This is a genomic window from Marinobacter sp. NSM (assembly GCF_052380025.1).
In the GTDB taxonomy this organism is placed as follows: domain Bacteria; phylum Pseudomonadota; class Gammaproteobacteria; order Pseudomonadales; family Oleiphilaceae; genus Marinobacter.
The window spans coordinates 226894-282534 of sequence record NZ_JBQTCK010000002.1 but is presented as its reverse complement, the minus strand read 5'-3'; the positions used below and the strand labels follow the sequence as shown (position 1 = coordinate 282534).

Below are 55641 nucleotides of genomic sequence, written 5' to 3'. Positions count from 1 at the left end.
ATCTGTGTTTGTACTGGGTCGGGCAGTGAGCTCGCAGAACACCCTCCGGCCTCAGCCGGGCATGCTTTGTGTTACGCCCGCTGACACGCTTGCGCCAAAGCCGGAAGCTGCCCGCTTTCAGCTCCCGACGCATCAACTTGATGACTTCTTTCTCCGGCAGCCCAAAGCAGGCTTCGATGGCCTCAAAGGGTGTGCGGTCTTCCCAGGCCATTTCGATAACCCGAGACAGGTCTTCAGGTGTCAGTGTGGAGCTCATCGCAGCACCTCAGCCCACAAAGATCCGTTTGGCCAGGCCCGCGCCTTTCAGACCTCGGATCGCCAGGGTGGTCACCAGCCCGCCAATCATCGCGCCCACCACACCGCAGGTGAGGATGTCCTGCCCGGTCAGGTACAGGCCGGGGATATCAGTTTTCGGCCTCAGCCAGCGTTGCTCGAAGCGTTCAGGGGTGTGGTCCAGGCCATAGAGTTCGCCTTGCTCGTAACGGCAGAACCAGGCCGTAGAGAGCGGTGTGGACGTTTCCACATAGTCCACCTTGCCCCGGAGCTGGGGCAGTTTCTTATACATCACCTCCAGCAACTGGTCGGTGATCCGGGCTTTCACTGCCTCATAGTCATCCCCCCGCTTGCCCCAGGTGGAGCCCTGCCAGGGCTCGAACATCTCCCAGGTGGTGGGGGCCACAATTTCAATGGTGGAGGTGTCGGGCCAGCGGTTCTGGTAATCCGGGTCTTTGGCGGCCGGGAACGAGATGTAGACCACGGGGAAAGGCGCGCCCTGGGGGTCTTTCAGGAACTGCTCCACGTTGCCATCGTGGTCTGCGCTCGGGTAAATCCAGAAGTTGGTGCGGGGCAGGCCGAGCTGTTCGGGCGTGCCTTTCAGGCCTATATAAAGGCCGATATGTGGCATGGACGGCTTGATATGTTCCCGGTTACCGGGATAGCCAATGCTGTCAGCGACGGACTCGGGCAGCAGTCGTTCGAAGGTATTGATCACCCCTGCATTGCTGATCACCAGTGGCGCGCGGATGTCATGGCCGTCGGCCATGCGCACGCCAACGGCCTTGCCCTTCTCGATCAGGATTTCCTTCACATCGGCGTAGGTGAGCACATCGCCACCCCCGGCCTGAATCACCGGGATGATGGTTTTGGCAATTTCCGAGGCGCCGCCCACCGGGTAGAAGCCGCCATACAGGTAATGCTTGGCAATCAACGCATGTACCATGAAGCTGGAATGCTTCGGGGTAACCCCGCAATCGCCCCACTGGCCGGTGATGGCGCCAATCAGCTCCTGGTTGTCGGTCAGGTCGCTTAACACCTCGTAGGTGGTCCGGTTAAAGCAGTCCGGGAGGACGGTTTTCAGACCCCGGGAAACCAGCGGGCCGGCCAGTGCCGGGGACAGTTTGGACAGGGTGTACCACTGCATGCCGTCGGCAACTTTTCCGAGCAGGGTCAGGTAGCGATCGATGGCTTCGCTTTCGTTCGGGAACGACACCAACAGGGAATGTCGCAAGCCTTCCTTGCCGGCCCTGAGATTGACGACCTTGTCGCCCAGGAAGAAACGGTCGTAGTTCTCGTCCATGGGCGCCCATTCAAGCTTGCCGTCGGTGATGTAATCGAACAGCCGGCGGCCAAGAGTATGGCGGGCGCCCATGTCACCAATGTAGTGCACACCCACGTCCCATTCATAGCCATTGCGGGCATAGCTGTGGGTGTAGCCGCCTGCGGTGTAATGCTGTTCCAGAACCAGCACCTTATAACCGGCTTTGGACAGGCAGGCGGCGGTGGTCAGGCCGCCAATGCCGGAGCCGATCACCAAGGCGTCATAAGGGCCTTTCAAACGGCTGGCTCGATAGCGGGTGCCGATACGGATGGAGCTGGGTGTCAGTGTTTTTGAGGTTGTTTTCTTTACCACCACGATTTTCCCCACATGTGCGGATTGGCCCAGTTATCGGGATTGTTCCAGGCCCGTTTATGGTTGTAAGTATCCAGATTGTAGGTGTAAAGCGTGAGTGCGCCGTTCTCGGTTTCCAGCTCTGCGTGGCGCTGGAAACCCAGAGCGATGAAATCGGTAAAGCCCCAATCGGAGGACTGGGGCATAACGACGGCAATCTGGTGGGCGCCGTAGTTCCTCAGTTGGCCCAGTAACAGGGCGCCTTCTTCGTAGGGAAGGTGCTCAAGGGTGTCGGTGATCAGGGCCAGATCCGGTGTCTGGGCCGGTGGCAGGTGGGCGTTTGGGTCTTTGGTGTCCAGAGTCAGTAACTGGCACCCTGCCTGCTGCTTCCAGACTGCTGCAACGTCGTTGGCGGTGCTGCCGCAAGAAAGCAGGGTTTGGGGTTGGCTGGTGTCGATGATTCGTGCCAGAACCTTGGCCGGGCTGTCCGCTGATGTGCTCATAGAATGGGCCAGTCTGCTGCGTCCACGGTATGCAGGCCCACCGGTTGTGAAGACCTGCCCTGCCATCGTTCAACGAAGGCTCCATCAGGATCGTATTGTTGCGCCTGCTTGTCCAGATTGAATTGCCGCAAGCCTCGCGGGTCTGCGCCCACGCCGGCCAGATACTGCCAGTTGCCATAGTTGCTGGCGACATCGTAGTCCACCAACTGCTGCTCAAACCAGGCTGCGCCGTAGCGCCAGTCCAGCTCCAGTTCATGCACGAAGCAACTGGCGACCAATTGCCTGGCCCGGTTGCTCATGTATCCGGTTTCGCGCAGTTGGTTCATGGCGGCGTTGACGATGGGATACTGGGTGTTTCCTTCACACCAGGCCTTAAAACGATGGCCATAGAAGGTCGCCTGCCGATGCTTGCGCTGAACACCATCCCGGCGGAACAGGCGGCTGCCGTGTTTGAGCGCGTACCAGTAGAAGTATTCGCGCCAGAGTAGCTCGAACCAGAGCCAGTAAGTGGAATCGTTGCGGGTGTGCTGGCGCTCGTAGTCTTCGATGGTGGCAGCCACCTCCCGAGCCGACAGGCTGCCATTGGCCAGCCAGGGGGAAAACTTGGAGGACGAGTCCCAGTCATCCAGGGCGTTACGGGTTTCCTTGTAGGTGGCAATGCCGTGGTTGCCAAAGCAATACTCTTGCAGGCGCGCCAGCCCGGCAGCCTCTCCGCCCGTAAACGCCAGCGCCGATGAGGGCTCCGGGATCGGCGGGCACTCACCCCGGTTGTCTTCCGGGAACCCGGGCGGCGGTGGCAGGGCGGTCAGCGTGCGAATACGTAGAAGATCGGGGCCCCGGTCGCCCTGCTTCTCGATCCGCTTGCGGAACTGGGAAAAGGTTCCGGGCAGCTCGCTGACAGGCACAGGCAGCGAGCCTACTGTATACAGGCTCAGGGTTTCGAACTCCTGAAACAGGGTGTTTGGCAACTTCTGTTGAAGCGTCCGCCACTGTTGCGCTTCGATGGTGCCGGGCTGGCGTGAGCGAATAACACGATCAATGGAATGCTGGTGAACCAGCCCAGGGAGTGCCTGCTCCGGTTCTGCGAAGGCAATGTGCAGCCGCTGCCCCAGGGCCCGCAGGCTGCGCTCAAGGTCGGTCAGGCTTTGCCACAGAAATCGCCATCGATGCTCACCCATCGCCCGGCACTGGAATGGCCCGTTGGCAAACCATCGGGGATCCACCACGTACACGCACAGCAACATGTCAGAGCGGGCCGCTGCCAGTAACGCTGCGTTGTCGTGCATTCGCAGGTCGCGGGTAAACCAGTAGAGCGTTTTCAAAGTAATAACCTTTCTGAAAAGTTACCGGAACATACGTCAGTAATTGCCCGGAGGATTGGCGTCTGTCTAAGGCCTTGAGGGCACTGACGTGCTAAAGTTCAAGGTTAATGCTGGCAGGCAATTCGACTCAACCGAATACCAGGAGATTGAAAGTGATTAAATCCCGCGCGGCTGTTGCGTTTGAAGCAAACAAGCCACTGGAAATTGTAGAGGTGGATGTGGCTCCGCCCCAGGAAGGCGAGGTTCTGGTAAAAATTGTGGCTACCGGTGTGTGCCACACCGATGCCTACACCCTCTCCGGCGCTGATCCCGAGGGCCTGTTTCCGACGATTCTGGGCCATGAGGGTGGCGGTATTGTGGAAGCCGTTGGCCCGGGTGTAAAAGACCTGAAAGTGGGTGACCATGTTATCCCCCTTTACACCGCTGAGTGTGGCGAGTGTAAGTTCTGTACCTCCGGCAAGACCAACCTGTGCGGTGCGGTGCGGGCCACCCAGGGCAAAGGCGTGATGCCGGATGGTACTTCCCGTTTCTCGTACAACGGCCAGCCGCTATACCACTACATGGGCTGCTCTACCTTCTCCGAATATACCGTGCTGCCGGAAATTTCCCTGGCCAAGATTCCCAAAGAAGCGCCGCTGGAAAAGGTGTGCCTGCTGGGTTGTGGTGTCACCACCGGCATCGGTGCGGTGATGAACACCGCAAAGGTGGAAGAGGGTGCCACCGTGGCCATCTTCGGCCTGGGGGGTATTGGCCTGGCTGCGATCATCGGCGCGACCATGGCCAAGGCCAGCCGCATCATTGCCATCGACATCAATCCGGGCAAGTTCGACATCGCCAAACAGCTGGGCGCCACCGATGTGGTTAACCCCAACGATTATGACAAGCCAATCCAGGAAGTCATTGTCGAGATGACCGATGGCGGTGTGGACTACTCGTTTGAATGTATCGGTAACGTGAAGGTTATGCGTGCGGCCCTGGAATGCTGCCACAAGGGCTGGGGTGAGTCGGTGATCATCGGTGTTGCCGGTGCCGGCGAAGAAATCAGCACGCGCCCGTTCCAGCTGGTGACCGGTCGGGTCTGGAGAGGCTCAGCCTTTGGTGGCGTCAAGGGCCGTACCGAGTTGCCGTCCTATGTGGAGAAAGCCGAGAAGGGTGAAATCCCGCTGGATGTGTTTATCACCCATGAAATGCCGCTGGAGGACATCAACAAGGCGTTTGACCTGATGCACGAAGGCAAGAGCATTCGTACGGTGATTCACTTCTGATCAGAGATTTACCCGTATCAGAATGTCAAAGGGGAGGCCGCCGGCCTCCCCTTTGTTTTTGCGGTCATGGACTCAGCCTGTTAGCTGGCCTGTAACGCCTGTACCACGGCCTTGGCGGTGCCCTCGGAAGAGGCCGGGTTTTGCCCGGTGATCAGCTTTCCATCCACCACGATGTGCGGTGCCCAGTCGTCGCCCCGACTATAGCGGGCGTTGTTCTGCTTGAGCATGTCTTCGAGCAGGAAGGGCACGATATTGGTGAGCTGAACGGCGTCTTCTTCGGTATTACTGAAGCCGGTTACCTCCCGGCCGCCCACAATGTTCTGGTCCGATTTGATGAACACATTCTTGAACACGGCAGGCGCGTGACAGACAGCGCCGATTACCTTGTCCTGCTCATAGGCGGTCTTGATCAGGGTAATGGATTCTTTGTCTTCCGCCAGATCCCATAGCGGGCCATGGCCGCCGGGGTAGAAAATGGCATCAAACTGGTTCATGTCCACGTCTGCCAGTTTTTTCGTGCTGGCGAGCATTTCACGGGCATGGGTGTCCTCCATGAACCGACGAGTGGAATCGGTGAGCGCGTCTTCCGCTTCACTGTTCGGATCCACCGGTGGCTGGCCGCCTTTCGGGGAGGCAAGGGTAAGGTCGGCACCGGCATCCTTGAAGACGTAGAACGGCGAGGTGAATTCCTCCAGCCAGAAACCGGTCTTGTGGCCGGTATCGCCCATTTGATCATGGGAAGTGAGTACCATCAGTATCTTCATAGTGGTCGATCCTCGTGTCGGGATTCAGAAAGGAATTTGATGTGCCTTATCACAAGACCTTGTGGCGGGGTGGCGTTATTTCAACAGGCATTACGGTTGTGGGTAGGTTATGGATGCCATAGGCAACTATACTGTCAGCGTTTGATACTTCATCGATCAGGGATTGAGGCCGAAATGGACGTGAGAAACGTACAGCTGTGGCTGGCATCTTTGCTACTGGTGCTCTCCTTGCCAGTGCTTGCGCAGCAGGGTACAGAAACCGTCGAACCACTGACGATCACCGTCGGAGTTAACCATTCTCCACCCTACCGGATATTGGAAGTGGGCCATAAAGGTGGCCTGTATCTGGAAATTTTTGAGGAAATTGCCGATCGGCTCGGCTGGCACGTGCAGTACCGGGAGGCGCCGTTCCGGCGCGTTCTGCTGATGCTGCAAAAAGGGGAAGTGGATGTGATGCTGGGGCCGCTGAGGACAGATGGCCGCGAGGACTACATGACCTTCGTCGCTCCGGCTTTCCCGCCAGAGCGCCGCCTGTTCTTCTATCTGGATAATCAGCATCAAATTTCGCGCTACAGCGACCTGTACGGTAAAACCCTGGGTGTGCTGGATGGTGCTACTTACTTTTCCCGGTTCGACCGTGACCCGAACCTGATGAAAGAGTCTGCACCCCATTACGAGAACCTGATGCTGATGATGCAAAAAGGTCGGGTGGATGTGGTCGTCGCGCCGGAGCTTGTGGGCCTTTACACCGTCAGCATATTGAAACTTCCCGCACAGGTTTCACCGTTTTTTGTGCCCGGGGAACGATCCTGGATTGCGGTATCAAACAAATCGCCGGCGCTGAAGTACGCAGATGACATTCGCGCGGCCCTGAAGCTGATCGAGCGTGAGGGAATCAAGGAGAATCTTGTGTTGAAGTACCTGGAACAGCCCGCTCAATGACCCCAGACCACAACGATTTATGGTTTTTGCCTCTCGGTGGCACGGGTGAAATTGGTATGAACCTCAACCTCTACGGCCATGATGGCCAATGGTTGATGGTGGACTGCGGAGTGACCTTCCCCAAACCGGGGCGCGTTGCTGCAGACGGCACGGTCCACCACCGGGGAGAACCGCCGGTACAGATGGCAGACCCGGCGTTTATCGCCGACCGGCGTGACAAGCTGGCGGGGTTGATCATTACCCATGCCCACGAAGATCACATTGGCGCCGTGCCCTACCTCTGGCCATTACTGCAGTGCCCTGTCTACACCAGCCGGTTTACCGCCGAGATCCTGCGCAGAAAACTGGCGGAGTTTGACCTGTTGCACCGGGTGCCGATCATCGAAGTGGACACCGGTGAGCGCCGGCAGATTGGCCCGTTCAGTGTGCAGTGGCTGGCACTGACCCATTCGATTCCCGACCCCAATGCCCTGATGATCCGCACGCCGATCGGCAATATCTTCCACAGCGGTGACTGGAAACTGGATGACAACCCGCTGGTGGGACACGGCTATACAACCTCAACGTTTACCGACCTGGCGGAAGAAGGTGTGGCTGCCATGGTCTGCGATTCCACCAACGCTACGGTGCCGGGCCACTCGGTTTCCGAGGCGGCGCTGCACGAAGGCTTGCGGGACCTGATTGCGGTGGCCGAGGGCCGGGTGATTGTCACCTGCTTCGGCAGCAACATTGCCCGCCTGCACACGTTGGCCACCATTGCCCGGGAAACCGGTCGCTACATGGGGTTGTTGGGCCGTTCGCTGGTGAACATGAGTGGTGCGGCCAAGGCCACGGGCCTGTGGCCCGGATCAGACAAACTGATCAGCCCTTCGCACCTGGGTTATCTGCCGCGCCATGAAGTGCTGGGCGTGGCCACCGGCAGTCAGGGTGAACCGCGAACCGCGCTGCGGCGCCTGGCCCAGGGCAGTCATCCGGATTTTGAGCTGGAAGCAGGCGACACGGTGATTTTCAGTGCCCGGGCCATACCGGGTAATGAAGACGCCATTGAGGCGCTGATCAACCAGCTGCGCAAGCTGGGGGTAATCGTGATCACCGCGGAAGACGCCGGGGCGCCCATTCATGCTTCTGGTCATCCGGCGCAGGATGAACTCAAGGCGATGTATCGTTGGGTTCAGCCCCGCATCGCCATCCCGGTTCACGGTGAAGCAGAACACATGGAGGTGCATGCAGATCTTGCCAAGGGCGCGGGCGTGCCCAGAGCCATGGTGGGCCGAAATGGCGACCTGTTCATGGTGCGGCCAGTGCCGGGTATTCGGCGTCAGGTTGTCGAAACAGGGCGGCTGGGGTGGCAGAAGCGGGAGTTGGTCAGGGTCTACTGAAGACGGCAAGGAACTTAGTAAGCTCATGATGGTCTATGTCGCCAATCCGTGAGTGATGCAAAGGAATGACTATGACCACAATTCGATTATGGGATTTGCCTGTAAGACTGTTTCATTGGCTGCTGGTGCTGGCGGTGGTTGGTGCCATTGTCACTACCAAGCTGGGCGGCAGCTGGATGGCATGGCACGAGCGATTCGGCCTGCTGGTTGTTGGCTTGCTGGCTTTCCGCATTATCTGGGGTTTCCTGGGCTCCAGTTATGCGAGATTTGCCCGGTTTGTGCGTGGCCCAAGAGCCATTATCGCTTACCTTAAGGGCCAGTGGCAGGGTGTGGGCCACAACCCGCTCGGCGCCCTGTCGGTGCTGGCGCTGATTGGCCTGTTTGGCTTTCAGGCGGTATCCGGGTTGTTTGCCAATGACGAAATCGCCTTCTATGGGCCGCTTTACCCGCTGGTGTCTTCGGATTTGAGTGGCACTCTCAGCGGCTGGCACCGGCAAACTGAATGGTATCTGTATGGTCTGATAGCCCTGCATGTGGCAGCGGTGATGTTCTACACCCACGTTAAGAAAGATAACCTGGTGAACCCGATGATCACCGGTAGGAAAGTCGTCAGGGAAGGGCAGGCGGAAGACGCCAGGGGTGGCGGCGCGATTGCGTTTGCGGTGTCTCTTGTATTGGCGTTGGTGGTGGTCTGGGCCGCCAGCGGTGAGCTTGTTTCGCCACCGCCGGCGCCCAAACCTGCACCCCAGGATTTGGGCTGGTAGGTTCGCTGCGCGAATCAGTCAGCGCGGAAGTTGTCGTGGCAGGCCTTGCAGGTTTGCCCGACAGCGCTGAACTGCTTCGCCAGGGCCGCACGGTCTCCGGTTGCGGCCACTTCCTGTAATTTGTTGGCCTCACGAACAAAGTTGGTCCCCACTTCCCGGACTTTCTCCATTTGCTGGAAAAACTCCGGCTTCAGGCGGGTATTCTCTGCCTTGTCCATGGCTGAGTCTGGGCTGTACAGGGCGCCCATGCCAGAGTTTGCAACCGCGGCAATGGCATTGGCTGCCGCTTTCATCTGGTCCGCATTGAATTCCACATCGCCATCGACGGCCTGGGCCTTGATCTTGCCCATGTTCCAGGACATGAACTGGTAACCGGCTTTGCGTGCTTTGATCTGGTCTTCAACGCTTAGCTGGGCTACCGCTGGCACGGCAAACGAAGCGGCGAGTATGGCGGCGGTAATCACACCGGATTTTTTCATCTCAGGTCCCTCTCTTTTGGTCGGATTGGTTAGGTTACCAAAATGCTCTATAAAGGCGTGGTTATGAGCATCCTACCTGTATAGACTCAGTGCTGACAGTTATAACAGACTAAAGTTCAATCTGGAGAATTCCAAATATGGCGATCTGGACGGTAACCCCGAACTTGGAATACATGGCTGAGGCAAGCAAAAACACCGCCGTCAGTCACATGGGTATTGAATACCTCGAAGTTGGTGACGACTACGTGAGAGGCCGCATGCCAGTGGACCAGCGCACGGTTCAGCCGTTTGGCATCCTGCACGGCGGCTCCTCAGTGTTGCTGGCGGAAACTCTGGGCAGCATGGCGGCCAATTGCTGTCTGAAAGACAAGAACACTGTGGCGGTGGGGCTCGATATCAACGCCAACCACATTCGCCCGGTGACCGGCGGCTGGGTATACGGCACAGCCCGCGCCCAGCACATCGGCAGCACCACCCAGGTTTGGGAAATCCGCCTGGAGAACGAGCAAGGCAAGCTGACCTGTATCTCCAGGCTGACAATGGCAGTGACCCGACGCTAGGTATTAAAAGGGTGTCGCTAAGGGAAATTGTCCACACCGTTGGGTTACTCGGATATTCTGTCGACTGTCTGATAACCCAACTGAAGTCCGTTATCGATAAATCTCTGAAGTTGAATGCCATAGCTGCCGTCCGGGATTTCCTTGGCAATCTCCAATAATTGAGCGTGCTCTCCTTTCGGGTTGCCTGCGAGATCGGCCAGTCGATATTTCGGAGGTCGTTGCTTGTCGGCATTCCGGACAATCATGATCTTAGGCTTGCGCCGATTTTTGGGGTTCGAAGCAATTACAATGGCGACTTCTCCGGTTTTCAGCTCCACCAGAGAACCCGGAGGGTAGATGCCGATCATTAATACAAACTCTCGAGCAAGCTCGGGGTCGAACTGTGTGCCTTTAAAGCGGTGTATGATTTCCAGAGCTTCCATTGATGACCGGCCTTTGTCGTAGGCGCGATTGCTTGTTATCGCATCATAGGTGTCCACAATGGCAACTATTTTTGCAAAATAGGGAATCTGATAATCTATGAGCCCCCTCGGATAGCCTTTGCCATCGAGGCGTTCATGGTGATTGTAGGCAACATCAATGGTAGCATGTACGACCTTGGGCAATGCCATTAGCATGTCTCGCCCCCAATCTGCATGATTCTGCATGATCGAGTATTCTGCCGGTGTCAGGGTTCCGGGTTTTTGCAGGATATCTGTGGGTACCTTTGCTTTGCCGATGTCATGTAGCAAACCGCAAAGACCAAGTGTCCGGATCTCCTCTTCGAGGAGACCAAGGCGTTTGCCGAAGGCTGCAGATAGTATTGAAACATTCAGACAGTGCTCCGCCGTGTACTCGTCCTTGTGTTTGAGTTTTGTTAGCAGCATCAGGGCATCGTCATTCCTTAGAATGCTATCCACGCATTGGTCAACGGTTTCTCTGGCTTTGTTGATGTCCAGAGCACGACCGACCCTCAAGCCATTCATTATGTCCTTGGCAACAGTTTTTGCCTGGTCGTAATGAACGGTCGCTTTGCTGATTTCGTAACGGACATCAATTTTGTTGATGTACGTAACTTTGATAGCGCGACCGCCTGGAGGGGCCACATCAGGCTTTGGCCGGGATTTTTGGGGTTTTTTGGCTGTTTTTTTCGGATCAGAAAAAATCGAACGGGTTTTGGTCACTGCTTTGGCGGGAAAATTCCTCTGATGATCTTCTGGGTCAGGTCTGCGGATCTTGCCCTCGATGATGACCCTCTGGCACTGTCTTTGAAGTGCGTCAATGTCGTCTTGCCTCTGAATGATGAAGCCCTGGAGCAGAAAATCCGTCTCTTCCCACGGCCGGTCTAGCCTGATTACATGCATGCCAACCCGCAAATCAGAGACCGGTATTTCACGCTCCACCGTTTCATAGTGCATCTTTTCACCCTCCTGAGGCATTCCTTTAATTTAGCAGAACGGTGTTTGGTAAAGTTGGGTAAATTGAAAAAACATGTAAAAGTGAACTTGTGATTCGCTGATGCCATTCGAGTAGTTTTAATCGGCGTCGCGGTTAGAGCACGTCCTGTTCGGTGATCTTGAAGTAAGTTGGCACTGCTTTTATCACAGCGGTCACCAAGCGACCGTGACAACAGTTGGCCAAAAACCTCAAGCTTGAAATAACCGAGTCGGTTTTTGCTCTCTTCCAGGCCCATGTGTCGGCTATGATTCGTGAAATCCGAAATATGGGGGTGACGGTCTCGCTGGATGCTTTTGGAACCGGATACTCTTCGCTCTCCTACCTCAAGAATTTACCTCTTGATGAACTTAAAATTAACCAGAGCTTTGTTCATGATCTGCTAGACGATCCAAGCGATGCGGCCATTGCGGAAACGATTCTTGCGCTGGCGTCCTCGCTTGGCATGCGGGCACTGGCAGAGGGCGTTGAAACCGCAGGGCAGTTGCGGCGCCTGAAGGCCATGGGGTGCCAATTCTTTCAGGGGTTTTTGTTTGCCAGTCCTATGCCCGCAACGGAGTTGGACGCTTATGTCGCCCATCAACTCGGTACTGGGCGACGGCCTCTGCTGTAGACCCGCAATGTTGCAAGAGAGCTGGTGAGAATCACCGCTACGACAACACTCGGGCCGGTTGGAAGGTCCATCCATGCGGATGCCGCTGTGCCGAGTGCATGCCCCGTAAAACAGGCAACAACAGCGACAGCGATGGAATAGCCTCTCAAATGACAGATCAGCAGAGGCGCCGCAATCAACGACGTAAACACAACATAAATGCCAGCAAGCTCCACGGTTAGCGTGATAGCCACTGCAAACAAAGGCAGGAACAAACGTTTTATCCACGGCTCAGGCAGCCGAAACTGCCACCACACTACACTGATGGCGAGTACGACAAGTGGCAACAGGCTCCCCGTCGTGGCCCATAGAAGATCTCCGTCCAGTGTGGCGGTCAAACGATGGGCGCCATGTGGGTCACGACTGACAATAAGTGTGGCTAAGCTTGCACCGACGGCGTATAGCAGGCCAATCATTGCCTCGCGATGCCTCTCCATGAGACGGAGCACCAGACTAACGGCGGAAACGGCAATGAGCGCCAGAAGCAAGCTGCCTGATAGCCTGATGGTGTGATTAGCACCCGGCATGATATTGCCAGCAAGGAGAATGCCAAGTGCTGCCCATTGGGCGATGGCCAGATCGGCAAAGACCATGCCTCTGGCCAGAACACGGTGCCCTAGCGGTACCAACGCTACTGAGATCAGCGCGCTGGCTGTGACAGCCGGCCAGAGCCAGCTCCACTCAGTCCACATGTTCAACCCTATGGTGTGCCAGCAGCGCCTCAATGATCAAACCAATGACTTCCTGAAGGGTCTGCTGGCCGGGCTCTCCCGTCACAGTGCCCGGCAACACGACTTTCGGAATCCCTGACTGGTTGGACAACCAAGTTGCCGGGCGATCATCCTGGTAGGAGGCTACCAAAATAACAGATGCGTCAGATATGCTGGGTGTCGCCAACACATCTCTCAGGTGACGGCTGCTGGGCGGTAGACCGGGTTTGGGCTCAAGGTCGGCTGCCACATTAACGTTCAACCACCGCAGCAGGTAATCAAATGTAGAGTGCTGTGTGACAACCTCGGTGCCCTCCAGCCTCTGGGCCGCTACTCGCCATTGTTGCCTTTCCTGGTTCCAGTCACCACGCCAGCGTATGTAGCGCCGCTGGATGGCTGTGGCCTGGTTGGGGGCAAGGGATGCTAGACGTTTGGCAAGAGCGTCGACAACCCGGGGAATGGCGTCCGGAGACAGATGCAGGTGTGGGTCGCCCTCTGGATGGACGTCCCCCATGCTGCGGTCAACATGGTCATGGCTCTGATGCAGCGGAGCATGATCGGCTGCAAAGAACAGCCCGTCGCTACCAGGCTGGATCTTGCGGTTGGCCGCCCTGGATATCAGCGACGGAAGCCAGCCAGCTTCCAGCGAGGCGCCCGTGCACACAGCCAGGTCGGCCTTGCTCATGGCGGCAATCAGGCTGGGCCTGGCCTCGATGTAGTGCGGATCTTGCCAGGCCGTGGTGGCGGTGGTGATGTTCGCATCAGGTAACAGAGCTGACACCAGGCTGGCCCACTCCGGTTCGCAGGCAAAGACATTCAGGTTGGCGCTGGTCGGCATGCTGGCAAACGCCAGCAGCCAGCCAAACGCCCACGCCAGGCGGTTGGGCTTAGAAATCATGGGCACCATGAGCTCCGAAAGTCATCACGTATTGCAGGGTGACGGTGTTGTCGGCGTCCTCGAAACCATGTGCGCTCTGGTGCGTGTACTGCAGACGCAGAGTCGAGAAGTGGGACCGGGACCAGGCCAGCATCACATCGGTTTCTTTCAGTTGCTGATCGTGGAAGTGGTCACCATGGGCTTCCTTGAGATCCACCCGGCCATAGCGGGCTCCGACAGACCACTGTGGGGTAAAGCGGTAGACAGCGGAGGTATACCAGCCCTGGTGGTAATCTGAGGAGCGGGCATGTTCGTTCAGTTCGTCCGCGTACAGGTATTCGCCGCTGAGCGTCAGCTGTTGCTGTCGGGTGTTGCCGTTAGGCGACCATTTCCAGACCAGGTCGACGATATAGAGGTTCTCGCCGGTGTAGGCGGCGGCATGGCTGTGGTCATGATCACCGTGGTCATGATCATGGTCATGATCGTGATCGCCGTCATGGTCACCATGAACCTGGCGGTTGTTCAGATAGGACAGCCCGGCCTGCCAGCTTTGTGACACTCCAATGTCGCCACCGAAACGAGTGTTGACGGTGTATACACCAATGTCTTCGTCACCTTCCGTCAGGCGATTGCCGTTGAAAGCTTCCGCCCCGATCTGCCAGAAAAACGGTGTGGGCATCAGCAGGTTGACCCGCAGACCGTCGTCGAAGTAGTGGCTGCCCAGTAGAGCCCGATAGGCTGCGGGGCGCTCGACAAAGTTGTCCTCATGCATGTGGCGACTGTTAAGGTAACCGACCTGGGACAGGAATCGGCCGCCCCGAACACTCAGGTTCCAGGGCATGCCGGTGGTCTGCAGGTAGGCTTCTTCCAGTGCTACTTCGGTTTCGCCGTGATGTTCTTCCAAAACTGCAGTCAGGCGGCCTGTGAACAGGTCATCGATGGGCGCAGACAATGACAGCTCGGTGTGACCAAGCCCAAAACCCTCGTCCCGGTGGGACAGCGCGGTGGCGTTCTGTTTGTAATAACCGTCCAGAACCACGCTGATGTCTGGGTTCATTTCATTGGCCTGGGCCGAAGCAAATGGCATCAGCAAGGTGGAGAACAGGCCGGCTTGAAGGCGGGTAAAACGCATGTTGAATCCTCGTACTGCTTGCATAGGAAATGGAGTCGGCGCCGGCGATGCGTTAAGCAGCCGGCGCGGTGTCATTGGTGTTGGTTAGTGAGCGTGATCGTGGTCGTGATCATCCATCAGGCCAAGCCAGACCAGGCTGGCGGCCTCGAAGTCCAGGGCGATGGTCCGCAGAACCTCCCGCTCATGGGTGTCGATTTCGATGATGGACTGACCGTCCGGTGTCAGTGCAAACAGGCGGTCTTCGCTGGCCGATTCGGTAAACGCAACTTGGTCGTCCTCTGCCAGAGGCGCCATAACGTCCAGGGTGGCAACCAGTAGCCAGCTGTCGGCAGGGTCGAACAAGCGAAGCTTGCCGTCATTACCGAACACGTAGAAGGTTTCGCCATGACCATCAAAACCCTGGGCAACGCGAGTGACGCCTTCGCCCAGAGTCAGCTCCAGGTAGGGCTCGGCATCTTCCCGGTTGATGACGAAAAGCTGGTTTCCGGCAACACCGACCAGGGCGTCGACGTCATGATGAGCAACCAGGGTGCCAATGCGACTACCGTCGATCAGGGATGGTGGGTTATCCAGTTTTTCCGCGGGGAAGGTATCGTCTTCCAGATCGATCACCAGCACACCATCGGAGCAGCCGAAGGCCAGGGCGTGGTGATTGGCTGCCGCGCCATGCAGGCGTGGGCATTGTTCAGCGTAGAGGTGTTCGTGGGTGAAACTGCCACCGTCCAGCTGGTACCGCTCAACTTCCGCCGGCAGGGTCGTATCGGTAATCGATGAATCACGACGGGTGACGAACAGGCGATCCCCTACCATCTTGGCAACGCCATGCATGTTGTTGTCGCGACCGAGAGATGCGACCTCACTGTTACTTTCCAGGGAGTGGTCGGAGAACACTGTCACCTTGGCGTTGGCCGCGCTGGCTGCGCCGTCGTAGAACACCACGCCATACTCTTCGCCGAGGGAATAGTGGGTGGGCCGGTGATCGTTCAGCGTCAGGCTCAGCATAGATGGCGTTTCCGCGTAATCATGCATGTGGTCGCCGTGGTCTTCGGTATAGAGTCCGCTATCCACAAAGGACACCAGGTCATCTCCGCGCTGGATGACTACCCCATACCGTGCGTTGGGTGATCGGTACAGGCGGGGTGCCTCACCGTCCAGAGAGAATTGTTCCAGGATGCTTCCGTCGTCCAGGTCCATCACCTTGATCTGTGAGCCGGTGCTGTCATAAATGGCCAGGCGCCCGGCGGTATCGATCTCTGTGTTGTTGTGGTCATCGCTGGAGCTGCTGCCACCGCATCCAGAAAGTACGAGTGTTGAGGCGGCCACAACGGAGGAAATGATCAGCCTTGCTGTTACCGGCTTTGTGGCGGGGGGTGCTAGTTCCATTGAGTTCTCACTCCTTTGTAGATGTTATAACATTGCACTAAAGGTTCAGGATGAAAGCCAATCGAGGCCAACAATCAGTCTTGGGGTTCCATTTGGCTGCGGTGAACGATGCACCAGTCCCCGGCCCTCATTGCCTTCCCATGCCTCGCCTTTCAAAAGCGCGACTGCGGCTGCGGGGATCGTTTGAATCTGATCAATGGGAGCATTCTGCTCTGGGAGAGGACTTTCTCCCGCGGGACGGGTTACCAGGGGTTCTGGCAGCCACTCGGTTCCGGGCCCGCTGTAGGTGCAGAGCAGTCGCACCGGTACCCGATCCACATGAAACCTGGGGCACATAGTGTCAGCCAGAACATGTATGCGAAGGCCTATCGCTTCGGGTTCGAAAAGGCACTGGTACATCTCTACCAACTCGTCGACATCGGCAATCCAGTGGTTGGAGCCTTCGATATCAAGAGCCCAGCCAGGCAATGCAGCGGCCGCACTTTGCCCGCGTGCGAGGCTGACGAAACGCTCAAGACAGCCCGCGCGGCAACTGAACTCGTTTACGAATGCGGCCCAGTGGTTACTCCGGGGTCTCTGCCAGACAGCCAGATTAACGTTGTCGCGGAGTATTTCCGCAAGGCACTCCGCATTTCGCCCGTGGACACTCAGGGGGTGTTCGAGGTTATGAGGGTGTTGTGTCATTGCTAGAACCTCTTGGTCTGGCGAGAGAAGCCGAATCCGGGCTGACAATGTTATGTTATAACATACGATTTGTGAAGGGCTTATACGAATTGGCGAAACTGGTTTGAGGAAGTTGACCGGGGTTTGAGAGATATCAAGTTTTCAGCCTGCCGGTCGGCAGGATCGGTGATACACTCAATTTAGTTCATTTTATCAACCAGTTTGCAGCGGATGCGTTCTCGCATCAGGAGACTGTGTGTTAATCAGAGTGACGATTGGTGGGGCGATGACAAGGTTCGTGGTTGCCTGCTTGATGATGGTGTCGGTAAGCCATCACGGGGTTGCGGCCGGAGAGTCTGAAAGGTTCGTATGCACCACACTCGTGGCCAGTGGTAATCCTCAGTACCCACCTCTGCTTTGGCGTTCAGACCGGTCGCCCGGGGAGCTGGTTGGCGCTATACCAGCATTTTTGCGGGAGCTGACAGAGCCGCTCGGAGTTAAAGTTGAGGTTCGGGACAAGGGTTCCTGGGCCAGGGTGCAGCATCTTGCAAAGCTGGGTGATCTTGATCTCGTGGCCGGCGCCTTTATGACATCGGAGCGCATTGGTTATATGGATTATGTGTTGCCGCCGATGACTCACTTACCCACCAGCATCTGGGTGCCAAAAGACCGGCCTTTTGAGTATCGCCATTGGCCGGACTTGTTGATGAAGCGGGGCAGCACCCTGATCAACAACAGTTTTGGTCAGCGTTTCGATCAATACGCAAAAGCAAACCTGATGATTGAGGGGGTGCGCACGATAGAGCAGTCATTCCTCATGGCGAGGGCGGGCCGAGTTGACTATGTGTTGTACGAGCAACTTCAGGGGCAGGTGAAACTCCAGAGGCTCGGGCTTGCCGGCGATTTTATTGCACTGGACCCACCGATTTCGAGGGAGGGGCTGTTCTTTGCGTTTCCGAAAGGCTCACCGTGCAATTCAGAATCCTTCAGGGAAGCTTTTATGGAACGGCTCTCGCACCTGACGGTGAACAGAAGATTGCCAGCGCTTATCGAGGAATATACGGCCCGGTACGCTGGCAATCAGGGCTTATAGCGGTGCATCGAGGTTGACCTGACAACGTCCAAGCTCTTTCGAGCGATAGAGTGCCCGATCTGCTCTGTGTAGCAGGTCTTCCAGGCGCTGGTCTTGCCGCCCCAGACTGGTGATCCCGAAACTGGCGCTGATCTGGATTGCGCAGCCCCGATAATCTACTGTGAGGCTGGTCAGCGCACTCAGAAGTCGGTGAGCGGTATCCAGAGCTTCCTGCTCCGTGGTTTCCGGGAGCAGGAGTGCGAATTCTTCGCCGCCCATCCTGGCAAGGATGTCATAGTCGCGGATGTTCTCCCCAAGCGTTGAAGATACCTTGCGAAGCACCTCATCGCCCGCCTCGTGACCATAGGTGTCGTTGACTTGCTTGAAATGGTCGAGGTCCATCATGATCAGTGCCGTCGGGGACTGTTGTCGCAGGGCGCGGCTGAGTAGCTGACTGCCGAACTCAAAGAACGCCCGGCGATTCCTGAGTCTGGTCAGTTCATCCTCGAACGCGGCGGCCCGAGCCCGCTCGTGGGCTTCGTGTAACGCCAGCTCCATGTTCTTTCGTTCAGTTATGTCAGTTGCAATCTCCAGCCTCGCCAGCCGACCATCGGTCCACTGAATAGCCTGGTCCCGGCACTGGTACCAGCGTTGGTCGAGCTGGTTCTGGAACTCCCAGACATGAGGTGCGTTGGCGGTGCCGTCATCGGCGACAAGCAGGTCATTCGTGCAGAAAGAGCAAGGGCCGTCGCTGTCTTGCAGCACCTGCCAGCATTTGCGGCCGTCGATGCTGCCCCAGATGCGGCGGCCGTAGGCATTCATGTAAAGTAATTCGTGGGTCTCAAAGTCAGATACATAAACCAGGGCATCGAGATTGTCGAGCACGGCCTGCAGGCCCTCGGCGGAGGTACTGGTGTTCGGAACCGGTTTTTCCGGTTGGGCGGGTAGGTTGATGGATGGTATCCCGGATCTCATTGGTACTTTTGTCTTCGTTTGATTTTGCGCCAATGTGTTGCCGAGTATGGCGTCTTTGGCCGTCGCCTGCACCCGGAATCTGTCCTATTCTTCGGCTTGTACCTACGATTACCTGATGACTTCGGATGGTGTAAGTCAGAGATAAAATGTTTCAGGAGCAACGGTATGGGGCATCGATCTTTGCCACTTTGGTGGTTGGCGTTTGCAGCGGCACTGATTCCCTTGCTGACAATTCACCTCACCTTTGCCGTATCGGTAATGGAGGGACATGTTTCCTGGTGCGTGCCGTACTGGGACAGCTGCACCAGTATCAGCCGAACCGGTCGCCACGGTACCGCCTATTTCATTTTTAAGGGGACCATGTTGCCGGCAGCACTGCTGGGGATTCTGTTCTGGTGGCTGAATGGTCTCTGGTTGCGCCAGCTTGGTGTTCAGGCTCGGCGCGTTGCCTGGATTCCGTGGCTCGGGTTGATTGCCTGTGCTGCCCTCGCCTTTTATACCCTGGCGCTGGGTCATGCCGGGGACGGTTTTAACCTGACTCGCCGTATTGGCGTTGTTCTGTATTTTTCATTCACCTATCTGTGCCAGTTGCTGGTCAGTGCCTGCCTGATGAATCATCCGAGGTGGTACACCTCCGGCCTGCGCTTGTTGCGCCTTTGCCAACTGACGCTGGCAGTGGGTATTCTTTCGGTGATTCTGACCGCGGTGGTGCCGGACTGGTATAGCCAGAAAGACGATGCCTTTGAGTGGGTGCTGGCGCTGCTGATCAACCTGCACGCGCTATGGCTGGCATTGCTGTGGCGGCGCAGCGGGTTCCGGGCGCGCCTGTGGGCAGATTGACAGCCGCGGGGACAGCCCGGGCTTGTCTTGATAGACTGCTGCCCAAACGAACTTTTCAGAGCCTTCCTTCATGACTGTCACTGCATCATCAGACCCTTGTCCCTGCTGCAGCGACAAGGCCTACTTCGAATGCTGCCAACCCTGGCATTCCGGGCAGCCGGCGCCCACCTCGGAGGCGCTGATGCGCTCACGCTATGCTGCGTTCGTGCTGCGCAATCCGGACTACCTGCTGGCCACCTGGCATCCGGATACCCGGCCCGGGGAGCTGGAGCTGGAACACTCTCCGGACTGGGCATCGTTACAGATTCTGGATGCCAGTGAGCAGGGCGCCCGTGGGCGCGTTCATTTCCGTGCGGTCTACCGGGCTGGAACCGGTTGGGGCTATCTGGAGGAGGTTTCAGACTTTGCACGGGTAGACGGTTACTGGTACTACGTGGCCGGAGAAACGAGCGAGGGTAGCCTCAAGCCCGGCCGCAACGAGCCTTGCCCGTGTGGCAGCGGGAGAAAGTACAAAGCCTGTTGCCTGAAAGGCGGATAACAGGAAATCCTGCAACATTGAGGAGGTCAGTCGTTAGTGCCGGGGTGGGATAATTCATGGGGTTCCCGTCGCCCTTGGTGTGCTAGATTATCTCGTCCAGTGATGAGGAACCTATGCACTCAAAGACCCCGGTCAACCCGGAAACCACCAAAGGCGTTCTCTATGGGCTGGCTGCCTACACCCTGTGGGGCAGTTTTCCCCTGTACTTCGCGTTGTTTGAGGGAATTCCCGCCTGGGAAGTCCTGATTCACAGGGTAATCTGGTCCTGCCTGTTTCTCGCCATCGTGATTTCCCTTCTCACACGCTGGCCGGCGGTAATCGCAGCGTTGAAGCAGCCAAAGAGGCTGGGTTTCGTGCTCGGTTGTGCGGTGTTCATTGCCCTCAACTGGGGGGTCTACATTTATGCGGTGGAAACCCGGCACGTGCTGCAGGCCAGCCTGGGGTACTTCCTTACCCCGCTGGTAAATGTGGCCATGGGGCTGCTGATTCTGGGGGAGCGCATTTCACGCTTGCAGGTGGTTGCCGTGGCTCTTGCGGCGGTGGCAATTCTGTACCAGTTTGTCCTGCTGGGTGAGCTGCCGTGGATTACTCTGGTGCTGGCGTTCAGCTTTGGCACTTATGGGCTGCTTCGAAAGAAAGTCGAGCTGGATGGACTGTCGGGCCTGTTTGTGGAAACTCTGCTGTTGCTTCCGCTGGGGCTGTTGACGCTGGCCTGGCTGTCCTCGGAGGGTTTGTCTCACTTTGGCGGCACCAGTTACAGTACCTTGCTGCTGCTTTCCAGCGGTGCGGTTACCGCCATTCCCCTTCTGGCCTTCGCCGGTGCCGCCCGGCGGCTGAAGCTCTCGACGGTGGGATTCCTGATGTACATCAACCCCACCATCCAGTTCCTGATTGCGCTTTTTGTGTTCCACGAGCCCTTGAGCACCGCAAAACTGGTGAGCTTTGGCATGATCTGGGTGGCGCTAGGGATCTATTCCTGGTCGGCTTGGGGGCAGAGGGGGAGATCGTGAAACAGCGCATCACCGGCTATCACCAAGACGATGAAAATCATTGGGTGGCACAACTGGCCTGCGGGCATAACCAGCATGTGCGTCATGATCCGCCCTGGGTGAACCGGCCATGGGTTATTACCCCGGAAGGGCGGCAGTCCATGCTGGGGTTTGAGCTGGACTGCAAGAAGTGTGATGAGGGGGCGCCGGCAGACGAGCAGCCAGGCCCTCAGGCCATCGTCTCCAGATAGGCTTCCAGTTCGTCGGCCAGCCAGCCCACCACGGCACCGCCCTGGGCCTGTTCCGATTCCAGGGCGCTGAACACCTTCCACCAGCGTGCGCTGCGGTGGTGGATGGTTTTCAGTTGCTCTTTCCGCAGTGCCTCGGCAATTAACGGTAACGGCAGGTCCGCCCAGCCGGCGCCGTCCATCACCGCATCGCGAATCAACTCATACTGAGTGAAGGCCAGGTAGTTGGCGGTTTCCGGTGAGTCTGCCACCAGCACGGAATCCTGCATGTAGGCAATGGTGATTTCGGTGTGGCTGATCAGGTCATCCTGGGTTACCCGTTTGAGCTGGCTAAGCGGATGCTCGGGCGCAGCTACGGTCAGCATGCGCACGTCAGCCAGCTCGCGGAACCATTGGTAGCCTTCATTCATCAGTTCCGGCATCAGGCCGTAGGCGACATCTACTGACTGGTTTCGGACCAGCGAGGGCAGTTCTCGCGGGGGCGCCAGATAGATCGACAGGCTGGTTTGCGGAAATCGCTGTTTCAGGCGGCGCAGAATGTCCCGCCAAATGTCCTCGGGAATGGCATCGTCCCGGGCGATGCGCAAGACCGATTCGGCCCCGCTCAGGTGGTGTTGGCAGCGGGCCTGGATCTGGCCGGCGACCTGATCGAAGCGCCGGCAATCGGTGAGAATGGACTGGCCGATGGAGGTCAGATGCAGCTGGTTACCGCTGCGTTCAAACAACTCAACTCCCAGTTCATCCTCCAGCGAGGCCAGCACGGTGCTCACTGTGGTTCGGCTGCGGTTCAGCTCCCTGGCGGCTGCGGCAACGCTGCCGTTCCGGACCACGGACAGAAAGATTTTTATCTGGGAAGTTTTCATGCTTATCTTATTGCGCCGGATTTTCCGTCGCTCAGCGACTCACGCCTTCGTGGGGATGCCGATAATATGGCCGGCAATTCTCAGGAGGTCAAAATGTTTACTTCTCTGGCGCGGGAAAATATGGCGCTGGCATTATCTGCGGCCGGTGCGGGCTTGTTTGCTGTCGTCGGTATCGGCTGGGGGCTTTGGGTTGATTCCCTGGTCATTCTTTTCGATGGTGCCTACTCACTGATCAGTCTGGCACTGTCCCTGCTTTCTCTCTATGCCGCTCGCCTGGTGCGTCGGCCAGCAACAGAAGACTATCCGTTTGGTTTGGGTGCGGTGGAGCCGCTGGTGATTGCGGTGAAAGGCCTGGTTATTGCCCTGGTGTGTGTGCTTTCACTGGCCTCGGCGGTGGTTTCGTTGCTGCAGGGTGGCCGTGCGGTGGCCGCCGATATGGCCATGGTGTTCGGCGCGGTGAACGTGGTGGGCTGCCTGGCGGTGTGGGTTTACCTGCGCTGGTCCAGCTTTCAGAACGACTCCGGCCTGGTCAGGGCCGAGCAGAGGCAGTGGCTGATGGACAGCGCCCTGAGTGCTGCCGTGATGATCGGTTTTGCCGCCGCCTGGATGCTGGAGAAAAGCCAGTGGTCTGCACTGGCAGTCTATGCAGACCCGGTGATGATGCTGGTGATCTCGGTGTATTTCATGACCGTGCCGGTGAAGATGATTCTGGAGTCAGTGCGGGAGTTGCTGCTGGCGGCACCCTCGGAAGAGGCCATGGACGATATCCAGGAAACCCTGGAAGACCTTGGCTTGAATCCGGGCCAGGTGAGAGTGGCGAAGTTGGGCCCTAACCTGCTCCTGGAAGCTCGTATGGTCAGAATCTGAACCTGGTGTTCTGGCATCAGCCTGCCTTCAGCCCGCCGATGGACAGAATCAGTCTGCGGGTGTCGTCCTTTTCGACGGCCAGGTAGTCCAGCAGGGCCTGAAGCGCGCCGTTTGGATCCTCCGGGTGGTTTGAAGCAAACCGTTTGAGCAGCTCAATCTGGACATGCAGATCCTGGAAACGGCCATAGAGATCCTGGCGCTGTCGTAGGGTCTTAAGGGCGGATTTCCAGCTGTCGATGTCCAGTTCCATGAGGTAGCGGATGCGCTTCAGGAGTTTGCGGAGATTGTGTATGTCCTCATCTGGCGCGTCGTGCAGCAGTTCGGCGGTTTTCCGGTTGAACATGCGCAGCCGGTGTTCAACGCTTTTTTGAACGTCCCTGGTACTGAGTTTGTCGATCAGTTTGCGGAACTGCCTTGACTGCAGCTCATCCTCCCAACTGTGCAGGCTCTGCCGGTAACGTTTGCTTCCAAGCCGTTTCGCCAGTTTTTTCTGTTCCTTGCCCACCCGCGCGCAGACCCATTGCTCCAGTGCCCGCAGGAGCTCTGGCTGGTCACTGCATAGCTGCGGCAGATCCTGGCGGAAGACGTGCAGATCCCGCAGGTTGCTCGTGGCCTGGGCGTGTCGTTTCAGGTGGGAAATGTGGCTCTTCAGTGATTTGTTTCCGGTTACCTCGGCCAGGGATTCGGCCACGGCGCGGCTGCGACGAAGGGCAATGCGATACTGGTGGAGAAACTCATCGTCCAGGCCGAGCATCACCCCCCGATGTAACTGGTTAAGACTCTCGGCCTGCCCCAAAAGCACTGACGGAGTGTCTTTGACCGTCGCTTTGCCGGCGTTCTTGTGCCGTTTCTGGTTCTTGCGTTTGAACGCCCCATAACTGAAGTCCACCGGGGTTAGAAAGGTTTCAAGCCGACCTTCCCGTTTGCCGAGTTTGCGCCAGTGTTTAATTGGTAAACGTATGTGAATAAAACTGGCGGTGGGGAGTTCAAAGGGAGCGTGCGGCACCAGGGTGGCTGCCAGTTCCAAAAGCGCCGGGTTGTGCCCGACAATGGCCAGGGTTTGCGCCTGATCGTCACAGTTCTGCAGCCACTGTAATAGACGCCGGTAATCAAAGGTATAGAGTTCCGGGTTAGTGTAAATCTGCGCTTCACCCATCGAGGGATGCAAAATGCCTTTAAGCGTTTGTTGGGCGCGCAGGGCAGGGCTTGCGTGAATCTCTCCTGCCATGGCCCCGTAACGCAGCAGCGCCTTCCCGAGCGGTGCCAGCTGTTGCTCGCCTCGTGGGTTTAGCGGGCGGTCCTTGTCGCTGAGGTTGTCGTTATCCCAGCTGGACTTGGCATGGCGGATGAGAAAAAGGTGTTTCACGGTGAGCTGTCCCCGGCACGACTGACATGAAACTTTAGTCTGACACAAGCTCAAGTCGTTTACATGACGGCCGATACCCGAACTACCTGAAAGGCTTGATACAAATGGCCTGGCTACCAAGTCGACATGTTTGTACTTGAGTATTGGTATACAGGCGTTAACAAACTGGAACAGCCTTGTACGTGGCACTGTGGATAATCCCGAGGCCAGAGCAGACAATCCGGAGCAGAACCATGACATTGTTGAGCAACCTGACCATCCGAGCCCGCCTGTTGATTGGCGTATTAGTGCCGGTACTGATTACGGCGGGTACCATTGCCTGGATCACTGCCAGCCAGATTCAGGCAAACGGAGAAGCCGAGTTGGAACGTCTGGAGGAAGAGCTTCTGGATGCCCGTAAGGAGGGCCTGAAGAACCTCGTGGAAACGGCCCGCGCAGTGGTCATGGATGCCAAGAACAACTCTGGGTTGTCTGATAGAGACGCCCGCGAGGAGGCTCGCAAACGGCTACGCTCCATCACATTCGGGCAGGATAACTACGTTTTTGCCTACGCTCGTAATCTGGATAATCTCGCCTACGCTCCGGACCCTTCCCGCGAGGGGCCGACGACCAACCCCAATACACAGAAACTGGTTCGGGACCTGTTCTCAGCGGCGGGAACCGACGGCTTTTATGAGTACGACTGGACAAACCCCGCCTCGGGCGAGGTAGAGCCGAAAGTGTCTTATTCAAGCATCATCCCGGGCTGGGACTGGATGATGGGTGCCGGTATTTACGTCACCGATATTGAACGGGTATTGGTTGAGGCACGAAAGGAAATCGATTCGGCTATGGCGGCGGCCATGGGCTTTATCCTGTTGGTGACGGTTATCGTAGTTGCCGTGTCCCTGATCATAGGGCTGGTGATTGGCCGAACGGTGACGGCGCCCCTGAATAAAGTCAGCGATATGATGCAGGAAATCGCCGACGGTGATGGCGACCTACGCCAGCGTCTGCCGGAAGACGGCAAGGATGAGTTGGCTGAGCTAGGCCGCCGGTTCAATCATTTCGTGATCAAGATTCAGGATACTATTCGTGAAGTGGGCTCAACCACCGATCAGGTCGCCTCGGCCGCCGAAGAGCTGAGCCGTGTGGCCAACGAAACCCGCCAGTCGGTTCAGGAACAGGGCTCGGAAACAGACCAGATTGCGTCGGCGATCAATGAAATGGCAGCCACCATCCAGCAGATTTCCGGCAATGCCAACGAAGTGGAAAGCGCCGCTTCAGACGCCGACCGCATGGCCCGTGAGGGTGGTGAAACGATCACCAGCGCGCAAGGTGCCGTCAACCAGTTGTCCGAAGAAATGGAGAGCACGGCGGCCAGCATTAACGCCCTGGCGGAGAAGTCCAATGATATCCAGCAGGTTCTGGATGTGATCCATGCCGTCACCGAGCAGACCAACCTGCTAGCGCTGAACGCGGCCATCGAGGCTGCACGGGCGGGTGAGCACGGTCGTGGCTTCTCGGTGGTGGCGGACGAGGTTCGGCAGTTGGCCAAACGCTCTGCGGAATCCGCCGATCAGATTCGGGAAATGATTGACGGCTTTGTGGCCGAATCCAAGGCTTCTGTTGAACGGATGAACCATTCCCGCAAGAGTTCCGAGGCTACCGTCGAACGCATCAATCACGCCACTGGTGCGCTGAACACCATTGTGACATCGGTGACCCAGATCCATGATCAGGTTACCCAGATTGCCACGGCGGCGGAGCAGCAGAGCCAGGTGGCCGAGGAAATTAACCAGAATGTGGTGCGTATTGTCGACGCTGCCCAGCGTAGCGACACCGGGGTTAACCAGACCAATGAAGCCAGTCATGAGCTGGCGCGGCTGGGTGAAAACCTGCGTGAGCTCGTGAGCCAGTTCAAGGTCTGATTCCGGCGAGGCCGGCTCACCGCATTGGCGAGGCCTGCCTCCAGGGTTATCATGGCTTTCTGTTACTTGTTCGTTTCACCCTGAAACCAATAACAATGGAAGCCAACACCATGTCTATGCGCAGAATCTTCGTGGCGGCCCTTACGACGGTTGCCCTGCTGGCCAGCCCGTTTGCGGCGGCCGAGAAAACCTACACCATCCGCCTGGCCGAAACCTGGGGCCCGAACTCCAAAATCCTCGGTGAGACTCCCCGCAATATGGCCGCGATGGCGGAGCGGATGTCCGACGGCCGCCTGAAGTTCCGGATTGATTCCTCGAACAAACACAAAGCGCCTTTTGGTATCTTTGACCTGGTGCGCAACGGCCAGTACGACATGGGCCATACCGCCTCGTACTACTACAAGGGCACCATTCCCAACGCCATGTATTTCACCACCATACCTTTTGGCATGATCACGCCGGAAATGTACGCCTGGTTCTACCACGATGATGGCATGGCCTTGATGCAGAAGGTTTATGAGCCTTATGGTTTGCTGTCTTTCCCTGGTGGTAACACCAGTAACCAGATGGGCGGCTGGTTTCGCAAGGAAATCAACTCCCTGGACGACCTCAAAGGACTGAAAATGCGGACGCCGGGGTTCGCTGGCGAAGTGATGTCTGAACTGGGTGTGGCGGTCACCAATCTTCCGCCGGGTGAGTTGTACACGGCCCTGGAGCGGGGCACCATTGATGCTGTGGAATGGGTTGGCCCGGCGCTGGACCTGCAGATGGGCTTTCACCAGATCGCCAAGTATTACTATTCTGGCTGGCAGGAGCCCAATGCCGAAGTGCAGTTCCTGATCAACAAGAAAACCTGGGATTCGCTGCCGGCCGATCTCCAGGAAATCCTGCGGGTGTCTATGCGCACGGCGGCCTACGACATGTACATCCAGAGCACCCACGAAAGCGGGGTTGCCTGGAGCCGCATGACGGAGGATTATCCGGAGGTGACCCACAAGGTATTTCCGCCAGAGGTAATTAACGCCCTGCGTGACACCACTAATCGCCTGCTGAACGAGTTTGCAGAGAGAGACGAACTTGCCCGTGAAATCATCACTTCTCAGCGCGACTACCTCCGTCAGGTACGGCCCTGGACCAATATTTCGGACAAAGCCTATCTGGATAGTGTTGCAGATCATTGAGCCGCATTTCGGCAAGCGTACCGAAGTGAGCTGAGATCAAGGGGCGTCGGGATTGGGGATTATCCCGACGCCCCTTTCTGTTTGCCCCTGTTTCTGGAAAAATAAGCCGCTCATTCTGTGGGCAGGGCCGATGAAACAGACACTGCTATCTCTGAGCAACCTCGCCAAGCAATTTGACGGCAAGACGGTACTGGATTCGCTGGACCTGGAGATCCTTGATGGCGAGTTCATTACCCTGTTGGGGCCGTCCGGTTGTGGCAAAACCACCCTGTTGCGGCTGATGGCCGGTTTCGAGCATCCGGATGACGGTACCATTCTGCTGGGTGGCCAGGACCTGACCCACACACCGCCGGAGAAACGCCCGCTCAACACCGTGTTCCAGAACTACGCGCTGTTTCCCCATATGTCGGTGTTCGACAACGTGGCCTATGGTCTGAAAATGGAAAAGCGCCCGAAGGAAGAAATCCGCCAGCGGGTCGACGAAGCCCTGGCCATGGTTCAGTTGGAGGAGTTTGCCAGGCGCAAGCCGCATCAACTCTCCGGTGGTCAGCAGCAGCGGGTAGCGATTGCCCGTGCGGTCGTCAAACGGCCGAAGATGCTGTTGCTGGACGAGCCCCTGTCAGCCCTGGACTACAAATTGCGGCGCACCATGCAGGTGGAGCTCAAGCGCCTGCAACGGGAACTTGGGATTACCTTCGTGTTCGTGACCCACGATCAGGAAGAAGCCTTGTCCATGTCAGACCGGGTCGTGGTGCTCAAGGATGGCCTGATCCAGCAACTGGGCACTCCCAGGGAAGTCTATGAGCGACCAGCCAACCTGTTCACCGCCCGGTTCGTGGGCGAAACCAATTTCTTCCCCGGCCGCATCGATAAAGCCAACGGCGATGACACCATTACCGTGGATGTGTTTGGCCTGAAACGCACCTTTCGCAAACCCGACTTCCCGGTGGCCGCCGGCCAGCCCCTGCACGTTCTGTTGCGCCCGGAGGACATCCGAGTTCTGGCGCCGGATGACGATGACGGTGTGGCCGGCAAGGTGGTGGAGCGGAACTACAAGGGCAGCACCCTGGATTCGGTTATTCACCTTGAGGACGGCACCGAGGTACTGGCGTCGGAATTCTTCGACGAAGACGATCCCACCTTTGACTACCGATTGGGTGAGCCGGTGAAGGTGAGCTGGGTAGATGGCTGGGAATGGCTGCTTCCCATGGAGAGCCCGGAAGCTGAAGCGGAAGCCAACCTGGATGAGTAGCGTCACGCAGCAGCCGTTTCGCACGGCGGTACTGGTGCTGGTATGGGGCTGGCTGCTGTTCCTGGTACTGACCCCGAATCTGCTAGTGGTGGGCGCTAGCGTGATGACCCGGGACCCAGGCAGCTTTCTGTCCCTGCCTCTGAACCTGGACGCCTACCGGCAGTTGATGAATCCCCTGTATCTGGATGTGTTCCTGCACTCCCTGTACATGGCCGCCATGACTACCCTGATCTGCCTGCTGATTGGCTACCCGTTTGCCTGGGCGCTGACCAAGCTTGGCAAGCAACGGCAGATGCTGCTGATTTTCCTGCTGATCGTGCCCTTCTGGACCAACTCCCTGGTGCGCACCTATGCCCTGAAGCTGCTGCTGGCCACCAATGGCCTGCTGAATAACGCGTTGATGTCCCTGGGCATAATCGACGAGCCCCTGCGGATGCTTTACACCGAGGGAGCCGTGATTGTCGGCCTGGTGTATTTGCTGCTGCCGTTCATGATCCTGCCGCTGTACGCGGTCTTTGATGACCTGAGGGAAGATTTGCTTCGGGCGTCTAACGATCTTGGAGCCGGCCGTCTGGCGACCTTTGTCCACGTGATTGTGCCGCTTACCCTGCCCGGTGTGCTGGCGGGCGTTATGCTGGTGCTGTTGCCGGCCATGGGGCTGTTCTTTGTGCCGGATATTCTCGGCGGCTCCCGCAACCTGCTGGTGGGTAACGTCATCAAGAACCAGTTCCTGGATGCCCGTAACTGGCCCTTCGGCGCCGCTGCCAGCATCGTGTTGACCCTGGCTATGGCGTTTTTGATGTTTGCTCACCGCCTGAGTAAACGGCGCATCGGGGAGGACGGTGTATGAGCCGCTGGTTGCCCCGCACCTACCTGACTCTGGTGTATGTCCTGCTGTACGTACCCATCATCGTGTTGGTGGTGTTTTCCTTTAACGATTCCCGCAGCGGCTACGAATGGGGTGGTCTTAGCCTGCGTTGGTACGAGGCGCTGTTCAATAACCGGGCCATGGTGCAGGCCATGTGGAACTCCCTGTGGCTCGCCCTGTCTGCCGCGACCGTCTCAACCATGATTGGTGCCCTGACCGCCCTGGCCCTTCATCGGTACCGGTTCCGGGGCAAGAAACTGCTCAATGGTATGCTGTTTATCGTGATGATGTCGCCGGAGATCGTGCTGGCGATTTCGCTGTTGGCGCTGTTCCTGTTAGTGGGCCTGAAACTGGGTTATGTGTCGTTGCTGCTGGCCCATGTCACATTCTGTCTGCCGTTTGTGGTGATTACGGTAATGGCACGCCTGAGTGGTTTTGACGAACGCCTGCCGGAAGCGGCCAGGGATCTGGGCGCCAGCGATTTCACCATGACCCGCACGGTGCTGATCCCGGTGATCATGCCAGCTTTGGTGGCAGGCTGGCTGCTGGGGTTTACACTGTCACTGGATGATGTGGTCGTCAGTACCTTTGTTAGCGGCCCGAGTTACGAAATACTGCCCCTGCGTATCTACTCCATGGTACGGGTGGGGTTGAAACCGGAAGTGAATGCATTGGGCACACTGTTGCTAGTGTTCTCACTGTTCATGCTGATCTTGTCTCAATGGACACTGTTAAGGAGTCGACGATGAAGAAACTGGCACTGGCCGGCCTGCTGGCCGTAGGCCTGACCGGGTGTAGCTCTGAAGACCCGCAGGTGCTGAACCTGTACAACTGGTCCGAGTACATGCCCCAGGAAGTCCTGGACAGGTTCACCGAGGAAACCGGTATTCAGGTGGTTTACACCACCTACGACAGCAACGAAGCCATGTATGCCCGTCTGAAGTTGCTGGATGAGAGTGCCGCCTATGACCTGGCCGTGCCTTCCACCTATTACGTCAGCAAGATGCGCCAGGAAGACCTGCTGATGCCCATTGATCGCAGCAAGATCGAAGGCTTTGGCAACCTCGACGACGATCTGATCAACCTGGACATTGACCCGGACAACCAGTACAGCATCCCTTACCTCTGGGGCACCACCGGCATTGCCGTCGACACGGATGACGTGGAAGGCGAGGTGACCGCCTGGGCAGATCTCTGGGACGAGCGTTTCCAGGGTCGTGTCATGCTGACCAACGACATGCGCGAGGTGTTCCACGTGGGCCTGCGGGTACTGGGTTACTCCGGGAACAGCACCGACCCGAAGGAAATCGAGGAAGCCTACGAAAAACTGGCGGAGCTGATGCCCTCGGTACGCACCTTCAACTCCGATGCGCCCCGCATGCCCTACCTGGAAGGCGAAGCCGACGTGGGCATGATCTGGAACGGCGAGGCGGTTATGGGTAAGGAGACTATGCCGAGCCTGGAGTATGTCTATCCACAAGAGGGCATTATCGCCTGGCTGGACAGCTTCGTGATTCCCAAAAATGCCCGTAATCCGGAAGCGGCCCACCAGTTCATCAGCTTTGTGTTACAGCCTGAAATCGCGGCGTTGATCAGCGAGGATATTGGTTATGCCACGCCCAACCATGCGGCGCTTGAGCTATTGGATGAGTCCGTCGCCAATGACCGCGCCAGTTATCCGACAGGAGCGGACATGTTGAACGCCGAATTCCAGGCCGATATCGGCGACGAGGCCTTACAGGTCTATGCGAAATATTGGGAAATGCTGAAATCCGGCCGTTGAGGCCGCTTACCAGGGCGGCGCCAGTGCCGCCCTGAATTCTTCCCGCCAGAATAGTTCTGTAACTGCTGCCTACGGTTTATACTGAAAACATAGCGTCCAACAGCAGGTTTCGCTTTGCGCCCCTCTTCCTGTCGCACTTTATTCTGCCTTGCCTCACTCGTTTTGGCGCTCTGCCTGTCCCAACCGGCGTTGTCTGCCATGCAGCCAGTGGATGAGGGGTGGCAATATCGCTGGGGCGACTCCCCCTTCCGGGCTGACGGCACACCGCTTTGGCTGGACGAACCGGACAGCGCCGAACACTGGCATGACATTGCTTTCCCTTCCAACCCTCCCGGCCGAAAAGGGCAAGAACATGCCTGGTTCCGGGTGACATTACCGGACGGGGAGTGGTACGCGCCGGCACTATACATCTACAGCGTCGATATCATCCTGCAGGTCTGGTTTCGGGGCGAGTTGCTGTACCAGTATGGCACCTTCGACGAGCACGGCCGTGGCAAATTTGAAGGCTGGCCCTGGCACGAGATTCCGTTGCCTGATGGCTACGAAGGCGAAACCATGTACTTCCGTGTGTTCTCCAATTACACGGATATCGGGTTATGGGGGGAGGTGGCCATTCTCGATCAACCGGACCTGGTGCTGCACATCGTTGGCAACTCGGCCGAGAGTCTGGTTATTGCCGCGTTATCCGGACTGATTGCACTTCTTGCCCTGGTATTTACCCTGATCCAGCGAGGCCAGAGAAGTTTCGCCAGCATTGCACTGTTTGCATTCCTGACCGGTGTAATGCTGCTGGCGGAAAGCCAGGCCAGCTTGCTGATACTGTATCAGCCACTGCTGTGGGACTATCTGGCAGCGGGCTCTTATTATTTGATTCCGGTTGCACTGGCGCTCTTGCTTAGCCAGTGGCTCGACGCCCGGCGCCCCCGCCTGGTTCGCTGGCTGATGTTGCTGCATCTAGTGTTTGCGGCCCTTGCCCTTATGTTGGCGCTACTCGGGTTAGTGAACCTGTCCTCCACATTCCCGGTGTATGACGGTGTTTTGCTGATCTCCCTGGCATTAATGGTCGCAGTGGTTGTCAGGAATTTCAGTAGCCTGTATCGGGAGCAGCAGGTGTTTCTGTTTACCTGTGGCGTATTTATCGTTCTGCTGATTCTGGATATGGCGGTTGCTCATGGCTTTCTCCCCTGGGGGCGGGTGCCGGTCAGTTGGGGGGCGCTGGCGTTCTCGCTGGCGCTTATCAGTATTTCGGTGTGGCATTACGGTAAAACCCAACAGGCGTTGCACCAGTTGACCGTTCAACTGGAACAGAAGGTGGCTGAGCGCACTGCCAGAGCTGAAGCGCTTGCTGAGCGAGAGGTAGAGCGGTCAAGGCTGTTAGCGCTGGAGAGCAAGAAAAGTCAGAAATTGGCCGATACCATCGCTGCCCTGCAGGACTGTGCGGGTGTGGAAGAGGCTTTCCAGCCTTTGCTTCAGGCGCTGCCGCAACTGTACTTACCGATTGCCGGCTGTTTCTATCGGCGCAACCCGGGTGGTGGCTATGATCGGGCCAGCCTCTGGGGTAGATCCGCTGCCAATATCTTTCCACCCAGCCTGACACAGGATCTTTCCGGCCTGACGGAGACCGTTTGGCCCGTGCGGAGCCAGGACGTACCTGCGCAACTCTGTTTCCTGCTCCGGGTTGAACCAGCCCAGTTCGGGAATGTTCCTGAGGGCGTTTTGCTTTTGGAGCGCCCGAATCTGCCAGACGTCGTGAAGGATTATGGCACCGCCCGGGTGGTTGCCTGGGTGTATCAGTCTGTCGAGAAGATCGGGATTACCCTGTCAGGGTTGGCCCTGCGATCCGAATTGCAACGGTTTTCCTATGAGGACAGCCTGACGGGTCTTAAAAATCGGCGCTACTTTGATGAGTTATTCCGACATGAGCGGGAGGTCGCCATCCGCTCAGAGCGCCCACTGAGCCTTCTGATTTTCGATATCGACCACTTCAAGCGCTTCAACGACAGTCATGGCCATGATGCCGGTGATGAGGTTCTGCGAATGGTTGGGAGAGTCCTTGAGAACTGTTTTCGCGGGAGCGATACGGTATGCCGTTATGGGGGAGAGGAGTTTACGGTTCTGATGCCTGGGGCGTCACGGGAGGAAGCTCGCCAGCGGGCGGAAAATCTTCGGGTAACCATCGCCGAATCTCAGGTTGATTACCTTGGAAAGCAGTTGGGCAACCTGACGATATCGGCAGGAATTGCATGCTGGCCGGAAAGCAGCCCGGAGTTCGACGAGCTGTTCCGGGCAGCCGACCGGGCGCTTTATCAGGCCAAGGCCGCTGGCCGTAACCGTGTGGTTACGGCCAGCGTTTGAGTTTAATGCCAGATGTTGCTGTCGATTTTCTCGTGCAGCTCCGGGTAATCCTTTGACTTGAAGTGGGGTACCAGTCCCTCTTTCCGTTGGGCCAGGTAGTCCTTGGTCAACTTGGCTACCGTGCCGGACAACAGCACAATCGCCACCAGGTTGATGGCCGCCATTAGTCCCATCGAGGCATCCGCGGCGTTGAATACCGTAACCACGGCTTCATAGCCACCCCAGATCACCATGGCCAGGGCTGCCAGGCGAAGCAGGGAGAGCCCGAGGGTGCTGCCGCCTTTCAGGTAGATCAGGGCGTTCTCAGCATAGGTGTAGTTGGCCACGATGGACGTGAAGGCAAAAAACAGGATGGCGACGGCAATAAAGTAGCCACCGAATTCACCCAGGTGGACTTCCATGGCCTGCTGGGTCAGTTGCGTGCCGGTGATGCCAGAACCGGGCTCCAGCACGCCGGCCAGCAGAATCATCACGGCTGTGGCGGTACAGATAATGATAGTGTCGACAAACACACCAAACGCCTGAACAAGGCCCTGTGACGACGGGTGGTGCGGTGCCGGTGTTGCGGTGGCCGCGATATTGGGGGCAGAACCCATGCCGGCTTCGTTGGAGAACAGGCCCCGCTTGATGCCGTTGAGCATCGCGGCGGTCACCGAGCCGGCGGCGCCCCCGGCGGCTTCTTCCAGACCGAAGGCGCTTTTGACGATCATCGTCAGAATGCCCGGTACCTCGGTGATGTTCATGGCCATCACGCCAAGCGCCAGCAGCACATAGGCGCCCGCCATAAACGGCACGACAAACTCGGCAAAGCGAACGATCTTGCGCAGACCACCAAAAATCACGATGCCGGCGAGCGCCGAGATGACCACACCAACGCCCAGTTTGGGCGCACCAAAGGCACCCTCCATGGCGTCGGCGATGGAGTTTGCCTGTACAGCATTGAACACCAGGCCAAACGAGATGATCAGGCAAACTGCGAAGATGGCCGCTGCCCAGGGGGCTTTCAGGCCCTTGGCAATGTAAACCGCCGGGCCGCCCCGATATTGGCCCTTGCCGTCACGCACCTTGTAGAGCTGCGCCAGGGTGCTTTCGGCATAGCCCGTGGCCATACCCACCAACGCCACCATCCACATCCAGAAAATGGCACCGGCACCGCCGAGGTACAGGGCCACGGCCACGCCGGCCAGGTTGCCGGTGCCGACCCGGGAGGCCAGGCTGGTACACAGCGCCTGGAAAGGTGAAATACCGTGAACGTCGCTTTCACGGGAGCCGCGAATGGCCCTGACCATTTCGCCGAAATTGACGAATTGCAGAAAACCCAGGCGGATGGTGAAGAAGACACCAACGGCCAGCAGGCCGTAGACGAGGACATAACCCCAGAGAATCGAGTTGAGAAAATCGACAATTGCAGTCATGGGTAGACGCCTTGTGATTTGAATGTTGTGAATTGAAAGTAATGCAAGGCGGGGGAGTCTAGCACGGTGAAAATCTGATCAGACTGCGGAAATCCGTGATTGTCAGGGGGCCGGTATTTTGCAACACCGGCCCGAGATTTCAGTATCAATGTCTGTTCAGACCACCAATACCGGGCATTTGGCATGGGATGCCACCCGGTGGGAAACACTGCCCAGGAACATGCCGTCTTTATCACTGTTGGTGCCTTTGGTACCAACGACGATCAGATCCGCCTCTTTGTCCTGAGCGAATTTGACGATCACCTTGGATGGCCGGCCTGCCTTCACAAAGCCGCGCACTTTGGTTGCACCGTGTTCCTTGGCCAGTTCCTTGGCATGGTTAACGACGCCCTTGGCGTAATCCGACAGCACTTTGTCCGGAATGTCCATGTCGTCGGGGCGGCCGATCGACAATGACGCTTCAAACAGGCTGTGGTGCTTGTAGACACACAGGATGAAAATCTCGGCATCCGGGATCAGCTTCTGCAGATCGATTGCTTTATCCAGTGCCTTCAGCGAGGTTTTGGAGCCATCGACGGCTACCAGAATCCGTTTGAACATAGGTCTCTCCTGTTACTGGCCGGGGAACCCGGCTCAGTCTCGGTAAGCCAGGTCCCTCAGGAACAGGGCGATATCCGGGAAGGCAATGATCAGCCCGGCGGCCGCCACCAGCATGAAGATAAACGGTGGCGTGCCCCGGATCACTTCCATGTAGGGTCGTTTGAAGATGGCGATGGCGGTAAATATGTCGCAGCCAAACGGTGGCGTGGCCGAGCCTATGGCCACCTGCAGGGTGATCAGCACCCCTACCAGAACCGGGTCCAGCCCGGTTGCCTGGATGGCTGGTGCAAAGATGGGGGTGAGCACCAGAATGACCACAATCGGGTCAACAAACATGCAGGCGATGAAGAAGGCAATACAGATGGCAATCAGCACACCCACCGGGCCGGCTTCGTTTACGCCGACGGTTTCCAGGATGGCCTGGGGAATCTGGGCGAAGGAGATAATCCAGGAGAAACCATTGCCAACGGCAACCAGAATAAACACCACGGCGGTGATCAGGCCGGTGGACTTGGCGATTTTGTAAACGTCCCTGAGCTTCAGGGAGCGGAAGATCACGAACTCCAGCACGAAGGCGTAAAGCACGCACACGGCAGCAGCTTCGGTGGGGCTGAAAATACCGCCGTAGATACCGCCAACAATGATCACTGGGAACATCAGCGGCCAGGAGGCATCCCGCACCGACAGTGCCCTTTGCTTCCAGCTGGCCTTCTCTTCGGTGGGTACATTGTGCTTGTACGCATAGAACAGGCAGTACAGAGAGAACATGAACAGGATCAGAATGCCTGGCCCGATACCGGCAATGAACAGTTCGGCAATGGACGTTTCGGAGATAACCCCGTAGATAATCATCCCGATACTCGGGGGGATCAAGAATGCGATGTCACTGGCGTTGATGATCAGTGCGAGCGTGAACGGATCGGAGTAGCCCGCTTTCAGCATCTTCGGGCGCAGCGGCGACCCAACGGCCACCACCGTGGCCTGGGTAGACCCGGAAACCGCACCGAACAGGGTGCAGGAGGTGGCGGTACTGATGGCCAGGCCGCCCTTGATGTGTCCGATGAAGGACATCACCATGTTGATCAACCGGTCGGCCGACTGGCCCCGGGTCATGATATCGGCGGCCAGGATAAACATGGGTACCGCAATCAACGACGCCGGCCGGATACCACCCATCATTTGCTGGATGAAGGTTTGCATCTGGCCGAAGCCGTCGAACATCATTACAAAACCAACCACCGCTGCGGTGGTCAGTGGGATCATCATCGGGAAGCCCAGCAGCAGTAGCCCGATCATGATCAACATCAGAATGGTTGCCATAAGTAATCTTCCTGTTCCTTATCGGGTTACAGCTGTCTCAGACCTCAGACTCGGTATCAGCGTAGCCATCCACCACGCCGGTCGAGAGGTAGACGTCCTTGCTGGTGAGGTTCTTGATGGCTGTCAGGAAATACTGGATGCCGGTAATGGCGAAACCGATGGGCGCCCATACATAGATAATCCAGATAGGAATGCCCAGAGCTGGCAAAATGCGGCCACGGCCGTACAGGGTTTCGATGTAGCCGTAGGCGTGGTAACACAGGAAAAACATAACCACCGAAGTGAACAGGGCGATGAAGATCATCAGTACCTTTCGGCCCTTGGCGGGCAGAGCGTCGTATACCGCAGACATCCGGATGTGGCGGCCATGGCGGGCGGCGTAACCAATACCGGCGAAGGTGATCAGAATGATCAGGGTGCGGTTGATCTCACCAGAGAAAAACAGGCCTTCTCCGAACACAAAACGCCCGATCACGTTGGCGCAGGTGTTGATAGCCATGAGGATAACGCCAGCGGCGAGCATGACGGCCTCTACCTTGGCGATCCATTCGTCGATGGTGCCCAGAAAGCCCGGCAAACCGGACTCGTAGGTACCGGTATCGTCTTCAACAACCTCCTGGGGATGTTCAGACATGGATTCCACTCCAGAATCATTTGCTCCCGGCCGGTAGAGACCCCGGCGGGGCGGGGGTTAAACCAGGGCCGGACATCAAGGGGTGGGTAATTGCCACCCCTTGAATCCTGCCGTTTTACTGTCCCTGAACGGCTTCGAGATCGGCCTTGAACTGGTCAAGCAGTTGCTTGCCACGTTCGCCGGTCATGTCGATGAAGCGCTCTTCCACCTGCGGTGCGCGGGCGCGGAAGGCTTCAATCTGTTCGTCATTAAGGCGGGTAACGGTAACCCGATCACTGGCTGCCTGGATTTTCTCCAGGGCTTCATCGGCCAGGCCATCGATGTGCAAGATGATTTCCTCAAAGGCGTAGTCCGCAGCATCGCGAACCAGTTTTTTGTCTTCATCAGACAGGCCGTTGTAGAAATTCTGGTTCGCCATCATGGCGGTGGTGAACCAGCCGTGACCGGTGAATACCAGGTTCGGTGATACCTCGTACAGGCCACCGGATTCAATCCAGAAGATCGGGTTTTCCTGACCCTGGATCATGTTGGTTTGCAGAGCACCGTACACTTCACCCCAAGGGAGCGGCGTAGGTGTAGCGCCGAAGGCGGAATAGGTTTCAGACAACAGCGGGTTGGTCATAACCCGAATTTTCTTGTTGCCAAACTCTTCTGGTGAGGTGACCGGTTCGTCCACGGTAACGACCATTTCGCCCTCAGGGTACATCTTCAACAACTCTAGCCCCTGTTCGGAGTAAAGCTCTGGAAACATCTCATTGATCGCCTTGGACTCGCGGAAGAAGGTAATAACCGTCTCCATGTCGGTCGGCATCAGGTAAGGAATGAAGAAGATCTGTGCTTCGGGAATCAGGGAGCCGGTGAACCCTGGTGACTGGTTTACGAAGTTGAGAATGCCAGCCTGGGTTTGCTCCATGATGTCATCAGACTCGCCCAGTTCGCCAAAGCGGAACACCTGAACCGTGTGGTCGGAATTCTCCTCAACATATTCCTTGAATTTGTAGGCGTAAACGTCCTGAACATCACCCTCGTATTCTTCATGGGCATAGCGCCAGTTGGCTGCGTTTACCGAGTTTGCCGCAGTGATCGCTGCAAAGGCGAACGCCGAAAAACCGGCCAGTTTCCTGAATTTACTTGTGTTGCTCATCGCGCTGTCTCCGTTTGATTTTTTTGCTGAAATCCTTTGTTACATTATTAAAGACTGGCAAAACATGGGGGTTTTCGCAAGGAAATGGCCAAAATCACCTAATTCAGGCGTCAGGTTTTCCGGCATCGCAAGTTTATGAAATTTCAATTTATTTAGCCGGGAGGTGGCACGGCGGAGGGAATGCTGGATTATTTTCTGAGCAAAATATAACCAGAAGGCGGCCAGTTACGGCCGCCTGTGAAATGACATCAGCCGCCCGGTACCCAGGTGTTGCACCAGCCATCGGCATTGACAAGGACATCGCTGAACTGTGGGTGACGGCAGCCGCCCCAACCACCGGATTCCTCGCCTGCCCAGAACGCACAGTTGGAACACTTGTTTCCTTCCTGATACTTGGCGTGATCACTGGTGCTGCCGTCATTTACGTAATCCAGTGCGTGGCCATCTTCAGCTTTCGGCTTCTCGGCGTGTGCTGCCGGAACGTGTGTGGCAACCCGTGCCAGTGGAATGGCAGCGACACCTAACGCGGCAGTGCGCAGGAATACCCGTCGACTTTTATTGAAATCGCTCATTGGTAACTCCTTTCTCTCTCATCATTTATGGATTGCCCTGCCGGAACCGAGGTTCAGGCAACGGCGAGGGCAGCAGAACCACCCTACCAAAGTGATTCGGTCGTGCACCGCGATTGGATGACATCGGTCAATGATGACGCGGGTTTAATCCGGCGTTCATGAGAAAGGCACGGAACTCATCGGCAACCCGCGTAACGCTGTGCTCCAGCCGGTGGTTATCGGGTAGCAGCAGGATTGGCAGGTTCTGGGCCTGGGCCAGTTCGACGACTGGCATGGGTGGTACCACGTCGTCCTGCCAACCGTGGATGATCTGGGTATACCGGGCCTGAATGCGTGGCCGGCTTTGGGGGTAATCGGGCAGGGCCAGGGCTGGCGCCAACAGGAAGCACCCCAGTACCGGTGTGTCTGCACTGGTCTGCGCGCACACCCAGCCGCCCATGCTGGAACCGGCAAGGATGGTCCGGGCCGGGTCGGAACCTGCTGCCGCCATGGCATCGCGCATTTGCCCAAAGCGCTGGGCCGGGTCTTTGGTGCTACGATGATCAATGGCTTCGGCGTGGACGCCGGCAAACGACTCCGCCACCGTTTTAAGGGCCTGGATTTTGGTACTCCCGGGGCCGCTTTCGAGCCCATGGGAAAGAAAAACGAAAGTTTCGGGTGCAGACACGGGAATCTCTCCGGTAGTTAATCGTGGGTTTTGCCGTGAAGCCAGGTTTTGAGCGGATTGCCCTTCTCTGTCGTATCTTTGTATTCAGCAGAACAGGAGTCTAACAATGCACATGACACTATGGCAGCGGTGGTCGCTGATCGCTCTTATGTTTGTGGTTATGCCGGCCTGGGCCGCCGAGTGCCCCGCCTTTCTCGACCATGACCAACGCAAGCTGCACTCCAGGGATTCCGTTAACCTGTGTGACCTGGCCGCCGGCCAGCCGATGCTGGTGGTGAACACCGCAAGCCACTGCGGTTATACCGGCCAGTTTGAGGGCCTCGAAGCGCTGCATCAGACATTCCGCGACAAGGGCCTGGTTGTGGTGGGCTTCGCCAGCGATGATTTCCGGCAGGAGGCGAGCACCGAAGAAGAAGCCGCCGAGGTCTGTTTCGTGAACTTTGGCGTCACCTTCACCATGATCGCGCCCGGGCCTGTGACCGGTTCCCAGGCGAACCCGGTATTCCGCGAGATTAACCGTCAGAGCCAGCCGCCGCGCTGGAACTTCACCAAATACGTACTGGATCGGGACGGCAAGGTTACCGCCAGCTTCCCCAGCCGGGTTCGCCCAGACGATCCTCAGTTAATGGAAGCCATCGAAGGGGTGCTCTGATCCCGGGTTTGCGCCAGGATATCAAGGGCATGGCGTCGCTGAGCCGGATCATAGATGTCGACGGTGAACATCAGTTCGTCTACGTTGATATCCGCCAGCAGATTATCGAGTTGGTGGCGGATATCATCGGCGTTGCCCATCACCTGTAACGCCAGGAAATCGAGTACGCTGAGCTTTTCACCGGCGTTCCACAGGCCGTCCATGGATTCAACCGGCGGTTTCATCCACAAGGGCTGGCCACGGAACAGAGACAGAATGCGCTGGTAACTGGTGGTGGCCAGAAACTTTGCCTGATCCAGGGAGCCGGCCGGAATGGCCGGAATGGCGAGCATAGCGTAGGGCCGGTTTAATTGGGGGGAGGGCTGGAAGTTATCCCGGTAAACCCTCAGGGCTTCCCGGTACAGCCTTGGAGCGAAGTGCCCGGCGAAGGCATAGGGCAGGCCCCGCGCTGCTGCCAGCTGGGCGCTGAACAGGCTTGAGCCCAGAAGCCAGATAGGCACCTCGGTGCCCGCGCCGGGTATGGCCTTGACCGGTTGGCCCGGTTGCAGTGGGCCGAGCAGACTTTGCAGGCGGGCAACATCTTCCGGGAACTGTTCTGATCCCAGGCCTTCACGGCGTAGTGCCCTGGCCGTGATCGGGTCGGTACCCGGTGCCCGGCCCAGGCCAAGGTCAATGCGCCCCGGATAAAGACATTCCAAGGTGCCAAACTGTTCAGCCACCACCAACGGCGGGTGATTGGGCAGCATGACGCCACCAGAGCCAACCCGAATGGTGTTGGTTCGGCCAGCGATATGGCCCACCAGCACAGACGTGGCGGAACTGGATATGCCCTCCATGTTGTGGTGCTCGGCCAGCCAGAAGCGCTTGAAGCCCAGTGTTTCGGCATGTTGGGCGTAGGCAACACTGTTTGCCAGTGTGGTGCTCACCGAATCACCTTCGCGGACGGAGGCCAGTTCGAGCAGGGAATAATCGGGCAGGGTAGGCATAGTTCTCCGATGGCTGTTGTAATCAATGGACAGGCAACCGTGGTGATGTCGGCGGCCTATTTCAAGAATAACGAAGAAGTATACCGGGAGGGTAGGTGAAGCCCGGCCAGTCGGGAATGACTGGCCGGAGGTTATCAGGGCGCTGCTTCAGAGGGCTGGTATATAGTTCTGGGTTGAATATTCGTCTGCGGACGGCTTGCTCAGGGAGCCTACCTCAAGAACGTAATCGACAAACGACTGGGCATAATCCAGGAACGTATCGGTTGCCCGTCCGTCGTCAGATACCGCGCCAAAGGTCACATACCCATCGCGGCCGCCGGCGGTGAAGCTGTTGGTAACCACGTTCAATTCCTCGTCATCGGCCAGGGCGCGCCATTCGGCCGAATTACGCGGGTTGACCTCAATGTTGAACAAGCGCTCGCCTTCCGGCCGGTTCATGTCCACTTCCCAGCGCAGCCCTGCCGCGTAAGGGTAGGCTCCGCTGGAGCCGCCCTCAACATGGGCAAACTCAACCGCTTCGTTCAACACCGCCCGGATTTCCGCGCCAGACATGGCCAGATCCGTCAGGGTGTTGGCAAATGGCAGAAGTGTGTAGGCGTCGCCAATCGTGATGCTGCCAGCAAACAGGTCGGTTCGGACGCCACCACCGTTCTGGATGGCCACATCGGCGTTCTTGCTAAGGAACAGGAAGGCCTGGGCGACAAGGTTGGAGATGTCGCTGCCGCGGTTGGAGTCTTCGCCTTCGCACGTGTCATCCCCATAGGGCCGGCCGGGAATTCTGGCCAGGCAGAGATCTTCGGTGGCGGTTCCGATTATCCGGTTGCGGAAGTCATCCAGCTGGTTGGTGTAGTAGGCCAGCAGCTGTGCGGATGTTGGGTCTGGGGTTACCAGACTGAGCTGGTCATCGGCGTCGATGGCCGCCAGGATGTCGGCGCGCTCGCTGCCTTCCGGCTGGTAGTTGTTATCTTCGGCGTCTTTGCGCGTGAAGTTATCACCCAGGAGCAGGTGGGGCGTGCCGCTGCACGAGGTCACTACGCCGTTTTCGTCCCAGGTAACGCTGAGCTCGCCAACCACTCGGGAATACTGCCACGCCTGGGCTACGCATACCTTGTTACCATCGGCATTGGTCAGTTCTGTTGGGTAGGGCCCTGCAGGAGACAGTCCGTAGGCATCGAAGTCTCCCAGCAGGCTATGGGAATCGCCACCAATGATGACATCCACACCGGACAGCGACGCTGCCAGGTTCAGGTCGTTTTCGTACTGATAATGGGTTAGCAACACGATCTTGTTGATGCCGGACGCCTCGAGCTCGTCAATCATGGCCTGCGCCGTTTCCATCTCATCGAGGAATTCGGTGGTCGCCAGCGGGCTGGAGCTATTGCGGGTTTTATTGGCTATGTCGATGCCGACTATGGCCACCTGCTCACCACCGATTGATTTGATGACGTAGGGCTGGATGTAGTCATCCTCGGCAATCGGTGCCAGGGGAGTACCAACCTGGGGCTTGACGTTGGCGGCCAGTACCGGCGTCTGACAACCTCCGCTATCCAGCAGATCCAGGAACTTCTTCAGCCCCTCATCGCCCCGGTCGAACTCGTGGTTGCCCAGTGCAAACGCATCGAAACACACCTGGTTCATCAGTCGGGCATCGGCCTCTCCCTCAAACGATGAAAAGTACAGGGTGCCGGTTATGGCATCGCCCGCGTGCAGTTTGAGAACGTTGTCCAGGGCCGCTTCCCGCTCTGCAATTTTTCCGGCCACTCGTGGAAAGCCGCCAATCGGAAAGGACGTGCTCTGGCCGGCAATCATCAGCGACTGGGAGCCTTCTTCCAGATGGGAGTGGTGGTCGTTGATGTGCAGGATGTTGGCGGTAAAGCTGCTGGCTTCCGGGGCGTTGTTATTGCTGTCGCTGTTGCAACCGGCCAGCGCAGCCAGGGGTAATGCAATCCATAGGGTTTTGCGGATCATGCCTGAACTCCTTGTTGGGTAACTACAGGGAGTCTGCGTTGTTGAGGTGTCAAAGCCGTGATGATTTTGTTGCAGTTTGAAGGGCACAACACCTGCCAGCGGGCAGGTGTTGTGCGACCGGATTATCGGCCTCGAATGGCGTGCACTAGAGCCAGGAAGTCCTGGCCATTCACCCGGCCGTCGCCGTTCAGGTCTGCCCGGTCGGCTGCGGTGCGGGTGTCCATCTCAAGCGCCACCAGCACCGGGTCATGGTCGGAAGCGCGGTAGGGGTCCGGGGCATAGAAGCTGGCCTGTTGCTCAGGAGTCTTGAATTCGGTGTTGTAGTCCAGCGCCCGGGGTTCGCTCCGGGTTCCAGCAACCCTGACCATCACCTTGATCGGCGTTGACGCCGTCAGCGTTACTGCATCCCTTGGATTTGAAATGGTTGACCGCGAAGCCCGCTACCGACAATCTGGCGAACATCTGTGACGATGGCGTGTGATTTGTATGACCGGTTTTTATCCTGTGGCTTGCGGAAAACAGCCAACGGGAAGATCCGCGACTATGCTTTGAGCGATGACAGCGCGAAGCACCGGGCGTCAGTTACTGACCGATGACAAACAGGAAGCCAACATGATTGAAGGTTTTACCGGCGCAGTAGGAGAACAACTGAAACAGAACCTGGGTGATACCCTGGAGGCGATGGCCGGTGGGCAGGTGGATTGGGCTGAGCTGGCGGTCTACGTGTTCAGCCAGGTGCTGGTGTCGGCTATCTACCTGGGCCTGTTTATCGGTGGTTACCTGTTGATTATTGGTACGTTGCGAATCGTTGTTGGCAAGCGGCGATCTCAGTCTGCACTCTTTTCACAGGTTCGGACCGGCCTGAAATATCTGTTTGCCCTTGGGGCGTTGTTGGTGATTCTGGCCCAGTTTGGGGCTGGCCCTGGGTTTCTCAAAGCGATGGCGAGGGCGGGATTCATGGCCTTGGGCTTCTTTGTGGGTTGGCTGGTACTGGCTCGACTGATGAAAGAGGCAATCGGCCGATATGGCATGGATCCATCCATCCGGCAGCTGATTGAGAACCTGTTCGCGGTGCTGATGGTGACCTTTGCGGTGGTGGCGATTCTGGCCCAGTTCGGGTTTGACGTGTTGTCGATTGTTGCGGGCCTGGGGATTGTCGGTATCGCGGTTGGCTTTGCGGCACAGTCCACCCTGTCGAATTTTATCGCCGGTATCACGCTGTTGATAGAGCGTCCTTTCCGGATCGGTGACTGGGTCAGCATCAACGGTCAGGATGGCAAGGTCGTGAAAATTGCTTTGCGCACAACCTGGCTCCGCACCCGGGACAACATATTCACCATGATTCCCAATGACAGCGTGGCGTCGTCGGATATTGTCAATTACAGTGCCGAGGGCTCAACCCGGTTGAACATTCCGGTGGGCATCGCCTACAAGGAATCGGCCCGGGCCGCGCGGGAGGTGATCATGCCCGTTCTTCTCTCCCACCCTGAGGTCCTGAAAGGTGGCGCGATGGAGCCCCGGGTGGTGATGAAGAGTCTGGGGGATTCGTCGGTGGATCTCGAAGTGAAGATATGGATTACACCGGACAATCTGGACGTGCAGCCACGAATCATGGCGGATGTGCTGGAGCAGATTAAAGAGGCACTGGACGCTGCCGGGATTGAAATACCTTTCCCGCATCTTCAGTTGTTTATCGACGACGCCAAGGGTTTGAAGCCCCTGGTGGAACCGCTTTATCCAAAATTGGTGGAAAAGTGAATTTAAGAGCTTTAACCAGGAGACAACCATGAACCGACCGGCGGGCTATTACGAAGACAACACCACTCTGGCGCAATACCTGGAGTTCCACTTCGGAGAGTCCTGGCACGGTGAAGCAAATTTTCCCAAAGAGCTGGCGGACGCCGTCATGGAAGCCCTTGATGGCCGGGAACTGTGCCGGGCCCTCGACATCGGGTGCGCCGTGGGCCGCACGACGCTGGAGCTGGCTCGGCATTTTGAACATGTGGACGGCGTGGATTTCTCGCAGACATTTATCGGCAAATGCCGGGAAGTCGTGGCTGACGGTGAGGCCCGTTACGCGAGATCGGAGGAGGGAAATCTGGTGAGTTATCAGGCCCGTGCGCTGTCGACCCTGGGGCTGGCGGAGGCAGCGCAACGTGTGGCGTTTCATCAGGGAGATGCGTGCAATCTTGGGTCTGACTACCGGGATTACGATCTGGTGCTGGCGGGTAACCTGATTGATCGACTGTACAAACCTTCGTTGTTTCTGGAGAGTATTCACGAACGCATCAACGATCTTGGTTTGTTGGTCATTGCCTCGCCGTATACCTGGCTGGAGGAGTACACGCCGAAATCCGAATGGGTGGGCGGTTTTATGAAGAACGGCGAGCCTTTCACCACGCTCGATGGCCTTAAAGACATGCTGGGGCCTCATTTCAGGCTGCTGGGCGAGCCCAGAAGCCTGCCGTTCGTGATCCGGGAAACCCGCAACAAATTCCAGCACAGCTTTTCCGAACTGACCATCTGGGAAAAGTTGCCGGATTAACAGGCATTGTCATTGAATGGTCATGTAGGCGGGTTATCGTCAAAATTCATCAGGACGACACGCATAGTGTTGGTGCATCGTGTGATTGCTTTGGCCGGGGTTTTCCCTGGCTTTTTTACGCCTGTTCGTCAGTGTTGTGCCGTTCCCGGCGCAAGGACCGCTGTTTTCGCCGTTCGTTTTCCGAGTGTTCCGAGATGGTCTGCTGGACAAACTCGATATGGTGGCCGGCAATGGCCCGGGCATCCTCGGCCCGTCCTTCCATAATTGCCTGAAACAGCCGGGAATGCTGGTCTACCAGGCCCTGCCGGGTTTTGGCGGCTCGGGCATACATGCCGCCGATGTTGGTCACGATGTTGTTCTTTAGCATGTTGAACAGGTTACGCATGGTGTGCATCAGCACCACATTATGGCTGGCCTCGGCGATGGCCATGTGGAAGCGGGCATCAGCTGCGCCTTCGGCTTCCAGGTTGTTGCCGGAGCTGTCGCGGTAACAGGCATCCAGGGCGGTCCAGGCTTGAGTGAGGCACTGGCGGTCAACTTCGGTGGCTCTTTGCGCTGCGTAAAAGGCGCAGTCTGCTTCCAGCGTGCGGCGAAATTCCAGCAGGTCGCGATGGGCTTCCGGGTGCGTTTCCAGCAACTTGATCAGTGGGTCACTGAAACTGGCACCCAGCGTTTCGGTGACAAAGTTGCCCCCTCCCTGGCGGCTGTGGAGCAGGCCTTTGACAGCCAGTTTCTGGATTGCTTCTCTCAACGATGGCCGGGACACGCCGAATTGCTCTGCCAGCACCCGCTCCGGAGGTAACCGCTGGCCCGGTTGCAATGTGCCTTCCAGAATCATGGTTTCCAGTTGCTCAACGATGGTGTCGGCGAGGCGCCTGGGCGCCACCTGATTGATGGCCATGTACGGCTCCGGTTGATAAATTAATTGGTCTTACCAATAAATATTAGCCTTCTTTGTCCTTGTTTTCCCAGTAAAACCCATAGGCAATTAGACGAATGTCGAAAGCCGTGCTTTTGACAGCCCAAAGGGTGTTCAAATAACGTACTTGGATAGACTTGTAAATTGGTATTACCAATTATCCAAAAATAGTATCCAATAACAATACCCTGGAGAAAATCATGTCGTCCGGATTGCTCGCCCTGCTGGCATTTGCCCCGATTCTGCTGGCCGGAATCCTCCTGATTGGCCTGCGTTGGCCTGCCCGCCGCGCCATGCCCGTGGTGTTCCTGGTTACTGCGCTGATCGGTTACAGCGCCTGGGATATGACCCTGAACCGAATTCTGGCCTCCACCCTGCAGGGTCTGGTGATTACCATTGGTCTGCTGTGGATTATCTTCGGCGCTATTTTGCTGCTGAACACGCTGAAACATTCGGGGGCTATCACCACCATTCGGGCGGGCTTCACCAACATCACCCCGGACCGCCGTATTCAGGCGATTATCATTGTCTGGCTGTTCGGCAGCTTTATTGAAGGCGCCTCCGGCTTTGGTACGCCGGCGGCCATTGCTGCGCCCCTGCTGGTCGCGGTGGGTTTCCCGGCTATGGCGGCGGTGATGCTGGGTATGATGGTACAGAGTACGCCAGTATCCTTTGGTGCCGTGGGCACTCCGGTGGTGGTTGGGGTAACCACCGGTCTCGACCGGGCCACGATTACCGAGCGGCTTGAGGCCGTGGGCTCCAACTGGGAGGCCTACCTGCAGCTGATCACCTCGGAAGTTGCCATTACCCATGCCATTGTCGGTGTGGTTATGCCATTGCTGATGGTGACCATGATGACCCGCTTCTTCGGCAGGAACAAAAGCTGGAAGGAAGGATTGGAGGTGCTGCCGTTTGCCCTGTTTGCCGGCGTTGCCTTTGTGGTGCCCTACGCGTTGACCGGTGTGATTCTGGGGCCGGAATTTCCGTCTCTGCTGGGCGGCCTGATTGGTTTGGCGATCGTGACCATGGCGGCGAAGAAGGGCTTCCTGATGCCCAAAAACGCCTGGGATTTTGCCGACCGCAAGGACTGGCCCTCCGAGTGGCTGGGTAGTATCGAGATGAAGCTCGAAGACATCGCGGCCAAGCCGATGAGCGGTTTCCGCGCCTGGGTGCCCTATGTACTGGTGGGCGTCGTGCTGGTACTGAGCCGGACCGTCGACCCGATCAAACAGGCCTTTACCAGCGTTGGTGTATCGTTCTCAAATATTCTGGGTGAGGCAGGCATCAATGCCGGTGTTCAGCCTCTGTACCTGCCGGGCGGTATCCTGGTGATGGTTGTTCTGGCAACGTTCTTCATTCACCGCATGAGCGCTCGTGCCCTTGGGAATGCCGTCAAGGAATCCAGCGGTGTGTTGCTGAGTGCAGGCTTTGTTCTGCTGTTTACGGTGCCGATGGTGCGGATCCTGATCAACTCGGGCGTTAACATGTCCGATTTGCCCAGTATGCCGCTGGCCATGGCCACCTGGGCCGCCGACGCGGTTGGCGGCATCTACCCGCTACTGGCTCCGACAGTGGGGGCGCTGGGTGCCTTCCTGGCCGGCTCGAATACCGTCTCCAATATGATGTTCAGCCAGTTCCAGTTTGGTGTTGCTGAAAGCCTTGGCCTGTCCACCGCCCTGATGGTGGCGGTGCAGGCCGTGGGTGCTGCTGCCGGTAACATGGTGGCCATCCATAACGTGGTGGCGGCCTCAGCCACGGTTGGCCTGTTGGGCCGTGAAGGACAGACCCTGCGCAAGACCGTGTGGCCGACCCTATACTACCTCTTGGCGACCGGTTTGATTGCATTGCTGGCGGCCTATGGCCTGGGTGTGATGGACCCGTTAATGGGCCGGTAACGCTGACATAACGATGACGGGCGAGCGGCCGGTGGCCTTATCGCCCGGAGGCAATGACTGATGAGTGAGCTGTTCTACGATGCTGCCCCGAACGCTACCCGTGTGGCCCCGGAGCGCCCCAAGCCCCGGAGCTACCCGGCCAAGCCAACGGAGGTCACGCTGTTTGGTACCTGCGTGGTGGACTTGTTTTTCCCCGAAGCCGGGCTGGATGCCATCCGCCTGCTGGAACGGGAAGGTATTCGCGTGCACTTTCCTCAGGCGCAATCCTGCTGTGGCCAGCCCGCCTGGACTTCGGGTTACGTGAACGAGGCCCGGGAGGTGGCGCGGGCACAACTCAACCTGCTGGATAATGGCTTGCCGGTGGTGGTGCCTTCCGGTTCCTGTGCCGGCATGTTCCGGCAGCATTATCATGAAGTGTTTGCCGAAGAGCCGGATACCCTCAAGCGTGTGGAAAGCCTGGCCGAGCGCACGTTCGAGCTGACCGAATTCCTGTTGCACGTTTGTAAAGTAGACTGGCAGGACCTGGGCCAGCCCACGCAGATAGCACTGCACACCTCCTGCTCTGCCCGTCGGGAAATGAACACCCACCTGCATGCCCGTGAGCTGCTGGGCAAGCTGGCGAACGTCGAGCGTCTGGACCACGACCACGAAAGCGAATGCTGCGGATTTGGCGGGACGTTCTCCGTGCGCATGCCGGAAGTCTCTGGCGCCATGGTGCTGGATAAAACCCGTTCGCTGCGGGAGTCTGGCGCGGCGGAAATGATCACCGCCGATGGCGGCTGCCTGCTCAACATCAATGGTTTCCTGGAAAAACAGCAACAGGCCTTCCGGGGCCGGCATCTGGCCAGTTTCCTGTGGGAGCGGGTCAGCGGTGAGGTGACATCATGAGCCAGCGCATACCGGTCAAAGAACTGACCGACAGCTTCCGTGGCCGTGCGGTGGGCGCCCTGGCGGACGACCAGTTGCGCACCAACTTCCGGGTGGCGATGGATTCGCTGATGAAAAAGCGCGCCGATGCCTTCCCGGACGAAGAAGAGCGCGAAGGCCTTCGGGAGCTCGGTAACCACATCAAGGCCCGGGCGCTGTCCCGGTTGCCGGATTTGCTCGAACAACTGGAAGCGAAGCTGACTGACAACGGTGTAAAGGTCCACTGGGCGGAGACCACCGAAGAAGCCAACCAGATAGTCCATGCCATCATCGAATCCAAAAAGGGCTCTCAGGTGGTGAAGGGCAAATCCATGGTCAGCGAAGAAATGGAGATGAACGACTACCTGGCCGAGCGCAACATCGAGTGCCTGGAGTCCGATATGGGCGAATACATCGTCCAGCTGGATGGCGAAAAGCCCTCCCACATCATCATGCCGGCCATTCACAAGAACCGTTTCCAGGTCTCCAGACTGTTCCATGACAAGCTGGGCGTGGAAGAAACCGAGGATGTGAACGAGCTGATCCAGATCGGCCGGCGCACCCTGCGCCAGAAATTTCTGGAAGCGGACGTTGGGGTGTCTGGTGTTAACTTCGCCGTCGCCGAAACCGGCACTCTGCTGCTGGTGGAAAATGAAGGCAATGGCCGCATGAGTACCACCGCGCCGCCGGTGCACATTGCCGTCACCGGCATTGAAAAGGTGGTGGAAAACCTGCGGGACGTGGTGCCCCTGTTGTCGCTGCTGACCCGTTCCGCGTTGGGCCAGCCGATCACCACCTACGTGAACATGATCTCCGGCCCCCGCAAGGCGGATGAGCTGGATGGCCCGAAAGAAGTCCACCTGGTGCTGCTCGACAACGGCCGCAGCGGCGCCTTTGCCGATGCACAGCTGCGCCAGACCCTGAACTGTATCCGCTGCGGCGCCTGCATGAACCATTGCCCGGTGTATACCCGGGTGGGCGGCCATACCTATGGCGAGGTGTATCCGGGGCCGATCGGCAAGATCATTACGCCGCACATGGTGGGCCTGCACAAGGTGCCGGATCATCCCAGCGCGTCGTCATTGTGTGGTGCCTGTGGCGAAGTGTGCCCGGTGAAGATTCCGATTCCGGAGATGCTACAGCGATTGCGGCAGGAGAACGTTAAAAGCCCGGCGGAGCAGCCGAAACTGAAAGACGGCAGTGCCAAATACTCCGGCAAAGAGCGTGTGATTTGGCGCTTCTGGGCCAGACTGAACACTTCGCCGATGTTCTACCGGTTGTTCCTGTGGGGCGCGACCCGCTTGCGCAAGCTGGCACCGAAAAACGTCGGCCCGTGGACCGAGAACCACTCAGCACCGGTGCCGGCCCGCCGGTCTTTGCACGATCTGGCCAAAGCCCATCTGAATCAGGGGGATCGGTGATGAGCGCCCGCAGCAATATTCTGAACAAACTTCGTGCCGGCCTGGCCGGCACCACGCCCCGGCCTGATGATTTCGACGAGGGTCTGGTTACCAACCCCTGGCAGTATGCCCCGGAAGACCGGATTACCCGCCTGCGCTCTTTGATGGAAGCGGTACACACCGAGGTTCATCAGGTCACCAGTGCCCAGTGGCCTGCCAAAGTGCAGGAATTGCTGGAGAGCCGAGTTTTGGGCAATCTGCTATACGCCCCAGGCACCGCCCATGGCAGACAGCTGGCGGAGCATTGGCAGAGAAGCAGTGCGAAAGTTCAGTTGATGGTCTATGACCGGCCCATCGAGGAATGGAAAGATGAGCTGTTCTGGAAGGTGGATGCCAGCATAACCGGCACTGTGGGCGGCATTGCAGCCACCGGTTCTCTGGTGCTCTGGCCGGACCGTCATGAACCGCGCCTGATGAGTCTGCTGCCGCCCTTGCACATCGCCCTGCTCAAGGCCAGTGAGGTGGAAGACAATCTGTACGGCATGATGCAGAAGCACAACTGGTCCGCCGGTTTACCGACGAACCTGTTGCTGGTCTCCGGCCCGTCCAAGACGGCAGATATTGAGCAGGTGCTCGCGTACGGGGCCCATGGCCCGAAGGAACTGGTTGTCCTCATCCTTGAGGACGCCTGATCAGAGATCTTTGATTGCGGTGGTGGTTGCCTGAAGTACTTCCTTGGCATCACCTTTCACCATCAGGCTGTTGTCCCGAATGAACAGGCCGTTGGGAATGCCCGCGAAGCCAGCGGACAGGCTTCGCTTGACCACCACCACGGTTTTTGCCTTGTGAACATCCAGGATCGGCATGCCGAAGATCGGTGAGTTCGGATCTTCGGCGGCGGCCGGGTTCACCACGTCATTGGCTCCCAGCACGATGGCCACATCGGCCTGAGGCAGTTCCGGATTGATCGCCTCCATATCCTTCAGCTGATCATAGGGAATCTCAGCTTCCGCCAGCAGCACATTCATGTGCCCCGGCATGCGCCCGGCAACCGGGTGAATGGCGTAGCTGACTTTCGCACCACGGCCCTCAAGTTGGTTGGCCAGTTCCTTGACCGCGTGCTGGGCCTGCGCCACCGCCAGGCCATAACCCGGCACCATGACCACATTGCGCGCGCCGTCCAGCAGCAGGGCCAGATCGTCAGGCGTGGCGTATTTCACCTTGCCATCATAGAACTCGCCTTCGTCCTGCTTGCTGGCGCTGTTGCCAGTGGCGCCGAAGACGCCACCGAATAGCACGTTGGGCAGGGAACGGTTCATGGCTTTGCACATGATGGCCGTCAGGATCAGCCCCGATGCACCCACCAGAGAACCGGTGATGATCAGCCCCTGGTTACCCAGCACAAAACCGGTTGCGGCGCCGGCAAGCCCCGAGTAGGCATTCAAAAGTGCCACCACCACCGGCATATCGGCACCGCCAATCGGCTGGACCAGCCCAACCCCGAGCAGCAGGCAAAGGCCGATAAGTGCAGCCAGTGCCAGCGGGCTGGTGCTGGCTTCGGTCGTGAACAGAACGGCACCAATCAGAGCTGCGACCAGTGTGATCAGTGTGACGCTGTGCCACAGGCGGTTATTGCGGCTGTCCCCAATGTTGCCTTTCAGTTTCAACACGGCCACCACTGAGCCGGTCAATGTCACCGAACCAATAATGATTGAGACAAGAATCGCTGCCGTCCAGCCATTGCTGCCCGCACCAGACGAGGCAACTGTTTGAATCCAGGTGCTGGCGGCCACGGCGACAGAAGCGCCCCCGCCAATACCGTTCAGGCTGGCCACCAATTCCGGCATTTCGGTGGTGGCGGTGCGTTTGGCCAGCCAGACACCGATGCCGCCGCCCAGAATCATACCGGCGAGGATAGCGGTGTAGTTGATGATTCCCTGGTGCAGGAGGGCGGAAACAACGGCGATCAGCATGCCGATGGCGGCGATCTGGTTGCCGCGAACCGCGGTTTTCGGGCGGGTCATGCCTTTAATGCCAAGAATGAAGCAAACCGCCGCAGCCAGGTAAGACAGGTTGATTAGTGCAAACATGATTATCCCTTTCGCTTAAACATATTCAGCATGCGATCTGTAACCATAAAGCCGGCTACAATGTTGATGCTTGCCAGAGTCACGGCGATAAAACCGAGTACGCCGGCAACATTGGGAGAGAGGTCCGAGCTGCCAGCGCTGATGATGGCGCCCACGATGACGATCCCGGAAATGGCGTTGGTGCCACTCATCAATGGCGTGTGGAGTGTTGGTGGCACCTTGTTGATCAGTTCAATGCCAACAAACAGTGCCAGAATGAAAATGGTGAAGCTGAGAACAAACAGTTCCATCAGGCGGTTTCCTTGCTTTCGGTGGGTTCGTTTTTTGGGACGGAAGGCTCAGCGCCGTGAAGCACCTGTCCGCCCTGGGTGACCAGGGTTGCGGACACAATGTCGTCGTCAAAGTTGGGGACAAGCTGCCCGGCTTTGGTCATGTTGAGAAGGAAGGCGGTTATGTTCCTGGTCAGCAGTTGGGAGGCATGAACCGGCACCCGGGAAGGGTGGTTGGCGTGCCCGACAAGTGTTACCCCATCCACCACGATTTTTTTATTCAGCACGGTGCCCTCTACGTTGCCACCTTTATCGGCCACCAGGTCGACAATCACCGAGCCACTCTTCATGCGATGAATCATGTCGCTGTTAATCAGTTTCGGTGCCTGTTTGCCTGGAACAGCCGCGGTCGTGACCACCATATCCGCCCGTGCAACACAATCTGCCAGTTGCTGACGCTGTGCTGTATAGAAGGCTTCGCTCTGGGCTTTTGCATAGCCGCTGTCGCCGGTGGTCTCCGATGATGGCACCTGAATTTCGATAAAATCGGCTCCCAGGCTCTGTACCTGCTCTTTTACTTCTGGTCGCAGATCGTAAGCCTCGACTACGGCGCCCAGGCGCCGCGCGGTAGCGATGGCCATCAATCCGGCGACGCCGGCACCGATGACAAGCACCCGGGCCGGGTGAATGGTGCCGGCGGCGGTCATCAGCATCGGGAAGTATCGTGGCAGTGCCATGGCGCCGCTGAGCACGGCTCGATAGCCACTGATGCCGGCCATGGCACTCAGCACATCCATCGGCTGCGCCCGGGTTGTTCTGGGCACGAGATCTAGCGCAAATGCCTGTACTTTTCTGGACGCAAACCGCTCCAGAAGTGGCTTGTTGAACCATGGGTTCAGCAAGCTGATGATCGTACTCTCTTCCTGAATAAGATCGGCTTCCTCGAGGGTGGGGGCCAGCACTTTCAGAATGACGGATGCTTGCCGATACAGGGCACTGGCATCGTCAGCGATGATTGCGCCGGCATGGCGATAATCGTCATCGGTAAAGTGTGCGGCCAATCCAGCGCCGCTCTCGACGATGACTTCATAGCCAGCTTCGAGCAGCGTCGAAACACCAGTGGGTATGATAGCGACCCGGTTCTCATTCGGGACTCGCTCTCGGGGTATGCCAATCATCATGCGTAAAGGCTCCGTTCAGTTTGAGTGTTTTCCATGCCATTGCCCAATGCCAGGGTACTGAGGGTGTGCTTGCGGATGTCTGCCAGAAGCTGGTGATCCTGCTGCAGCGACTGGCCGTAGCTGGGGATCAGTGCCTGAAGGGTTTGTAGGGAGGCGCCCTGAACCAGTTCGGGCAGGCAGCGCTCTATCACATCGAGCATGGCGGCGACGCAGGTGGACGCGCCGGGGGAGGCGCCCAGCAGCGCTGCCAGACTGCCATCGCTGGTGCTCAGGACTTCCGTGCCGAACTCCAGTGAACCGCGGCCTTGGCTATCGGGTTTAATGATCTGCACCCGTTGCCCGGCTCTCACCAGCTTCCAGGCGTCGGGATCAATGTCCGGGATAAAACGCTGCAGCTGCTCAAGGCGCGATGATTTCGGGCTGAGCGACTCCTTGATCAGATAGCGGGTCAGTGGCCAGTTGTGGATAGCCACATCAAGCAGCGGCTTCAGGTTGTGGTGTCTTACTGACCGAACCAGATCCATCACGCCACCTTCTTTGAGAAAGCGTGTTGTGAAACCGGCGAAGGGACCGAACAGCAGAGCAGCCTTACCGTTGATAAAACGGGTATCGAGGTGCGGAACAGACATGGGCGGAGCACCCACCGGGGCCTGA

At 57.7% G+C, this 55641-nt stretch carries 55 protein-coding genes and 1 pseudogene (2 of these 56 cut by a window edge); 26 read left to right on the top strand and 30 right to left on the bottom strand.

Features of this window, described 5'->3' with window-relative positions:
- The 4 genes in view from ACTZWX_RS05410 to ACTZWX_RS05395 are tightly spaced (at most 9 nt apart) and all read right to left on the bottom strand, a layout consistent with a single transcriptional unit that may run on beyond the window.
- On the bottom strand, positions 1-256 hold the 5' portion of the coding sequence (locus ACTZWX_RS05410) for a TIGR03643 family protein (protein WP_072678733.1). The gene continues 2 nt to the left of window position 1, outside the view; 256 of the gene's 258 nt are visible here — the first part of the coding sequence; its start codon is at positions 254-256; the stop codon is cut by the window's left edge — 1 of its three bases falls inside, at position 1.
- A 9-nt stretch (positions 257-265) separates the two neighbouring features.
- Positions 266-1909, bottom strand: a complete 1644-nt coding sequence (locus ACTZWX_RS05405) for a phytoene desaturase family protein (RefSeq protein WP_444713060.1) — start codon at positions 1907-1909, stop codon at positions 266-268.
- Entirely contained in the window at positions 1903-2391 is a 489-nt protein-coding gene (locus ACTZWX_RS05400; protein WP_061331195.1) for a DUF6231 family protein, read from the bottom strand. Before ACTZWX_RS05400 ends, ACTZWX_RS05405 begins: the two co-directional genes overlap by 7 nt.
- Positions 2388-3713, bottom strand: a complete 1326-nt coding sequence (locus tag ACTZWX_RS05395) for a DASH family cryptochrome (protein WP_444713059.1) — start codon at positions 3711-3713, stop codon at positions 2388-2390. The genes ACTZWX_RS05400 and ACTZWX_RS05395 overlap by 4 nt, the downstream gene beginning before the upstream one ends.
- A 152-nt stretch (positions 3714-3865) precedes the next feature.
- Here ACTZWX_RS05395 and ACTZWX_RS05390 point away from each other — a divergent pair, with 152 nt between their 5' ends.
- Complete coding sequence (locus ACTZWX_RS05390; RefSeq protein WP_444713058.1) at positions 3866-4978, top strand: S-(hydroxymethyl)glutathione dehydrogenase/class III alcohol dehydrogenase; 1113 nt, start codon at positions 3866-3868, stop codon at positions 4976-4978.
- An 80-nt stretch (positions 4979-5058) separates the two neighbouring features.
- Here the strand turns inward: ACTZWX_RS05390 and ACTZWX_RS05385 are convergent, their stop codons facing one another.
- Positions 5059-5742 carry a type 1 glutamine amidotransferase domain-containing protein gene (locus ACTZWX_RS05385; protein WP_444713057.1) on the bottom strand — a complete coding sequence of 228 codons (684 nt, stop codon included), beginning with the start codon at positions 5740-5742 and terminating at the stop codon, positions 5059-5061.
- Positions 5743-5916: 174 nt separating this feature from the next.
- Here ACTZWX_RS05385 and ACTZWX_RS05380 point away from each other — a divergent pair, with 174 nt between their 5' ends.
- From ACTZWX_RS05380 to ACTZWX_RS05370, 3 genes are all read left to right on the top strand, one after another.
- Positions 5917-6684 carry a substrate-binding periplasmic protein gene (locus ACTZWX_RS05380; protein WP_444713056.1) on the top strand — a complete coding sequence of 256 codons (768 nt, stop codon included), beginning with the start codon at positions 5917-5919 and terminating at the stop codon, positions 6682-6684.
- Between the two features lie 56 nt (positions 6685-6740).
- Complete coding sequence (locus tag ACTZWX_RS05375) at positions 6741-8063, top strand: ribonuclease J (RefSeq protein WP_444713055.1); 1323 nt, start codon at positions 6741-6743, stop codon at positions 8061-8063.
- A 71-nt stretch (positions 8064-8134) separates the two neighbouring features.
- Positions 8135-8827: a cytochrome b/b6 domain-containing protein gene (locus ACTZWX_RS05370; protein WP_444713054.1), complete on the top strand. Its 693-nt coding sequence runs from the start codon at positions 8135-8137 to the stop codon at positions 8825-8827.
- A gap of 14 nt (positions 8828-8841) precedes the next feature.
- On the opposite strand, the gene ACTZWX_RS05365 is transcribed toward ACTZWX_RS05370, so the two are convergent.
- Positions 8842-9306 carry a c-type cytochrome gene (locus ACTZWX_RS05365; RefSeq protein WP_444713053.1) on the bottom strand — a complete coding sequence of 155 codons (465 nt, stop codon included), beginning with the start codon at positions 9304-9306 and terminating at the stop codon, positions 8842-8844.
- Between the two features lie 137 nt (positions 9307-9443).
- Between ACTZWX_RS05365 and ACTZWX_RS05360 the strand changes: the two genes are divergently transcribed.
- Positions 9444-9866, top strand: a complete 423-nt coding sequence (locus ACTZWX_RS05360) for a hotdog fold thioesterase (RefSeq protein WP_444713052.1) — start codon at positions 9444-9446, stop codon at positions 9864-9866.
- A gap of 44 nt (positions 9867-9910) precedes the next feature.
- Here the strand turns inward: ACTZWX_RS05360 and ACTZWX_RS05355 are convergent, their stop codons facing one another.
- Positions 9911-11263 carry an HD-GYP domain-containing protein gene (locus ACTZWX_RS05355; protein WP_444713051.1) on the bottom strand — a complete coding sequence of 451 codons (1353 nt, stop codon included), beginning with the start codon at positions 11261-11263 and terminating at the stop codon, positions 9911-9913.
- A gap of 215 nt (positions 11264-11478) precedes the next feature.
- Here ACTZWX_RS05355 and ACTZWX_RS05350 point away from each other — a divergent pair, with 215 nt between their 5' ends.
- Positions 11479-11913, top strand: coding sequence for an EAL domain-containing protein (locus ACTZWX_RS05350; RefSeq protein WP_444713050.1), 435 nt, complete (start codon positions 11479-11481; stop codon positions 11911-11913).
- Here ACTZWX_RS05350 and ACTZWX_RS05345 read toward each other — a convergent pair.
- From ACTZWX_RS05345 to ACTZWX_RS05325, 5 genes are all read right to left on the bottom strand, one after another.
- Complete coding sequence (locus ACTZWX_RS05345) at positions 11880-12644, bottom strand: metal ABC transporter permease (protein ID WP_444713049.1); 765 nt, start codon at positions 12642-12644, stop codon at positions 11880-11882. The genes ACTZWX_RS05350 and ACTZWX_RS05345 overlap by 34 nt on opposite strands.
- On the bottom strand, positions 12634-13560 hold the full coding sequence (locus tag ACTZWX_RS05340; protein WP_444713048.1) for a metal ABC transporter substrate-binding protein: 927 nt from the start codon (positions 13558-13560) through the stop codon (positions 12634-12636). The genes ACTZWX_RS05345 and ACTZWX_RS05340 overlap by 11 nt, the downstream gene beginning before the upstream one ends.
- On the bottom strand, positions 13550-14671 hold the full coding sequence (locus tag ACTZWX_RS05335) for a hypothetical protein (RefSeq protein WP_444713047.1): 1122 nt from the start codon (positions 14669-14671) through the stop codon (positions 13550-13552). The genes ACTZWX_RS05340 and ACTZWX_RS05335 overlap by 11 nt, the downstream gene beginning before the upstream one ends.
- Before the next feature lie 84 nt (positions 14672-14755).
- Complete coding sequence (locus ACTZWX_RS05330; protein WP_444713046.1) at positions 14756-16054, bottom strand: hypothetical protein; 1299 nt, start codon at positions 16052-16054, stop codon at positions 14756-14758.
- A 45-nt stretch (positions 16055-16099) separates the two neighbouring features.
- Positions 16100-16738, bottom strand: a complete 639-nt coding sequence (locus ACTZWX_RS05325) for a DUF1826 domain-containing protein (RefSeq protein WP_444713045.1) — start codon at positions 16736-16738, stop codon at positions 16100-16102.
- 235 nt (positions 16739-16973) lie between these two features.
- Between ACTZWX_RS05325 and ACTZWX_RS05320 the strand changes: the two genes are divergently transcribed.
- The gene (locus ACTZWX_RS05320; protein WP_444713044.1) at positions 16974-17810 is read left to right on the top strand and encodes a substrate-binding periplasmic protein; all 837 of its coding nucleotides are present in this window, start codon (positions 16974-16976) and stop codon (positions 17808-17810) included.
- On the opposite strand, the gene ACTZWX_RS05315 is transcribed toward ACTZWX_RS05320, so the two are convergent.
- Positions 17805-18764: a diguanylate cyclase gene (locus ACTZWX_RS05315; RefSeq protein ID WP_444713043.1), complete on the bottom strand. Its 960-nt coding sequence runs from the start codon at positions 18762-18764 to the stop codon at positions 17805-17807. The genes ACTZWX_RS05320 and ACTZWX_RS05315 overlap by 6 nt on opposite strands.
- 165 nt (positions 18765-18929) lie before the next feature.
- Between ACTZWX_RS05315 and ACTZWX_RS05310 the strand changes: the two genes are divergently transcribed.
- The 4 genes from ACTZWX_RS05310 to ACTZWX_RS05295 all read left to right on the top strand — a co-directional run bounded on the left by ACTZWX_RS05310 (position 18930) and on the right by ACTZWX_RS05295 (position 21382).
- Positions 18930-19604, top strand: coding sequence for a Frag1/DRAM/Sfk1 family protein (locus ACTZWX_RS05310; protein WP_138436969.1), 675 nt, complete (start codon positions 18930-18932; stop codon positions 19602-19604).
- 70 nt (positions 19605-19674) lie between these two features.
- Positions 19675-20142, top strand: coding sequence for a YchJ family protein (locus tag ACTZWX_RS05305; protein WP_444713042.1), 468 nt, complete (start codon positions 19675-19677; stop codon positions 20140-20142).
- Between the two features lie 113 nt (positions 20143-20255).
- The gene (rarD, locus tag ACTZWX_RS05300; RefSeq protein WP_444713041.1) at positions 20256-21152 is read left to right on the top strand and encodes an EamA family transporter RarD; all 897 of its coding nucleotides are present in this window, start codon (positions 20256-20258) and stop codon (positions 21150-21152) included.
- Positions 21149-21382, top strand: coding sequence for a DUF3565 domain-containing protein (locus tag ACTZWX_RS05295; protein ID WP_444713040.1), 234 nt, complete (start codon positions 21149-21151; stop codon positions 21380-21382). Before rarD ends, ACTZWX_RS05295 begins: the two co-directional genes overlap by 4 nt.
- Here the strand turns inward: ACTZWX_RS05295 and ACTZWX_RS05290 are convergent.
- A complete protein-coding gene (locus ACTZWX_RS05290; protein WP_444713039.1) occupies positions 21361-22242 on the bottom strand; it encodes a LysR family transcriptional regulator in 882 nt (293 codons plus the stop codon). The genes ACTZWX_RS05295 and ACTZWX_RS05290 overlap by 22 nt on opposite strands.
- Before the next feature lie 93 nt (positions 22243-22335).
- On the opposite strand from ACTZWX_RS05290, the gene ACTZWX_RS05285 reads away from it, so the two are divergent.
- Positions 22336-23109 (top strand): cation diffusion facilitator family transporter, encoded by a 774-nt coding sequence (locus ACTZWX_RS05285; protein ID WP_444713038.1) that lies wholly within the window; start codon positions 22336-22338, stop codon positions 23107-23109.
- Between the two features lie 16 nt (positions 23110-23125).
- Here ACTZWX_RS05285 and ACTZWX_RS05280 read toward each other — a convergent pair whose 3' ends face one another.
- A complete protein-coding gene (locus ACTZWX_RS05280; RefSeq protein ID WP_444713037.1) occupies positions 23126-24475 on the bottom strand; it encodes a CHAD domain-containing protein in 1350 nt (449 codons plus the stop codon).
- 233 nt (positions 24476-24708) lie between these two features.
- Here ACTZWX_RS05280 and ACTZWX_RS05275 point away from each other — a divergent pair, with 233 nt between their 5' ends.
- The 7 genes from ACTZWX_RS05275 (at position 24709) to ACTZWX_RS05245 (ending at position 33824) form a co-directional block, all read left to right on the top strand.
- Entirely contained in the window at positions 24709-26385 is a 1677-nt protein-coding gene (locus ACTZWX_RS05275; protein WP_420194952.1) for a methyl-accepting chemotaxis protein, read from the top strand.
- Positions 26386-26495: 110 nt separating this feature from the next.
- Positions 26496-27566, top strand: a complete 1071-nt coding sequence (locus ACTZWX_RS05270) for a TRAP transporter substrate-binding protein (RefSeq protein ID WP_444713036.1) — start codon at positions 26496-26498, stop codon at positions 27564-27566.
- 130 nt (positions 27567-27696) lie between these two features.
- Entirely contained in the window at positions 27697-28818 is a 1122-nt protein-coding gene (potA, locus tag ACTZWX_RS05265) for a spermidine/putrescine ABC transporter ATP-binding protein PotA (RefSeq protein WP_152437105.1), read from the top strand.
- Positions 28811-29668 carry a spermidine/putrescine ABC transporter permease PotB gene (gene potB, locus ACTZWX_RS05260; protein ID WP_444713035.1) on the top strand — a complete coding sequence of 286 codons (858 nt, stop codon included), beginning with the start codon at positions 28811-28813 and terminating at the stop codon, positions 29666-29668. Before potA ends, potB begins: the two co-directional genes overlap by 8 nt.
- A complete protein-coding gene (gene potC / locus ACTZWX_RS05255) occupies positions 29665-30435 on the top strand; it encodes a spermidine/putrescine ABC transporter permease PotC (protein ID WP_444713034.1) in 771 nt (256 codons plus the stop codon). The genes potB and potC overlap by 4 nt, the downstream gene beginning before the upstream one ends.
- The gene (locus ACTZWX_RS05250) at positions 30432-31469 is read left to right on the top strand and encodes an extracellular solute-binding protein (protein WP_444713033.1); all 1038 of its coding nucleotides are present in this window, start codon (positions 30432-30434) and stop codon (positions 31467-31469) included. The genes potC and ACTZWX_RS05250 overlap by 4 nt, the downstream gene beginning before the upstream one ends.
- Before the next feature lie 198 nt (positions 31470-31667).
- Entirely contained in the window at positions 31668-33824 is a 2157-nt protein-coding gene (locus ACTZWX_RS05245; protein ID WP_444713032.1) for a diguanylate cyclase, read from the top strand.
- A gap of 2 nt (positions 33825-33826) precedes the next feature.
- Here ACTZWX_RS05245 and ACTZWX_RS05240 read toward each other — a convergent pair whose 3' ends face one another.
- The 7 genes from ACTZWX_RS05240 to ACTZWX_RS05210 form a co-directional block, all read right to left on the bottom strand.
- Positions 33827-35239, bottom strand: coding sequence for an alanine/glycine:cation symporter family protein (locus ACTZWX_RS05240; protein WP_444713031.1), 1413 nt, complete (start codon positions 35237-35239; stop codon positions 33827-33829).
- 156 nt (positions 35240-35395) lie between these two features.
- Positions 35396-35839, bottom strand: a complete 444-nt coding sequence (locus ACTZWX_RS05235) for a universal stress protein (RefSeq protein ID WP_061332500.1) — start codon at positions 35837-35839, stop codon at positions 35396-35398.
- A gap of 33 nt (positions 35840-35872) precedes the next feature.
- Positions 35873-37159: a TRAP transporter large permease gene (locus ACTZWX_RS05230; RefSeq protein ID WP_444713030.1), complete on the bottom strand. Its 1287-nt coding sequence runs from the start codon at positions 37157-37159 to the stop codon at positions 35873-35875.
- A 37-nt stretch (positions 37160-37196) separates the two neighbouring features.
- Positions 37197-37793 carry a TRAP transporter small permease gene (locus ACTZWX_RS05225; RefSeq protein ID WP_444713029.1) on the bottom strand — a complete coding sequence of 199 codons (597 nt, stop codon included), beginning with the start codon at positions 37791-37793 and terminating at the stop codon, positions 37197-37199.
- 115 nt (positions 37794-37908) lie between these two features.
- Positions 37909-38937 (bottom strand): TRAP transporter substrate-binding protein, encoded by a 1029-nt coding sequence (locus ACTZWX_RS05220; RefSeq protein ID WP_444713028.1) that lies wholly within the window; start codon positions 38935-38937, stop codon positions 37909-37911.
- 248 nt (positions 38938-39185) lie between these two features.
- Positions 39186-39509: a high-potential iron-sulfur protein gene (locus ACTZWX_RS05215; protein ID WP_444713027.1), complete on the bottom strand. Its 324-nt coding sequence runs from the start codon at positions 39507-39509 to the stop codon at positions 39186-39188.
- A 127-nt stretch (positions 39510-39636) separates the two neighbouring features.
- Positions 39637-40176, bottom strand: coding sequence for an alpha/beta fold hydrolase (locus ACTZWX_RS05210; protein WP_444713026.1), 540 nt, complete (start codon positions 40174-40176; stop codon positions 39637-39639).
- 112 nt (positions 40177-40288) lie between these two features.
- Between ACTZWX_RS05210 and ACTZWX_RS05205 the strand changes: the two genes are divergently transcribed.
- On the top strand, positions 40289-40828 hold the full coding sequence (locus ACTZWX_RS05205; RefSeq protein WP_444713416.1) for a glutathione peroxidase: 540 nt from the start codon (positions 40289-40291) through the stop codon (positions 40826-40828).
- Here the strand turns inward: ACTZWX_RS05205 and ACTZWX_RS05200 are convergent.
- The 3 genes and pseudogenes from ACTZWX_RS05200 to ACTZWX_RS05190 form a co-directional block, all read right to left on the bottom strand.
- A complete protein-coding gene (locus ACTZWX_RS05200) occupies positions 40795-41814 on the bottom strand; it encodes an LLM class flavin-dependent oxidoreductase (RefSeq protein WP_444713025.1) in 1020 nt (339 codons plus the stop codon). The two genes, ACTZWX_RS05205 and ACTZWX_RS05200, sit on opposite strands and share 34 nt — an antisense overlap.
- Positions 41815-41961: 147 nt before the next feature.
- On the bottom strand, positions 41962-43782 hold the full coding sequence (gene nadN, locus ACTZWX_RS05195) for an NAD nucleotidase (RefSeq protein ID WP_444713024.1): 1821 nt from the start codon (positions 43780-43782) through the stop codon (positions 41962-41964).
- Between the two features lie 122 nt (positions 43783-43904).
- Positions 43905-44123 (bottom strand): annotated as a pseudogene (locus ACTZWX_RS05190) (dockerin type I domain-containing protein); the annotation flags it as partial.
- Between the two features lie 271 nt (positions 44124-44394).
- Between ACTZWX_RS05190 and ACTZWX_RS05185 the strand changes: the two are divergent.
- On the top strand, positions 44395-45540 hold the full coding sequence (locus ACTZWX_RS05185; RefSeq protein WP_420195695.1) for a mechanosensitive ion channel family protein: 1146 nt from the start codon (positions 44395-44397) through the stop codon (positions 45538-45540).
- A gap of 28 nt (positions 45541-45568) precedes the next feature.
- Positions 45569-46327, top strand: a complete 759-nt coding sequence (locus ACTZWX_RS05180; RefSeq protein ID WP_444713023.1) for a putative 4-mercaptohistidine N1-methyltransferase — start codon at positions 45569-45571, stop codon at positions 46325-46327.
- Positions 46328-46442: 115 nt separating this feature from the next.
- Here the strand turns inward: ACTZWX_RS05180 and ACTZWX_RS05175 are convergent, their stop codons facing one another.
- Positions 46443-47228 carry a GntR family transcriptional regulator gene (locus ACTZWX_RS05175; protein WP_444713022.1) on the bottom strand — a complete coding sequence of 262 codons (786 nt, stop codon included), beginning with the start codon at positions 47226-47228 and terminating at the stop codon, positions 46443-46445.
- Between the two features lie 218 nt (positions 47229-47446).
- On the opposite strand from ACTZWX_RS05175, the gene ACTZWX_RS05170 reads away from it, so the two are divergent.
- The 4 genes from ACTZWX_RS05170 to ACTZWX_RS05155 are packed head-to-tail and all read left to right on the top strand — an operon-like array spanning position 47447 to position 52139.
- Positions 47447-49141 carry an L-lactate permease gene (locus ACTZWX_RS05170; protein ID WP_152437116.1) on the top strand — a complete coding sequence of 565 codons (1695 nt, stop codon included), beginning with the start codon at positions 47447-47449 and terminating at the stop codon, positions 49139-49141.
- Between the two features lie 60 nt (positions 49142-49201).
- On the top strand, positions 49202-50029 hold the full coding sequence (locus ACTZWX_RS05165) for a (Fe-S)-binding protein (protein ID WP_444713021.1): 828 nt from the start codon (positions 49202-49204) through the stop codon (positions 50027-50029).
- A complete protein-coding gene (locus tag ACTZWX_RS05160) occupies positions 50026-51468 on the top strand; it encodes a LutB/LldF family L-lactate oxidation iron-sulfur protein (RefSeq protein WP_444713020.1) in 1443 nt (480 codons plus the stop codon). Before ACTZWX_RS05165 ends, ACTZWX_RS05160 begins: the two co-directional genes overlap by 4 nt.
- Entirely contained in the window at positions 51468-52139 is a 672-nt protein-coding gene (locus ACTZWX_RS05155) for a LutC/YkgG family protein (RefSeq protein ID WP_444713019.1), read from the top strand. The genes ACTZWX_RS05160 and ACTZWX_RS05155 overlap by 1 nt, the downstream gene beginning before the upstream one ends.
- Here the strand turns inward: ACTZWX_RS05155 and ACTZWX_RS05150 are convergent, their stop codons facing one another.
- The 4 genes in view from ACTZWX_RS05150 to mqo are tightly spaced (at most 2 nt apart) and all read right to left on the bottom strand, a layout consistent with a single transcriptional unit that may run on beyond the window.
- A complete protein-coding gene (locus ACTZWX_RS05150; RefSeq protein ID WP_444713018.1) occupies positions 52140-53537 on the bottom strand; it encodes an NAD(P)(+) transhydrogenase (Re/Si-specific) subunit beta in 1398 nt (465 codons plus the stop codon).
- A gap of 2 nt (positions 53538-53539) precedes the next feature.
- A complete protein-coding gene (locus ACTZWX_RS05145; protein ID WP_058092994.1) occupies positions 53540-53827 on the bottom strand; it encodes an NAD(P) transhydrogenase subunit alpha part 2 in 288 nt (95 codons plus the stop codon).
- Positions 53827-54987 carry a Re/Si-specific NAD(P)(+) transhydrogenase subunit alpha gene (locus tag ACTZWX_RS05140; RefSeq protein ID WP_444713017.1) on the bottom strand — a complete coding sequence of 387 codons (1161 nt, stop codon included), beginning with the start codon at positions 54985-54987 and terminating at the stop codon, positions 53827-53829. Before ACTZWX_RS05140 ends, ACTZWX_RS05145 begins: the two co-directional genes overlap by 1 nt.
- On the bottom strand, positions 54984-55641 hold the 3' portion of the coding sequence (gene mqo / locus ACTZWX_RS05135) for a malate dehydrogenase (quinone) (RefSeq protein ID WP_444713016.1). Its footprint extends 860 nt past the window's final position; the window shows 658 of its 1518 coding nt (coding positions 861-1518); its start codon lies off the right edge, out of view — the gene reads right to left on this strand; it ends in the stop codon at positions 54984-54986. The genes ACTZWX_RS05140 and mqo overlap by 4 nt, the downstream gene beginning before the upstream one ends.

Coding starts and splice junctions, on each gene's coding strand:
- ACTZWX_RS05400 (WP_061331195.1), bottom strand. CDS start 2,391: ATGAGCACATCAGCGGACAGCCCGGCCAAGGTTCTGGCACGAATCATC.
- ACTZWX_RS05385 (WP_444713057.1), bottom strand. CDS start 5,742: ATGAAGATACTGATGGTACTCACTTCCCATGATCAAATGGGCGATACC.
- ACTZWX_RS05380 (WP_444713056.1), top strand. CDS start 5,917: ATGGACGTGAGAAACGTACAGCTGTGGCTGGCATCTTTGCTACTGGTG.
- ACTZWX_RS05375 (WP_444713055.1), top strand. CDS start 6,741: ATGAACCTCAACCTCTACGGCCATGATGGCCAATGGTTGATGGTGGAC.
- ACTZWX_RS05370 (WP_444713054.1), top strand. CDS start 8,135: ATGACCACAATTCGATTATGGGATTTGCCTGTAAGACTGTTTCATTGG.
- ACTZWX_RS05365 (WP_444713053.1), bottom strand. CDS start 9,306: ATGAAAAAATCCGGTGTGATTACCGCCGCCATACTCGCCGCTTCGTTT.
- ACTZWX_RS05360 (WP_444713052.1), top strand. CDS start 9,444: ATGGCGATCTGGACGGTAACCCCGAACTTGGAATACATGGCTGAGGCA.
- ACTZWX_RS05355 (WP_444713051.1), bottom strand. CDS start 11,263: ATGCACTATGAAACGGTGGAGCGTGAAATACCGGTCTCTGATTTGCGG.
- ACTZWX_RS05345 (WP_444713049.1), bottom strand. CDS start 12,644: ATGTGGACTGAGTGGAGCTGGCTCTGGCCGGCTGTCACAGCCAGCGCG.
- ACTZWX_RS05340 (WP_444713048.1), bottom strand. CDS start 13,560: ATGATTTCTAAGCCCAACCGCCTGGCGTGGGCGTTTGGCTGGCTGCTG.
- ACTZWX_RS05335 (WP_444713047.1), bottom strand. CDS start 14,671: ATGCGTTTTACCCGCCTTCAAGCCGGCCTGTTCTCCACCTTGCTGATG.
- ACTZWX_RS05330 (WP_444713046.1), bottom strand. CDS start 16,054: ATGGAACTAGCACCCCCCGCCACAAAGCCGGTAACAGCAAGGCTGATC.
- ACTZWX_RS05325 (WP_444713045.1), bottom strand. CDS start 16,738: ATGACACAACACCCTCATAACCTCGAACACCCCCTGAGTGTCCACGGG.
- ACTZWX_RS05315 (WP_444713043.1), bottom strand. CDS start 18,764: ATGAGATCCGGGATACCATCCATCAACCTACCCGCCCAACCGGAAAAA.
- ACTZWX_RS05310 (WP_138436969.1), top strand. CDS start 18,930: ATGGGGCATCGATCTTTGCCACTTTGGTGGTTGGCGTTTGCAGCGGCA.
- ACTZWX_RS05305 (WP_444713042.1), top strand. CDS start 19,675: ATGACTGTCACTGCATCATCAGACCCTTGTCCCTGCTGCAGCGACAAG.
- rarD (WP_444713041.1), top strand. CDS start 20,256: ATGCACTCAAAGACCCCGGTCAACCCGGAAACCACCAAAGGCGTTCTC.
- ACTZWX_RS05290 (WP_444713039.1), bottom strand. CDS start 22,242: ATGAAAACTTCCCAGATAAAAATCTTTCTGTCCGTGGTCCGGAACGGC.
- ACTZWX_RS05285 (WP_444713038.1), top strand. CDS start 22,336: ATGTTTACTTCTCTGGCGCGGGAAAATATGGCGCTGGCATTATCTGCG.
- ACTZWX_RS05275 (WP_420194952.1), top strand. CDS start 24,709: ATGACATTGTTGAGCAACCTGACCATCCGAGCCCGCCTGTTGATTGGC.
- ACTZWX_RS05270 (WP_444713036.1), top strand. CDS start 26,496: ATGTCTATGCGCAGAATCTTCGTGGCGGCCCTTACGACGGTTGCCCTG.
- potA (WP_152437105.1), top strand. CDS start 27,697: ATGAAACAGACACTGCTATCTCTGAGCAACCTCGCCAAGCAATTTGAC.
- potB (WP_444713035.1), top strand. CDS start 28,811: ATGAGTAGCGTCACGCAGCAGCCGTTTCGCACGGCGGTACTGGTGCTG.
- potC (WP_444713034.1), top strand. CDS start 29,665: ATGAGCCGCTGGTTGCCCCGCACCTACCTGACTCTGGTGTATGTCCTG.
- ACTZWX_RS05250 (WP_444713033.1), top strand. CDS start 30,432: ATGAAGAAACTGGCACTGGCCGGCCTGCTGGCCGTAGGCCTGACCGGG.
- ACTZWX_RS05245 (WP_444713032.1), top strand. CDS start 31,668: ATGCAGCCAGTGGATGAGGGGTGGCAATATCGCTGGGGCGACTCCCCC.
- ACTZWX_RS05240 (WP_444713031.1), bottom strand. CDS start 35,239: ATGACTGCAATTGTCGATTTTCTCAACTCGATTCTCTGGGGTTATGTC.
- ACTZWX_RS05235 (WP_061332500.1), bottom strand. CDS start 35,839: ATGTTCAAACGGATTCTGGTAGCCGTCGATGGCTCCAAAACCTCGCTG.
- ACTZWX_RS05230 (WP_444713030.1), bottom strand. CDS start 37,159: ATGGCAACCATTCTGATGTTGATCATGATCGGGCTACTGCTGCTGGGC.
- ACTZWX_RS05225 (WP_444713029.1), bottom strand. CDS start 37,793: ATGTCTGAACATCCCCAGGAGGTTGTTGAAGACGATACCGGTACCTAC.
- ACTZWX_RS05220 (WP_444713028.1), bottom strand. CDS start 38,937: ATGAGCAACACAAGTAAATTCAGGAAACTGGCCGGTTTTTCGGCGTTC.
- ACTZWX_RS05215 (WP_444713027.1), bottom strand. CDS start 39,509: ATGAGCGATTTCAATAAAAGTCGACGGGTATTCCTGCGCACTGCCGCG.
- ACTZWX_RS05205 (WP_444713416.1), top strand. CDS start 40,289: ATGACACTATGGCAGCGGTGGTCGCTGATCGCTCTTATGTTTGTGGTT.
- ACTZWX_RS05200 (WP_444713025.1), bottom strand. CDS start 41,814: ATGCCTACCCTGCCCGATTATTCCCTGCTCGAACTGGCCTCCGTCCGC.
- nadN (WP_444713024.1), bottom strand. CDS start 43,782: ATGATCCGCAAAACCCTATGGATTGCATTACCCCTGGCTGCGCTGGCC.
- ACTZWX_RS05185 (WP_420195695.1), top strand. CDS start 44,395: ATGATTGAAGGTTTTACCGGCGCAGTAGGAGAACAACTGAAACAGAAC.
- ACTZWX_RS05180 (WP_444713023.1), top strand. CDS start 45,569: ATGAACCGACCGGCGGGCTATTACGAAGACAACACCACTCTGGCGCAA.
- ACTZWX_RS05175 (WP_444713022.1), bottom strand. CDS start 47,228: ATGGCCATCAATCAGGTGGCGCCCAGGCGCCTCGCCGACACCATCGTT.
- ACTZWX_RS05170 (WP_152437116.1), top strand. CDS start 47,447: ATGTCGTCCGGATTGCTCGCCCTGCTGGCATTTGCCCCGATTCTGCTG.
- ACTZWX_RS05165 (WP_444713021.1), top strand. CDS start 49,202: ATGAGTGAGCTGTTCTACGATGCTGCCCCGAACGCTACCCGTGTGGCC.
- ACTZWX_RS05160 (WP_444713020.1), top strand. CDS start 50,026: ATGAGCCAGCGCATACCGGTCAAAGAACTGACCGACAGCTTCCGTGGC.
- ACTZWX_RS05155 (WP_444713019.1), top strand. CDS start 51,468: ATGAGCGCCCGCAGCAATATTCTGAACAAACTTCGTGCCGGCCTGGCC.
- ACTZWX_RS05150 (WP_444713018.1), bottom strand. CDS start 53,537: ATGTTTGCACTAATCAACCTGTCTTACCTGGCTGCGGCGGTTTGCTTC.
- ACTZWX_RS05145 (WP_058092994.1), bottom strand. CDS start 53,827: ATGGAACTGTTTGTTCTCAGCTTCACCATTTTCATTCTGGCACTGTTT.
- ACTZWX_RS05140 (WP_444713017.1), bottom strand. CDS start 54,987: ATGATGATTGGCATACCCCGAGAGCGAGTCCCGAATGAGAACCGGGTC.